The 49,627-nt window shown below is 55.9% G+C and carries 43 protein-coding genes and 1 pseudogene; 6 read left to right on the top strand and 38 right to left on the bottom strand.

The annotated features are described in order from the left end of the window. The first annotated feature begins 259 nt into the window (after positions 1 to 259). The 3 genes and pseudogenes from ACK5NW_RS02080 to ACK5NW_RS02070 all read left to right on the top strand — a co-directional run. Positions 260 to 631 (top strand): hypothetical protein, encoded by a 372-nt coding sequence (locus ACK5NW_RS02080; RefSeq protein WP_416924592.1) that lies wholly within the window; start codon positions 260 to 262, stop codon positions 629 to 631. Positions 632 to 707: 76 nt separating this feature from the next. Then, entirely contained in the window at positions 708 to 1,751 is a 1,044-nt protein-coding gene (locus ACK5NW_RS02075; protein WP_416924591.1) for a hypothetical protein, read from the top strand. 73 nt (positions 1,752 to 1,824) lie between these two features. Next, a pseudogene (locus ACK5NW_RS02070) lies at positions 1,825 to 2,171 on the top strand (transposase); the annotation flags it as partial. Between the two features lie 8 nt (positions 2,172 to 2,179). Here the strand turns inward: ACK5NW_RS02070 and ACK5NW_RS02065 are convergent. The 36 genes from ACK5NW_RS02065 to ACK5NW_RS01890 form a co-directional block, all read right to left on the bottom strand. Continuing rightward, positions 2,180 to 4,177 (bottom strand): type IV secretory system conjugative DNA transfer family protein, encoded by a 1,998-nt coding sequence (locus ACK5NW_RS02065; protein ID WP_416924590.1) that lies wholly within the window; start codon positions 4,175 to 4,177, stop codon positions 2,180 to 2,182. Positions 4,178 to 4,410: 233 nt separating this feature from the next. Continuing rightward, positions 4,411 to 4,935 carry a hypothetical protein gene (locus ACK5NW_RS02060; protein ID WP_416924589.1) on the bottom strand — a complete coding sequence of 175 codons (525 nt, stop codon included), beginning with the start codon at positions 4,933 to 4,935 and terminating at the stop codon, positions 4,411 to 4,413. A gap of 36 nt (positions 4,936 to 4,971) precedes the next feature. Beyond that, positions 4,972 to 6,012 (bottom strand): P-type DNA transfer ATPase VirB11, encoded by a 1,041-nt coding sequence (gene virB11, locus ACK5NW_RS02055; RefSeq protein WP_416924588.1) that lies wholly within the window; start codon positions 6,010 to 6,012, stop codon positions 4,972 to 4,974. A gap of 349 nt (positions 6,013 to 6,361) precedes the next feature. Next, the gene (locus ACK5NW_RS02050) at positions 6,362 to 7,462 is read right to left on the bottom strand and encodes a TrbI/VirB10 family protein (protein WP_416924587.1); all 1,101 of its coding nucleotides are present in this window, start codon (positions 7,460 to 7,462) and stop codon (positions 6,362 to 6,364) included. Continuing rightward, complete coding sequence (locus ACK5NW_RS02045; RefSeq protein WP_416924586.1) at positions 7,462 to 8,223, bottom strand: TrbG/VirB9 family P-type conjugative transfer protein; 762 nt, start codon at positions 8,221 to 8,223, stop codon at positions 7,462 to 7,464. Before ACK5NW_RS02045 ends, ACK5NW_RS02050 begins: the two co-directional genes overlap by 1 nt. 54 nt (positions 8,224 to 8,277) lie before the next feature. Beyond that, on the bottom strand, positions 8,278 to 9,135 hold the full coding sequence (locus ACK5NW_RS02040) for a virB8 family protein (protein ID WP_416924585.1): 858 nt from the start codon (positions 9,133 to 9,135) through the stop codon (positions 8,278 to 8,280). Between the two features lie 102 nt (positions 9,136 to 9,237). Further along, positions 9,238 to 9,669: a TcpQ domain-containing protein gene (locus tag ACK5NW_RS02035; RefSeq protein WP_416924584.1), complete on the bottom strand. Its 432-nt coding sequence runs from the start codon at positions 9,667 to 9,669 to the stop codon at positions 9,238 to 9,240. 528 nt (positions 9,670 to 10,197) lie between these two features. Next, a complete protein-coding gene (locus tag ACK5NW_RS02030) occupies positions 10,198 to 12,018 on the bottom strand; it encodes a type IV secretion system protein (protein ID WP_416924583.1) in 1,821 nt (606 codons plus the stop codon). Between the two features lie 82 nt (positions 12,019 to 12,100). Beyond that, the gene (locus ACK5NW_RS02025; RefSeq protein ID WP_416924582.1) at positions 12,101 to 12,820 is read right to left on the bottom strand and encodes a hypothetical protein; all 720 of its coding nucleotides are present in this window, start codon (positions 12,818 to 12,820) and stop codon (positions 12,101 to 12,103) included. Between the two features lie 505 nt (positions 12,821 to 13,325). Then, the gene (locus ACK5NW_RS02020; protein ID WP_416924581.1) at positions 13,326 to 13,757 is read right to left on the bottom strand and encodes a hypothetical protein; all 432 of its coding nucleotides are present in this window, start codon (positions 13,755 to 13,757) and stop codon (positions 13,326 to 13,328) included. Continuing rightward, positions 13,754 to 16,213 carry a VirB4 family type IV secretion/conjugal transfer ATPase gene (locus ACK5NW_RS02015; RefSeq protein ID WP_416924580.1) on the bottom strand — a complete coding sequence of 820 codons (2,460 nt, stop codon included), beginning with the start codon at positions 16,211 to 16,213 and terminating at the stop codon, positions 13,754 to 13,756. The genes ACK5NW_RS02020 and ACK5NW_RS02015 overlap by 4 nt, the downstream gene beginning before the upstream one ends. Before the next feature lie 33 nt (positions 16,214 to 16,246). Next, on the bottom strand, positions 16,247 to 16,561 hold the full coding sequence (locus ACK5NW_RS02010) for a type IV secretion system protein VirB3 (protein ID WP_416924579.1): 315 nt from the start codon (positions 16,559 to 16,561) through the stop codon (positions 16,247 to 16,249). Further along, positions 16,558 to 16,935, bottom strand: coding sequence for a TrbC/VirB2 family protein (locus ACK5NW_RS02005; RefSeq protein WP_416924578.1), 378 nt, complete (start codon positions 16,933 to 16,935; stop codon positions 16,558 to 16,560). The genes ACK5NW_RS02010 and ACK5NW_RS02005 overlap by 4 nt, the downstream gene beginning before the upstream one ends. 26 nt (positions 16,936 to 16,961) lie before the next feature. Then, positions 16,962 to 17,885 carry a lytic transglycosylase domain-containing protein gene (locus ACK5NW_RS02000; RefSeq protein WP_416924577.1) on the bottom strand — a complete coding sequence of 308 codons (924 nt, stop codon included), beginning with the start codon at positions 17,883 to 17,885 and terminating at the stop codon, positions 16,962 to 16,964. Positions 17,886 to 17,982: 97 nt separating this feature from the next. Next, entirely contained in the window at positions 17,983 to 18,888 is a 906-nt protein-coding gene (locus ACK5NW_RS01995) for an SDR family oxidoreductase (RefSeq protein WP_416924576.1), read from the bottom strand. A 26-nt stretch (positions 18,889 to 18,914) separates the two neighbouring features. Beyond that, positions 18,915 to 20,561 (bottom strand): isovaleryl-CoA dehydrogenase, encoded by a 1,647-nt coding sequence (locus ACK5NW_RS01990; protein ID WP_416924575.1) that lies wholly within the window; start codon positions 20,559 to 20,561, stop codon positions 18,915 to 18,917. A 7-nt stretch (positions 20,562 to 20,568) separates the two neighbouring features. Beyond that, positions 20,569 to 22,284 (bottom strand): GDYXXLXY domain-containing protein, encoded by a 1,716-nt coding sequence (locus ACK5NW_RS01985; RefSeq protein ID WP_416924574.1) that lies wholly within the window; start codon positions 22,282 to 22,284, stop codon positions 20,569 to 20,571. Next, positions 22,281 to 23,240 carry a DUF2157 domain-containing protein gene (locus tag ACK5NW_RS01980; protein WP_416924573.1) on the bottom strand — a complete coding sequence of 320 codons (960 nt, stop codon included), beginning with the start codon at positions 23,238 to 23,240 and terminating at the stop codon, positions 22,281 to 22,283. The genes ACK5NW_RS01985 and ACK5NW_RS01980 overlap by 4 nt, the downstream gene beginning before the upstream one ends. A gap of 146 nt (positions 23,241 to 23,386) precedes the next feature. Next, positions 23,387 to 24,403: an NADP-dependent oxidoreductase gene (locus tag ACK5NW_RS01975; protein ID WP_416924572.1), complete on the bottom strand. Its 1,017-nt coding sequence runs from the start codon at positions 24,401 to 24,403 to the stop codon at positions 23,387 to 23,389. Between the two features lie 82 nt (positions 24,404 to 24,485). After that, positions 24,486 to 24,923, bottom strand: coding sequence for a PaaI family thioesterase (locus tag ACK5NW_RS01970; protein WP_416924571.1), 438 nt, complete (start codon positions 24,921 to 24,923; stop codon positions 24,486 to 24,488). 132 nt (positions 24,924 to 25,055) lie between these two features. Then, on the bottom strand, positions 25,056 to 25,841 hold the full coding sequence (locus tag ACK5NW_RS01965; RefSeq protein ID WP_416924570.1) for an SDR family oxidoreductase: 786 nt from the start codon (positions 25,839 to 25,841) through the stop codon (positions 25,056 to 25,058). Between the two features lie 48 nt (positions 25,842 to 25,889). After that, a complete protein-coding gene (locus ACK5NW_RS01960; protein ID WP_416924569.1) occupies positions 25,890 to 27,722 on the bottom strand; it encodes an acyl-CoA dehydrogenase in 1,833 nt (610 codons plus the stop codon). Positions 27,723 to 27,851: 129 nt separating this feature from the next. Continuing rightward, entirely contained in the window at positions 27,852 to 29,027 is a 1,176-nt protein-coding gene (locus tag ACK5NW_RS01955; protein WP_416924568.1) for an acetyl-CoA C-acyltransferase, read from the bottom strand. A gap of 48 nt (positions 29,028 to 29,075) precedes the next feature. Further along, a complete protein-coding gene (locus ACK5NW_RS01950; protein WP_416924567.1) occupies positions 29,076 to 31,190 on the bottom strand; it encodes a 3-hydroxyacyl-CoA dehydrogenase NAD-binding domain-containing protein in 2,115 nt (704 codons plus the stop codon). A gap of 238 nt (positions 31,191 to 31,428) precedes the next feature. Next, a complete protein-coding gene (locus ACK5NW_RS01945; RefSeq protein ID WP_416924566.1) occupies positions 31,429 to 32,124 on the bottom strand; it encodes an ABC transporter ATP-binding protein in 696 nt (231 codons plus the stop codon). A 2-nt stretch (positions 32,125 to 32,126) separates the two neighbouring features. Then, positions 32,127 to 32,933: an ABC transporter ATP-binding protein gene (locus tag ACK5NW_RS01940; protein WP_416924565.1), complete on the bottom strand. Its 807-nt coding sequence runs from the start codon at positions 32,931 to 32,933 to the stop codon at positions 32,127 to 32,129. Continuing rightward, positions 32,930 to 34,183, bottom strand: a complete 1,254-nt coding sequence (locus ACK5NW_RS01935; RefSeq protein WP_416924564.1) for a branched-chain amino acid ABC transporter permease — start codon at positions 34,181 to 34,183, stop codon at positions 32,930 to 32,932. Before ACK5NW_RS01935 ends, ACK5NW_RS01940 begins: the two co-directional genes overlap by 4 nt. 64 nt (positions 34,184 to 34,247) lie before the next feature. Next, on the bottom strand, positions 34,248 to 35,267 hold the full coding sequence (locus ACK5NW_RS01930) for a branched-chain amino acid ABC transporter permease (RefSeq protein WP_416924563.1): 1,020 nt from the start codon (positions 35,265 to 35,267) through the stop codon (positions 34,248 to 34,250). 178 nt (positions 35,268 to 35,445) lie between these two features. Then, a complete protein-coding gene (locus ACK5NW_RS01925; protein ID WP_416924562.1) occupies positions 35,446 to 36,675 on the bottom strand; it encodes a branched-chain amino acid ABC transporter substrate-binding protein in 1,230 nt (409 codons plus the stop codon). Positions 36,676 to 36,791: 116 nt separating this feature from the next. After that, entirely contained in the window at positions 36,792 to 37,346 is a 555-nt protein-coding gene (locus ACK5NW_RS01920; RefSeq protein ID WP_416924561.1) for a shikimate kinase, read from the bottom strand. Positions 37,347 to 37,433: 87 nt separating this feature from the next. Beyond that, complete coding sequence (locus tag ACK5NW_RS01915; protein ID WP_416924560.1) at positions 37,434 to 39,116, bottom strand: putative Ig domain-containing protein; 1,683 nt, start codon at positions 39,114 to 39,116, stop codon at positions 37,434 to 37,436. A gap of 51 nt (positions 39,117 to 39,167) precedes the next feature. Further along, the gene (gene pilQ, locus ACK5NW_RS01910; protein ID WP_416924559.1) at positions 39,168 to 41,312 is read right to left on the bottom strand and encodes a type IV pilus secretin PilQ; all 2,145 of its coding nucleotides are present in this window, start codon (positions 41,310 to 41,312) and stop codon (positions 39,168 to 39,170) included. Next, positions 41,309 to 41,866 carry a pilus assembly protein PilP gene (locus ACK5NW_RS01905; protein WP_416924558.1) on the bottom strand — a complete coding sequence of 186 codons (558 nt, stop codon included), beginning with the start codon at positions 41,864 to 41,866 and terminating at the stop codon, positions 41,309 to 41,311. Before ACK5NW_RS01905 ends, pilQ begins: the two co-directional genes overlap by 4 nt. Further along, positions 41,863 to 42,564 (bottom strand): type 4a pilus biogenesis protein PilO, encoded by a 702-nt coding sequence (locus ACK5NW_RS01900; RefSeq protein WP_416924557.1) that lies wholly within the window; start codon positions 42,562 to 42,564, stop codon positions 41,863 to 41,865. Before ACK5NW_RS01900 ends, ACK5NW_RS01905 begins: the two co-directional genes overlap by 4 nt. Positions 42,565 to 42,581: 17 nt before the next feature. Then, a complete protein-coding gene (locus ACK5NW_RS01895; RefSeq protein ID WP_416924594.1) occupies positions 42,582 to 43,202 on the bottom strand; it encodes a PilN domain-containing protein in 621 nt (206 codons plus the stop codon). Further along, on the bottom strand, positions 43,199 to 44,236 hold the full coding sequence (locus ACK5NW_RS01890) for a pilus assembly protein PilM (RefSeq protein WP_416924593.1): 1,038 nt from the start codon (positions 44,234 to 44,236) through the stop codon (positions 43,199 to 43,201). The genes ACK5NW_RS01895 and ACK5NW_RS01890 overlap by 4 nt, the downstream gene beginning before the upstream one ends. A gap of 451 nt (positions 44,237 to 44,687) precedes the next feature. On the opposite strand from ACK5NW_RS01890, the gene ACK5NW_RS01885 reads away from it, so the two are divergent. Further along, the gene (locus ACK5NW_RS01885) at positions 44,688 to 47,018 is read left to right on the top strand and encodes a penicillin-binding protein 1A (RefSeq protein WP_416924556.1); all 2,331 of its coding nucleotides are present in this window, start codon (positions 44,688 to 44,690) and stop codon (positions 47,016 to 47,018) included. 52 nt (positions 47,019 to 47,070) lie between these two features. On the opposite strand, the gene cyaY is transcribed toward ACK5NW_RS01885, so the two are convergent. After that, on the bottom strand, positions 47,071 to 47,403 hold the full coding sequence (gene cyaY, locus ACK5NW_RS01880; RefSeq protein WP_416924555.1) for an iron donor protein CyaY: 333 nt from the start codon (positions 47,401 to 47,403) through the stop codon (positions 47,071 to 47,073). A gap of 14 nt (positions 47,404 to 47,417) precedes the next feature. Between cyaY and lptM the strand changes: the two genes are divergently transcribed. Next, the gene (gene lptM / locus ACK5NW_RS01875) at positions 47,418 to 47,699 is read left to right on the top strand and encodes an LPS translocon maturation chaperone LptM (RefSeq protein ID WP_416924554.1); all 282 of its coding nucleotides are present in this window, start codon (positions 47,418 to 47,420) and stop codon (positions 47,697 to 47,699) included. Further along, a complete protein-coding gene (lysA, locus tag ACK5NW_RS01870) occupies positions 47,696 to 48,994 on the top strand; it encodes a diaminopimelate decarboxylase (RefSeq protein WP_416924553.1) in 1,299 nt (432 codons plus the stop codon). Before lptM ends, lysA begins: the two co-directional genes overlap by 4 nt. A gap of 107 nt (positions 48,995 to 49,101) precedes the next feature. Here the strand turns inward: lysA and ACK5NW_RS01865 are convergent. Then, positions 49,102 to 49,627: sulfite oxidase heme-binding subunit YedZ (locus tag ACK5NW_RS01865; protein ID WP_416924552.1), on the bottom strand; the 526-nt coding region annotated here is incomplete at its 5' end.

Below are 49,627 nucleotides of genomic sequence, written 5' to 3'. Positions count from 1 at the left end.
CGCTTGCGCGTGCGTTTGGCTGCAAGCTCGAATCCAGTGGTGGCAAGGCTTGTCTGTTGCATCGCTCCACTGTCTCAGATCAGGCCGTCATGGGGCTGACTTTTGCAGACCTTCCCTAAATCAAAAACCGAATTGCTCATTGATTCGCAAACAGCACAGCACGGATGCCGCAATCTATAAAATAAAAGTAAAATCTCTGACTGGTTATACTGTGCTACCAAGACTTCTTGTTTTCATTACTCTTTGAGAGGAATTTGCGATGCCCTCGATGGTTCACTTTTCTATGCTTTCTTCTTCAGCATTGGTCGTCATATTGGTTTCCACAGCCTGTACTACACCCATTGGTTCGCAGATCAATCAGCCCGGCGAGTTCACTGGCAAAGTAATTGGCCCGCAAGAGTTTGGTCAACCCGCCGAGGGGGCGGGTCTGAGAGCGTATGCTCTGCAATTGGCCAAACCTCTGACGCTTGATGACAAAGCCGAATGTGGCAAACAAACCCTCCAGGTTCTACCCATTGAGAGCGATGTAATGGCAGTGCAAGCCGGTAAGACCGTGGTGCTGCATGCAACCCCTTATTGTCGTGTCAGCCGCTCAGGCAAGTACCACCTCAAGGATGTAACCGTGCGTTGATACGGTTGCCGACGCGTAATATGGCAGGAATGGCACATCTAACTGGCCACATGTATCAAGGCAAGGAGTAAACAGCATGAGTGATCCTCAAAAAATTACCAGTCTCATCAAGACAGAAGGCAAAACTCGCATTTACCAGATGGACGATGGCTCAATCGAAACGCGTCAGGGGGGGACAGTTTCTTGGCGAAACAACAACCCGGGTAACCTAAAGTTCGAGTATGCCGGTAGTGCTGACCAGACGGTTAACTCATCAAGAACAAAAGATCAAGCCTTGACTGCTGCTCAAGGTCGCTACCAGGGCGTTGTCGCCTTGGATCAATGGGGCAACGCCATATTCGAAACTGAATCGGCAGGACGCGCTGCAAAGGCACAACTGCTGCAAAATATGCATGGCGACAAGACCATCCCCGAGATGCTCCGCAGATACGCCGTCGACGACTATTCGGGCCAAGCTAACACGGACGCGTATGCTAGGTCTGTTTACAAAGTGGGCGATGCACAAGGTGTTGACCTACGGGGTAAGAAGATCCAAGACCTGAGCAGCCAAGAGTTTGACGCTCTGCTTGACGGCATGAAGAAAGTGGAAGGTTTCAAGGAAGGTACCGTGACGCGCACGCTGCCGCAGCAGCAATCAAACGTAGATACCCAGATGCTGCCACCCGAGCAGGAAGCGGCCCGCGAACTGGATACAGCCCGCGCAGATGTGTCAGCACCTGCGTTAACGCTGCCGCAGTCATTGAGCCCAGCTAGCCGCCAACTGGTGAGCGACAGCACACAGGCGGTTTCAGACGTGGTCAGTCGTCATGGTCTGCCCTGGGATCAGGGGATGGTCAACACGTCCTATGCGGTGGCCGCGCATGCGGGGGCTGCAGGGGTCAGCCGGATCAATTTGTTTCATACCGATGGCCAAATAATTCGCGCCGGGCAATACGACGGCATCAGTGTGCGCGAAGTCACGCTGGACGCTGCCACTGCGGCCAATACCCCGCAGGGGCAATCGGAGCAGCAGCTGCGGGCGTTGGATGCGCAAAAGGAGTCGACGCCAGACAAGACGCTGCCGCGGGTCTCAGATGACCATCATGAGCAGGAGCAGTCAAAGGCGCGCGCGCTGGGGTGAGCGTCTGAAATGACCTTGCCCCTGGAAAACGAATCCCTTGCTGAGTGTTTCAATACAGGCAAGGAGAGATGGAATGACGAAGACGGTGAGGTCGCGCTACACGCTGGAGTTCAAGCAAGAAGCGGTACGGCTGGTGCAATCTGTGCAGAACATGGCGGCGGTTTCGCGCAGCTTGGGGCTGGTTGAGCAGACGTTGTTCAACTTGGGTGAAGGCCAGCCGTGAAGGTCGGCTCACTGAGGCGGACAGCAAGCCGGTGAGCGCCGAGCAGATGGAAATCAGCCGGTTGCGTACGCAACTGGTGCGCGTGACGATGGAGCGCGACATCCTCAAAAAGGCCACGGCGTACTTCGCCAAAGAGTCGCTGTGAAGTACGCCTTTATCCACACAGACAGCACAGCCGTTGGCCGGTCTCGGTCATGTGGCCCTTTTACGCCATCGGCGAGTGCGTCCCGTCTGAGCGCTCAAGCTGTGACATTACACTCTCGAACTCCGCCGAAATGCTGGTAAGGCCGGTGTATTCGCGTGGAAGCTGGGGTTTGACCGCACTGTGGCGTGCTTCCTGATCTTGCACCATGACCGCAGCTTGCGAGGCGTCCAGGGTTGCGGCAACGCGCTCGGCGGCAGAAGCAGTTGTCGCTCTTGGATGCGCTGGATCGGCCCTCGCTTCAGATGGGTGCCCCTCCAACCGCTGGCCTGATGACCGCACTTTCTGCATTTTGACTTCTGCAGCATGGGCCTCAAGATCCAGTCGAAGCACTTCTACCTTGGGCAACAGGCGTTTCTTGAAAGCCGGTTCCTTGTAATAGCGTATCTTGTCTGCCATGACAGGATGGGCCATGCCTTCCACAAGCAGGATTTCCTTGTCATCGCCCATGGCTTTGAGTTCTTGCGGCAGCATCAGGGCACGCCGTTCTTCGCTCTGACTGCGGGTGTAGCTGCTTTCGCGCGAGCGGCTGCGACTCACACTGTCCTTGGTTATGCTGGTATAGCCCAGCATCTCACTGTATTCATTGGCATCGCGCTGCTCGCGCGGCGCAAAGACAATTTGCAAGGCATGGTTGGTAATGATGGTGCGGGCTTGCTCTTGGCCGTAGGTAGCCTCCAGTTGGGACAGGCTCTGGATGATGGGCAACAAGCGCAAGTTGTAGCCCGCCATGAAGCTGACTGCATTGGCGATGATGTCCACCCGGCCAATACTGGTGAATTCGTCCATTAGCAGCAGGCACTGGTGCTTGAGTTCTGGATTGGCCTGAGGCAGCTCGCGCGTGTTTTGGTTAATGAGCTGGCTGAAAAAGAGGTTCAGAATCAGGCGGCTTTCCGCCAGCTTGTTTGGCTGGATGGCCACATAGATACTCATTTTTTTGCGGCGCACATCACGCAAGTCGAAATCGTTGCCACTGGTGGCGGCGTCGACCACCGGGTTAAGCCAGGGGTTCAGAGGCTCCTTGAAAGTGCCCATGATGCTGGCGAAGGTCTCGTTAGCCTGCCCTGTCAAGGTGGCGAAGGCGGCTTTCGCACTGGGACTGAGGTAAGGCCAAGCCGCCAGGGATTCCAGATATTCGCGCAAGCTCTGACCCGCTTTGGCTCCTGATGCCAGACGGTACAGACGGCCAATGGTAGGTATTTGTGCCGCTGTGCCCGGAAACCCCTTGGACAGATGATCTGCCAACTCGAATGCGTAAAGCGCGAAGGCAACGAAAGCATTTTGTGCTTGGTTGGCCCAAAACGGATCTTTCACCATATTAGAGACTGGGTACAGCATGGCTGCAATGCTTTGTACGTCACTAATCCGGAAATTAGGGTCACTTGACACGTAGGACAGCGGATTCCACCGATGCGTGCGCAAATCTTCAGCGAAGGGGTTGAAAAGGTAGACCTCTTGACCGTGGCGAGCACGGAATCCACTGGTCAAGTCAAAGTTTTCTTGCTTAATGTCCAGTACGACCACCGATCCCTTGTAGCTCAGCAGATTGGGAATCACCACCCCCACGCCCTTGCCTGACCGCGTGGGCGCCGCCAGCAGAGCAAACTGCTGACCATTGAAGTAGATGTAACGACCATCCTTGCGGCCAACCACAATGGCCGTATCTTGGGCGTCGAGCATTTGACGCTGGCGCAAGTCGCCCAAACCAGCAAATCGAGCGGCACCGTACAAATTGGATGGACGGTGCCACCACAACGCCACAGCCACACCTACGACCAGCAGTACCGGGAATCCAAAACCAATCAGTCCGCTGGTACGAATAACGGTACCAACCAGAGGATGCGCGTGGTAGGCCAGGGCGTACTGGCCGTAACTGAATAGCCCGGCTTGGTCGAGTGGCAGATTGATCCGCCAGAACAACAACAGGCCGCTGAGGTAGGCACCGAGCGCCAAGGCCATCAATAAGGCCACGGATAGTAAGGTCAGTTTAAGGAAATTCATCGTGGACCTTCGGCCTGCGGCATAGTCATGAAGCCCGGCTCAAAAGCGGGCATTTTCCCCTTCGCGCCTAGCCCGCCGTCGAAGCGCGAAGTGACACCGTTATTGCCCATCACCGAGTAAGGCTCCGGTTAATCGTCTAGCGTTGAACATCATATAAGACCCAACATAAACGCATTGGGAATAGCCGACCAGCATTGATATCGCCGTCGAAAGCATTCATGAATGCCCTTAACTTACAGACATCGTATGTAGACCTGTGTGCTCAGAATTTCCTTGCCGCCTCGCATCTCTTTCACGGCGCGGTAAAGTCGTTGGTTGCTCAGCGAGAAACCGTAGGTCTTCAGTTCTTTAATAGCCTCGTAGGGGTAAGGATCAGATAGGCCGAACACTTGCCAAGTGTCTTCACCTAGGACAACTACCTGTGTAAGAAACAGTAGCGTCTCTTGTACGCCCTGCTGAGCCTCAGCGATCTGCGTATCAGCAATCACCAGCGTGCCGGGAATTAATTCGCCTGTCTGGCTGCTCTGTTGAGCCTCGACGATCTGCGTATCAGCAGCCACCAATGCATCGGGAGTCAAAGCATCTGTCTGGCTCAAGTTGTATTGTCTGCAGCGGCGCTGACCCAACTCGTTGTCTTCAAACCAGATACCGCGCATAGCTTGCGGCGACACGGCGGCGGGCTCAGCGGCTAACACCGGCAACAAAACTGAGCTTACCAGTAGTATCTGCGTGCCGATTTTTTGGAATTTACCAAGCATGTTTTCCTCTTTTGATCAAAATTTGGACGGCAGCACTCAGGTCGACGCCATTCTCAGTTTGCGTTGTGGATCGAAATCAATACCCGTGATGTAGCGGCGACCGGCGTGCGCCGTAATGTGCACCACCACATCGATGGTAAGCATCAGCAGCCGCTTGATTTCGTTGAAAGCCAGCCCCCCTCCTTCAGGAGATGCCTTGACCATCAAGGCCATCTGGTCCCAAGTCTGATCTGTGCTGCCTGCATGGCAGCTGGTAATGGAGCCGGGGTGACCGGAAGCACAGTTGCGGATGTAGTAAAACGATTCATCACCACGAATTTCTGCCAAGATGATGCGATCAGGCTTCATGCGCAGGCACGCCTCCATACACCCCTTAGCTGTTACTTTGGCAGATCCCTGGTCACCCCGTGAATAAATCAAGTGCACCGAATTGGGCTGGGTAATAAACAACTCACGTGCGTCCTCAATGGTAATTAGTCGCTCATCTTCTGGAATATGAGTTACCAGAGACTTCATGAATGTTGTCTTACCGCTACCCGTGGCACCTGAGACCACAATATTCTTTCGGTAATGCACCGCCTTGCTAAAAAAGGCATGATAATCGTGTGCCTGTTTGAGCGCCAGCAACTCGCGATCACGTTCACTGATGTCATCCGAATTGTCTAGAATTTCTGCAAAGAAACCATCCTGCTGATACTCCTCCAGCGTTTTCGTATATTGTGAAGGAAGACGGATAGTAATTGACACCGTTTCTGGCGGTACAGCCGGTGGCAACACGAACTGCGCTCGCTGCCCGGTCGGAAAAGTCAGCGAAACCACTGGATCCACCGCCGTAATGCGCTGACCAGTGCGACTCTCGTTGACCACGGTAGTACAAAACTGCCGTGCACGCTCAAAGGTTAATCCCGGCACAGGCAGTCTCTGCCAACCTCGCATCGTCTCCAGAAATACCTGTCCAGGACGATTGATGCAAATCTCGGTAACCGTCGGATCGTTTAAGAACGATGTGATTCCCAACACCTCATATTGGTACTTAAGAAACTCTGTTGAAATATTGGCGACGGATTCATCCAACATCACACCAAGCCCTTTCTAAAAACCATTAAAGCCGCACCGATCAGCATCATGCTCCGGCACAAGACATAGTTATGTAACGCCCTCATTTATTGCGTATTGCGGTCAGCCACCATGCGCTTGTCATCCGAATGAAAACGTATCTTGTACTGGGGGCCAGAAAATGCACTCTGGTTTGTTGCCTGTAGTACAGCAGCCAGCCGTCACAGGCTTACAAGTCGACCTTCGTCCAAACACGGGGCATCGTCACTGCCCAAGCGTAAAGCACACGCATGTGATCCTACGTCAACCAAACACAACGCCAACCGTGTCTTACTAAACACCGGATTCAAAACCAGCCGGATTCTCTGAATCATTGCATCACTGAAGAAAAATCCACATCGCGTGCCGCAAAAATACTGATAACTGTGCCATTGAGTACTGTTACTGTTGCTTTGCGGTTGGCTGACCGTGCCAGCATTTCAGCGGCAGCTTTTTTGGCAGTGTCTACAGTCGCTGAATCCCAAGGATCAACACGCTCTGCCACGTAGCCCCCCCCATAAATGGTTGTGCTGCGTCCCCGCAACTCTTCATCGTTAGCGAATTTTTGCGCACCGATATCAACCGCATCAGCCAGTAAGCTGACCAGCAGCGCAGCACCGATTCGCTCGCCCCAATGCCCGTTGTAATGCCCAGGCACACCGGTACCGCCCAAGGCATCTGTGCCCTGGCTGTCGATACGAACATCCAAGCCAGTAGTGGTTAATACCCGAGTCCAGACAATACCGATTCGGTCGTAATTCTCATCCACGTATTTGTATTCACCCGTTACCTTGGATCCTTTGCCTATAAGTAAACGGCGACCATTGACCGAATAGATTGGTTCGGTCACGATGCAAGATGTCATGCCTGGCAGCGTGGAAACCACCTTGGTTTCTAAAGTACAGCGAATGAAGGTGCCCCGCGTGAGTACAAAATCCGCATTGGCCAACGCTCGTACTGTGCCGCGTTTGACGGATGAGTACTCATCTTCAAAAAATGCGCTACGCGTTCGGGATGCATCCGCCATATCGATCAGGTTGTTCTGAGCAGCCATACGCCGCTCCAGAAGATCGTCCTCTACGCTGACAATTGGCTCTGTGGGCGCAATCAGTCCTGCTACGGGTTCAATCTGAGGTGCCAACTCAGGCGGTAGCGGTGGTGGTGGTATCACCGGCTGCACTTCAGTTGCCAGTACGGGTCTTTCTGGTACAGAGACATCCTCGAACGATACCTGCTTGCCTTTTTCTTCTTCATTATTTGAAAACGCGTTATTGACCACCCACATGGCCATGCCAATGACCGCTATCGCTACGACCGCCACATAGGCCAGCGCCATCTTGTTTAAGCCACGCGAAAGCCCGCCCGAGAGCTTGGGCATATTGTCCGGCATTTGCGGCTGAGCGCTACCGTCACCAGGAAAGTTCATACTCATTACTGATTTCTCCTGAGACCTACCACGTCCTCACCTAACCGAAGTACCAAATACGGGTATACGCCCTGAACAATGATGACGTTATCCTCGCTCTTAGTGTTGACCAAAAACTCTTCCCCCATACGCTCGTTCCGGCCGAACATTGCCGGAAAACTCGCCAGCGGCGGCATGTGCAAATAGGTGAACTGCTGATTGTCATACACCCGAACTGGCACGATGGTAGAAGAACTTGACCGCGCAGCGTAGTCGTAATTAAGGTGATAGTCTGATTGCGAGTTAAGCTGGGAACTCGTGGGCGACAGCACCGCATTAGCCCCCGCCATCGGGCTGCCCTTGGCCGGTATCCCATCAGAGGAATAAACGAACCGCACCTTGTAATAAACTCCTGCGTTCTTAGCCTCTTCCAGCGTTTTCCACCGGGTGGCGGAAACCCGCAAATCCAGCAAGTAAGAACGCTTGTTGGTACGGATATACATATTGGTGTCCACGTCAACATTCTTTGGCCGGATATAGAACACATTCTCGCGTCGAACCAACTCCCAGCCACTGCTGAAACCCGTACCGAAGTCTTTGACCTGCTCCTGGGGGTTGATCTCTATCTGAGTTGCAATACCCAAACCGGTGTTTACGCGAACCACCTGATCGACCTGGTAGGGCACCTCGCGCACTTCATTTTGGGCCATAGCTGTGCCTTGCACCGTAGCTCCCAGTACCAGCGCCACGGCGGCCACCCGTTGCCAGCCGCTGTTCTGTCTTGTCATTCTCTCGTTTCCCTTGTTTTAAATTCAAACTTGGAGGTCATGACGACGTAGCGCTTATTGACCGCCACCAGGCGTCGCCGGCGCACCCGGCAGCACCGTCGTCAAGTCAGAGAGGGCACTAGCGTCCCCTGAGGCCGACAATGGTATAGACATCGCTGAGTCGGCACCACGGTTGAGTTGACCTTCATCTTCGTCTATGAGAGGTATGCTCCTTGCCATTTCCTCGCGCTTAAACGTGGGCGCGTTGAACTCATCGTCTACTTTGTACGCCTGCACCTGAAACCCTAGCGGATTACGTAACCGCAGGTTATCGGTCATGCGCAGGTTGTTTTTGAACTGGTAGCTGAGCGTAGCCACATGGCTGCTAACATACTCGCTTTTGCCCGAGGTCTTGTTGAAGCGCCACTTTTCAAAACGAACGGTGGCCCCGGAAGGTCGGATACCCTTTTCTTCATCGAGTCCGTGAAACACAATGCTGTTGACCTTGACCCGAATAGCCACATTACGTCCCCAACGCTTGTCAGGCGCTTGCGAGCTACCATTGAACTGTCCAACGAACAAACGCTTGACTTCGTCGTTCGACATAGAAGCCACGAACTCCCAGTCGTGCTCGTTGATCGTGTCCCAGTCATATCCCTCGCGTGCTTGCACGAATCGCGCCACATAACTACGGTTAAGAGCCTCGCTCGCGAAGATACCTGTATAGGCCATGTCATCGCGCAGATGCGTCAGCGTGCTGGTACTGCGTCGCAGATCCACTGTCACCAAATAAGGCACCTTTTCCTTAAGCGGCAACATGTAGGCAATAGCAGCAACCAAACATACTGTAACAAATACCGAACAGAACACCACAATCCAAGCTCGCCGCTCGCTGCGCTTAACCATGGCAATGACACTGGACTCGAAGTCCATCGATTGACGTATAACTTTTTGCGAAGCCTCTGAAAGTTCGCGCTTAAACAAACCCATATTTTCCTACTTACCTGTCTGTGCTCAGCCACCAATACGTCAGCCTCAAGGTCGCTGCGTCACCAGCAAGTTCTTGTTGCTCAACACCCGCACGCGCAATTTTTGTTTCTCATAGGTGTGCCGCACCACGTTCAGCGCCTTTTGAATGTTATTGTCCTTCACTGACGACAATGCGCTGACCAACGTAAGGTCCGTCGGGTATTGCCATTCCAGCTTGCCTCCATGCTCTGTAGCCCAGCGCTCCAGCATGCCACGCAGCGTTACATCGGTTGGTAACATCTGATAAGTCCACAGGGCTTGTTCTTCTTTGAGCGGGATCTGCATCGGCTCTTCGGCAAGGACGTTAATCGGTTTCCAGTCTTCACCGAAATCCGGTGGTTTCGGCGGGGGACTCTCACATGCCTGCAAAACTACCAATGCCACCGAAATACCAAACCAGCGTCCAGACCGTGCCCTGCACCCCATCTTCTCTGCCATACATTCATCCATCCTTATTGATCGCCCCTTGAACTCAAACCAAGTCGAGCACTTCGCGCCACAACTCTTGCATAGACGCTACCAAACGTCTTGTTTCTAACAGTCGTTCACAAAAACTCACCGATACGTGCCCAGACAGACCCGTCCAAACGCAACAAATCATCTTCATCACACATAACAACTCGATTGCCTTCTACTGCATCGCTTGCATTGGGGTCAGCACCGTAGCGTTCGATCTAAATACTTCTAACGACATAAACTATTTTCCAAATACCGACGATTTCCAATCGAACGATCAGGACACAACCCCATGAATGCAACACGTAAAACATGATGTAAAGAGACTAAATTACCGTCTATGTTTCATAGTCATATATCCATCCAATTCGATTATTCGCTTTATTTCTATATTTATTGAATAGTTCACGCACGTTCATGCGCGCACCAGAGTCAGTTACGTTTTATTTGAATCTCCGGTATATCGACCTACCGGCACCTGCGTAGGTCTCGTCGGAGCCATTTGGCCAGCTAAGTTTTGCCCCCATGCTTGGACAGGTTATCCGTGTGATAGCCACTATCAACAGCTTGGTTGCCAGCGCGCCTTGGATCATAGAACTGGGTTGTCGGCATTGAAGAGGACATTGAAACCGCACTGTAATACCCAGTTCCTCCTGCAGTCTCTTTCTGTACCAGCGACTGTCCTTGGAGCAATGAATCCGCCCGAGAAACCACTTGACGTGCCTGACTCCAGTTTCGGATGGCTTCCATGTTAGAAGAGTCGTCGCCCCCTCCAACATTGTCCCCACGGGCCAAGGCCATCTGCTCCCTCACCAATGCAACTCCGCTCTGTCTCAGATCCAAAGTGGTCGCATTGTCCAATGCATCCATACTTGACGGTGAAATTGATCGCCACTCGCCTTGATTTGATTCGCGCCATATCTGAGCTTGTTGCGCATCAAGAGAGCTATCGTATGGCTCAGCATTATCCGCACGAGCTAAACCCACCTGGCCCCCGGCCAACGGCACCATTCCGCTTTGTCTGGAACCAGCATAGGTTACATCATTACCCACAGATCCTCGACTCACTTGACGAAAAATTTCATCTGCCGACGTGGATCCAACCTCCTTCGTGGCGTACACCGCCGAATCCTCCCCTGTATCCTTCAAACTCTGCCGGTACCCGGTTGTTGATAATGCGTTACTCGTCGATGTTCCCAATCCTTTATTAGCAGACGCTCTGATCGCGTTATCGACAGCAGACATGCCTGCCGCAGCATTCTGCCCTCCCCCTTTGTTGTCCGCCTGCAATTGTCCAGCCAACAAACCAGCACCAGCCATCGTATACATAGCACCGGTCGTGAAAGCAGCAGCACCGCCGAAGAATCCCATGATCACTGGTGGCACCGATATAATAATGGCCGTCATCAGTGTGCCCAACGCTGCCAGTCGCAAGGAACTCGCATTCATGTCAAAAGCCTCACCATCCATCCCCAACAGCAAACTGATGATCGCACTGCCGCCCTCCGTGCCGCTGAGGTAGTACGTCGCTACCACCGCTAAACCATAGAGTGCCGTCGTTTTAAGGGCAATCGTCGCCACCAACGTCAAAGTGGCCAGGGAGAACAGTGCCCCAAGCAAGAACTTGGCCCACGACCAAAACAACGGGGCCGTCTGCTGAAAAATTAGGAAAAAAATGAACACCGGAGCCAACATGATCGCCAACGTCACGGACAGCTCCGTCAGCAAAAGCAACGTGGCCGTCAACATGGCGGGGCCAGCCTGCCCTAGCAGTCCAACCGTCGACGTCACTAAATTAGGGTTTTGCCCCGACTCGGCTGCACGTATCCCTTGGTTAATAGAACTGATCATCGCTGTAATACCAAGATTTATATCGATCAACATCGTCACATCAACGCTGCTGTCGTTGGAAGAATCTTTGGTTACCGCATGCGAAATTGCCTCCTTAAATCCTTCAACCGAGTCAATAATAGCAGGCGAATTGCCCGCCAATAACGACACGAGCGACAATATTAATACGATTTTCCCCGTTTTATACAGCAAGGGCAACGCTGCCTGCTTACTCTGCCCTGATATCAAGTTATAACCTTGAATCATTACCCACATCGTGACAATCGTCATCGATACCAAGCTCAAGACCTTGGCAAGCCGTTCAGCCACATTTTCACGGTATGCTCCCACCACAATTTCGTCGATGACGTACTCGCGAACGCTACAGTAAAATAACGCGTCGTCCATTACGCCTCGCACCGAAGGACTTTTGATGAATTGTAGCAAAGTGTCCAGATGGCCGGGAAACACCAGCCCAATGGCATTACATGCGCTAGGCATAGCCCCTCCTCAGAGATACTAAATAAAATTTTAACGACGACAGCTATTTTTTAAGGACTATGCTTGCCTTAGTACAATCAGCTCAAAACGGAAGCATCGCAGGGGAAATAAAAGGCACAGCTTTCTTATATGTATTCTTAACCTGGGAATCCCGTGACCCACTGTCACTAGCCCGACGCGCTTCGTGCATCTGCATCGTATAAACCTGCTCCCGCTGTTTATAACCATCCATTAAAACCTGCAACTGCATGGTATCAGTTTGCAGCAAGGTCTGCTGTGCCTGAAGCTCAAACTGGTAACGCTGCAACTCACCAGCTTTGCCCCCTCCCGATTTTCCGAGTTGCCGCGATCTATCCACTAGAGACACAATTTGTTCTCGTCGAAACTTCAACGTCTTGAGCATGCCCTGACTCTGTTTCAGCGTTTGCAGGCGCAGGTTGCGCAACCCAACGCAAGCCTTGTAATGTTCCGAATTTATCTTATCGTCGCCACAATCCTGCACAGTACCAATATAGCTTTCTTTCTGCTCGTCCGTTAGGTCAGTCAACTCATCAAATTTAGTATCCAAACTTTTGAAAACAGTTTTACTTTCACCGTCACCCAGCGTTAGATCAGTGCCTTTGTCACCACCCTCTCCTAGGCTGCTTTTATAGTGCCGATCGAGTTTCACCTCTTGAATCCCAAGTGGATTCACCTGATTAATGTATTGAAGCTGCTTATCTACTTTTGAATCATAGACAGCCCATTGAGCATAAGCCGCCGGAAAAAAGCACAAGAAAAAAAATCCAACAAACACTTTCATAATTAGCTCCCAATATATTATATGATAATATGATGCTATAGCAGTATAGCTCATGACGAGCTGTCGAAATACTTTTCGAAGACGCTAAAATTGGTTGCGACTGGGATGTCTCACCTATCAACTGGCTACAAAATTGCTTAAGATACGTTTTATGAGGCCGCACTCGCTGGGTGTTGGCTCACTCAACAGCATTTTAGCAACCTACAAAGAAGCGCTTGATTTTACAATATAACTTAAACACAATTTATAGGACACCACATATTCACTACGAAATATTTAGAAAACTTTGAATATAAACTCTTTCCCAAGGAGTCTCGAAACATCTTATCACAATCTATGCAATCAACAATGAAATCATAAACCATACCCTGATCAATATAGTCAAAATGTTTACTTATCCAAAGAGACACCTTTAACTTTATAGCGCACACCTCGTCAGAAATGAAGCGATCTTTATTTCAAGTGATCAACCTCTCCCTCAATATCACTGTCTGTCGTTACATATTTAGAAGTCATCGCCATGTTCGCATTCAGCCATGCCGTCAGACGCACTGGGGTCACCTTTGGTGCTCAAGGGCTGACGACCACTTGAAGCATCCCAAGCACCCATGACCTGACCATGAACACAGACCTCTTCAAACTTGGGAATCCACTTTTTGATGAGATACGGGCAGGTTTGGGTCCAAGTGCCAGGACCTGTAGCCACCCAGCAATGTGCAGGCACACCGATAGAACAAAAGGAGAGTACATCTTCCTCATAAGGAACCCCCCGACTAAAATACGCCCCACCCGTCTGTCCATGTGCGTCAACGCCGTCACATTTGGATGCCCACCCCGCCGTTGGCAGAGCCACCAGAGCCATAATCGCCAGTGTTGCCCTTGTTTTGTTTCGGTTCATGCTTATTTCTTCCTGCTTAGTTAAGCCCACATCAATCATACTTCCGATGTTTCAGCATGACGCAAAAATTCCCGATGGCCGGTCATTTGAGTGTCACGCTGCTGCCTCAGACCTTTGCGACGAGCGTGAAATTCGGGCAACCAGGTATCGGGCACCTCGGGCGTAGGGTGACTGTCCAGCAACCCATTGAGGATTTCCACATTGTCGCTAGAGCCAGAGAGCACCGCCAATTCGTCGTCCATTCCATTAAGGTTGAGCTGACAAAGAACCGCGCTATGCCCTTGCTTGACCAAAAAGCAACGGCTGCGTTCATCCAGGCCGACCACAAGATCGAACTCAGCCCGAGTAAGTTTGAGTCCCTCTATATAGTCCTGAGGATCGGCGTTGGGGTTGGGCAACAGAATCATCGTTGCAGTCTGCTCAATGAGCGCAGCTGAGATGTCGCTATTAATGGCATCTTGCGGACTCTGTGTGGCAAAAATACCAAAACCATTCTGCTTGCGGATGGTCTTTTGTTTATTTTTGGCAAAGTCCTTAAGTTCCCCCTTACCTTCTAACACTTTCCAAAATTCGTCCATCACGTAGATGAAAGGTCGCCCATCAATAAGCCCCTCCATCCGGTGCAGCAAGTACTGGATGATGGGTTCGCGCGTCTTACTATCTTCAATAACTTCGGTGTAATCAAAACCAATAATATTGGCATTACCAAATTCGATACTATCAGACGGGTTATCGAATACCCAAGCGGAAGGACCATCTTGACACCAAATGGACAATGCCTCATAAAGACTATTTTCCCCCATATTGGGTAAACTCTTACGAAGGTTGGTCATGGTCCGCAAATGCAATGGTGTATCAAGAATAGCACGTACAGCTCGAATGAGATCCTCTTGCTCAGTAGCAGAATACTTCCCTTTTCCGCATAAAGTCTGCATAAGCTCAACCAGAAATTGCTCGTTCTCGGCTGTATTGTCGCATTGCAAAGGATTAAACCCTGTAGGCTTACCTTTTTCTAAAGAAAAGTAGCGCCCGCCGCAGGCCTGGATAAAAATTTGCGCCCCTTTATCCTTATCGAAAAAGAATACCGTAGGTTCAGGCTGTAGTTTCTGTACCTGCGCCAGCAAAAAGTTAATAAGTGCAGTTTTTCCGGTTCCCGATTTTCCAATCACCATAGTATTCGCCACTGCTTTTTCACCAAAAGAATGCTCGTTTGGCTTAGTGGCATGAAAGTTAAAATGATAAGCTTGATTGTTCAGGGTTTGTAGCACGCTAACGGATGGCCCCCACGGATTGGAGCCAGGCTTTCCCGTGGCGAAATTATGCAACGGACTCAGCCCCAAAAAGTTAAGCGAACTCAAGTTAGCTATTCGCGGTCGGAAGCGCCAGTTGCAGGGTAGTTGAGCATAAAATGCAGCAGCGACAGCCACGTCTTCCTTAACGGTTACAAAACTTGCACCCGATAGCTGCGCCCGTGCCTGAGCCACGTTAAGATAGAGATCCTCCTGGTTGGCTGCATAGATTGCCATATTGAAGTGATACTGTCCGAGCACGAAGTTGCCAGAGGCAAGCTGGTCCATCGCAAAGTCCAGCTCAACAATTTGGCTGACGGCCTTATCCTCCGACGAGAGCATAGCACCTTTAGTGCGCTGCAAAGCTTTCATTGAATCGTACCGACTCATAGGCGTGAATGAGTGAGTAACGACATATTCGCACTCAAGATACTTAAGGCCATTTAAGATACCAGGCCAACTGCTTTCCGCATATTCCTTAATATTGAGAATAGCACCATAGTAGTTATTCCCATCACTAGTGCGAATAGCGAAGTCACCACTACCAGGATTGAACATATGGCGACTGCTGGGAAGATAGCTATAAATTGGCGCAGACACTACAGGTACAGGCTCATCCACCCGGTTGAGCAAGTAGCCATAAAACTCAAGATTTTCAGAGAATACTTGCTTATGAATGCTTTCATATAAACCCAACCGATAAGGCGCATAGTCGGTCAGCAACACTTCCACATTACCAACAAGCTCGTAGATTTTTTCTAGACATGCCTTCTCTTCCTGGCGCAAAACGTTAATATCGCGAGCCATAGCAGCAAAACGCTTACCGCTGACTACGGGCCGATAAATCATTGTCAGATACAACTCGTTTTGCATCAGGCGCTTGGTCGAAAGGCGCTCCATGTACTTGTCGTGGAGACTCTGACTAAAATAGCATGGAAACTTTGCGTTAGCGTTGATCTTACGCCGACGACGAATATCATGCGCCCAGAAGGCAAGATTTTCGAAGTCGGGCGCACGCAAGCTTTGCAGCAGACTGTTAAAGGTACGGTGTCGATGTTCAAGCTCCCAATCTTCACGACCCACAAAGGGGAAACCACTAAGCAACCATGTAATCAGATAATCGCCTTCGCGCGTTTTCACAACATGCGCATCAACATGCGTGCTGAACGGCACAAAATTACTATAATTCGCATCAGCTGTAAACATACTTACCCCGACTCCAGCCCTTTACGATCACCCCTAGTAACCGCCCAGACGATGGGCGTCTTTGCGGTAACGAGAAGGGCCGAAAACCCAAGAAGAACCGTAAATCGACGAATTACGTGGAAGAAAACGAAACACGAGATTCAGTCCAATCAGCCTGAAGATCAGCTCGTCTTTCTTAGCTATCAGACGCATCATCACAATAACGAAGGGGATGGTCAAAAGGATGTAGAGCGAGACATACATCGCCAGTAACAACGGCACGCCAGCGCCAACAAGAAACGGCATATAAGGCACACCAAAAATCATTGGAGGTCTGGTGCACCCGCGAAAAAGGGCGTCTTTTTTCATGCGAAGAACTGCTGCACAAGCCGCAGGGTTACTTCTTTACACTCTTCAGAACCCCAGTCGCTAACAAACCATCCAGCAATGGTGCCAGCGCCGCCAATCAACAAACCACCAATCAGAATCGGAGCGACATCCGACATGCGCCGATGTGCAAAAGCAACCTGGTAACCAGCAAACACCACCGCAATGGTAACCACGGTTACCGAAACCACTTTCAAAATGACCTCAAAGTTTTTGAAAAAACCATCTACCTTTTTGCAGGCTTCTACAAAACCAGTTTCATCGGCCCAAGCCTCCGGCACGACCATTATCATCGCAATCGCTGCCGCCATAAACATCAACACCTGAAACTTGAGACGAGATTGACTACTTTGCATAAAATACCTTCCTTTTAGCATGAAAATTAAAAAACAAAAGATTCATCGAAAGACACTGAACCCGCCGATGAAGTCGGTTCACGAGCACCACTGGACGAGTTCACCTCGCCGCCCTTGGGTACAGCTGGAGATTCAGAGACATGAAGCAAGGCTCCATCGTCAGATTTTCCAGGCACCATGCGACGAGACACAACAGGCTGTGCGGGCAAGGCCGCATTGAGGTCGGGCAATGGCAACTGCGCTCCTGAAGGTGCAACAACAGATTTGGATCGAAGGGATGAACCCGGCACAACGCGAGTTCGATAGGGGTCACCATCGCCACCCACTACCTGCAGAGGAATATCCGCCAGGCCGTTTCCGACATCAGGCTCGGCAGACGATTGCCTTATCGCACCTCGCGAACTCCCTTCACCCGCGCGAAGAGGCACGCCATCATCCCGCGTCAACTTACGAGGTCGACTGCTGTTGTAAGGAATGACACGAATTTCGTCTGCCCGAGCCGCTTTATCCTGCGCCTTGCGCATAGAGGCAAAAATTTTTTGCACATAGCCATGCTCAAAACCGGTAACAAAATTACCCGAATAGTAACAACTGAACGCCTTACCCCAATCCTTGGCACGGTCATAGCATTCACGAAGAATACGAGATCCAGCCTGGAGATTAGGACAAACCTCGAAAGCCTGGGCGTAGGTCTTTAAGCCGTACTTGGCCAAGTTGTAGCGATTAACCTGCGCAATACCAACCGAAAAATTATAGCCTTCAGCCTTGAGAGCTTGTACAGCAGCAAGAGCATCTTCTAGGCTTCGGGGTTGGCGAGCCAAAGCCCCACCAACCACCCCTATGGCAAACGGATTACGCGATGATTCCACACGTACGATGTGTTGCATCACTTCTTTTGGCACAGCAAGATCAGGGCAGTCCAGCACCATGATTACATAAGGTTTGCACACTCGCAAATTTAATAGCGCGTGCAACCTCCCTTTCCTTAGAGTTGGTTTTATTTGTTACATAGTCTACCCTAAAATTTTCAATATCTCGCCCGCTGCTTCAAGCTTGGCGCAGCGCAGCGCGCAACTGGGCACCCACCTCCGGGCGTTCGGCAAACGGATCGGGCGGGTTGGCCAAATCCACAATGGCATCGGCACGCGATTTGAAGTTGCCCAGCGCCTTGGGGTGGCTGAAGATGTAGAACTGGTCTTGCTCGATGGCCTGAAATACTTTTTCAGCCACCTGGGCCGCCGTCACCTTGCCGCTGCCCACGGCCTTGTCGGTCATGGCTTGGCCAATCAACTGGCTGGGCGTGGCTTTTTCAGCGGCCAGCTCGGCAGGGCGATTGCGCTCGCTCTGGTTGATGCCAGTAGGCACGAAATAAGGGCACAGTACGCTGGCGCTGATTTGTTCGGTGACCAGCCGCAAGTCCTGGTACAGCGTCTCGGTCAACGCCACCACGGCGTGCTTGCTGACGTTGTAAACGCCCATGTTGGGCGGCGTCAGCAAGCCCGCCATGCTGGCGGTGTTGACGATGTGGCCTTCAAAGCTGGCATCCTGGCGCGCGGCCTCCAGCATCATGGGGGTGAACTGGCGCACGCCATGGATCACGCCCCACAAATTGACGCCCAGCACCCATTCCCAGTCGCGCACTGAGTTTTCCCACACCAGGCCGCCCGCGCCCACGCCTGCGTTGTTGAACACGAAATGCGGCGCACCAAAGGTGGTGTAGACCGCCTTGGCCAGTTGCTCCATGGCCTGCGCGTCAGACACGTCCACACGCTGGGCCAGCGTTTGCGCGCCCAGCGCCTTGATTTCTTCTTCAGCCGCAGCCAGCGCATCGGGCTGCACATCGACCAGCACCACGTTCATGCCGCGCCGGGCGGCGATGCGTGCACATTCCAGGCCGAAGCCTGATCCGGCTCCCGTCAGCACAGCGATTTTGGTTTTGAAGTTCTTGATCATGTGTCTGTCTCCTGCACAACGGATGGTCAAGCCAGCATGGCCCGGTCAATGATGGCACCAAAATCGGTGCCCGTCGCCAGTGTGCCAAACACGTCGCTCGGCGCACCCAGACGCGAGGCGCAAAAAGCCCCAGTCACGGCGGCAGGGGCGGTCTGCACCAGCAGCGCGGCTTGTACGGCCAAGGCCACATCGCGCGCCAGCGTGCGCGCACCGGCTTCGTCCGTGCCGCCATCCACGCGCGCGGGCAGCGTGTCGATCAACCGGTCCAGCGCCTGGTGCTGACCCCGCACCGGGGCCAGCTCATCCACCAGCGCCGCCGCCACATCGCCCTTGCGCAAGGCGCGCAGCAAGTCCAGCGCCATGATGTTGCCCGCGCCTTCCCAAATGCTGTTGACCGGCATTTCACGGTAAATGCGGGCCAGCACGCCTTCGCCGCCTTCTTCCACATAGCCGGTGCCACCCAGGCATTCCATGGCTTCTTGCGCCAGCGCCGCGCCGCGCTTGCAAATCCAGAACTTGGCAATGGGTGTGAGCACACGCGCCAGCAGGCGTTCGCGCTCATCAGCCTGACGATCGAAGGCGCGCGCCAGCCGTATCGCCAGCGCGGTGGCGGCTTCGCTTTCCAGCGCCAAATCGGCCAGCACGTTTTGCATCAACGGCTGCGCCATCAGCGGCTTGCCAAACGCCTGCCGATGCGTGGTGTGGTGCAGCGCCTGGCTGAGCGCCTGCCGCATCAAACCGCTGGTGCCCAGGGCGCAGTCCAGCCGCGTCATGGTGCCCATGGCCAGAATTTGCGGCACACCACGCCCTTCTTCGCCCACCAGCCAAGCCAGCGTATTGTCAAACTCCACTTCCGAGCTGGCGTTGGCCTTGTTGCCCAACTTGTCTTTCAGCCGCTGAATACGCAGCACGTTGCGCGAACCATCGGGCAGCACACGCGGCAAAAAGAAGCACGACAGACCGCCCGCCGCCTGCGCCAGCACCAAAAACGCATCACACATGGGTGCCGAGAAGAACCACTTGTGTCCGGTCAGGCGGTAGCGAGCGCCCCACTCGTCTTGCCCGTCGGGTGCTGCCTGCGTGGTGTTGGCGCGCACGTCCGAACCACCTTGCTTTTCGGTCATGCCCATGCCCATGGTCACGCCCGCCTTGTCGCGCCAGGGTTTAAGCGCTGGGTCATAAGCCCGGCTGGTCAGCCCAGGTGCCCAGTCGCGGTAAATGGCCGGGTTGTCGCGCAGCGCGGGCGTGACGGCATAGGTCATCGAGATGGGGCACAAAATCGATGGCTCCAGCTCGGTGAACAGCATGAACGCCGCAGCCCGTTTCATGTGCGCATGGCCGCTGGCCTGCTCGGCGTCGCTGTACGGCGTGCCATGCAACCCTGCGGCGGTGGCGGCACCCATCAGCGCGTGGTAGCTGGGGTGAAACTCGACCTCGTCAATGCGGTGCCCGGCGCGGTCGTGCGTGCGCAGCTCGGGCGTGTGCACGTTGGCCAGGCGCGCGTGGCGCTGCATCTCGGCGCTGCCCGCCAGCGCGCCCAACTGGCGCAGTGGTGCAGTGTCCAGCCCAGGTGCGTTGAATTGCAGTGCTGCTTGCAAAGCCGCGTTGCCCGCCAACAGGTTGATGTCGGCCAGCGGATCGGGTTGATTGAAAACCTGGTGTGTCGCAGTCATATGTGGGTCATTCCGATGAAGAGGTGCGTGGCACGGGTGCGGGCATAGGCATGGGCGTAGACATGGGCGCAATGGCTTGCAGATGCTCGTCGGCCAGTCCCACCAGCAAGGCGCGGCCATCAGGCAAGACGCGGAATTCGCCAAACTGCGCCTGGGTAAACGGCCTGCCCTGCCCCTCAGGAAAGTAGAACGCATCGGTCACCAAACCCCAGTCGCGCTTGAGACGTTTGATGGGCAACAGCATCTCGCCCGCAGCCAGCGATTCATTGGACGTCGCCAGCCGCTTCACGCTGGCCACGCCGCGCTCGTCCAGCACGGCCACCACCTTGGCGTAGCGCGACAGACCATGTCCATTACCTGCGCGCAACGCTATTTGCAACTCTCTAGGAAAGTCAAAGTTCAGCGCCATGTAATCGCCCTGCATCAGCGAGCGCGGATCGCGCGGCACCAGCGGCACGTAAATCTTCTGCCCGTGGGCGATGATGCGTTCCTTGTTTTGAACATCCACATGCACACTGGCCAGCGCAGCCACCGCACCAACCCCCACCAGAAAGGGTGCCATCCACCCCATGACGGCTGAACCGCGCTCAGCCACGCGCTGGGCCGCCGATGACGCTGCATCTTTGGTCTGCCCACGCATGGCCCACAAGGCCACACCCAGCCCGGCCCCGGTGGCCGCCAGCAACGCCGCCTTGTGCACCAGCGGCCAGGCCAGGGCGTAATAAAAACCCGACAACCCGGCCAGCAGCACCGCCAGCGCCAGCCCCAGCAGCCCACGCCGCCCGGTGCCCAACGCCACCGTGCCCACCAGCGCCACCACGCCCACCTGCGGAATGACAAAACACGCCAGCCACAGCACCGCATAAACCAGCGCCAGCAGCATCCCATCGCGCCGCGCCGCCCGCTGCAAACGCCAGTGTCTGAACAGCCACACCGCCGCGCCCAGCACCAGCGCCATTTGCAGCAGCACCGGCCACTGAAAACTGAACAGCGCTGCCAGCCCGGCCGTTGGATCGTCGGCCGAACCGCGCGCGCTGAACATGCTCCATCCGGAAAAGTAACGCCTCCCAGCCAATCCTGCCGCCACCAGCAAAGCACCCCCCACACCGCCCATGACCGCATGCAATGCCGACCACGGCGCACGCCAGACAGCGCGCGACTCATGCACCACCCATGCCGCCCAGACCACGGCCAGTAGTGCCATATTCAGCGGTACCGGGAAAAACCGCAGCATCGAACCGAAGTCAATGTCCCAGCCAGTGCGCCAGTTCATCAGCAGCGCCAGGCTCGCGGCCAGAAAACCCAGCACCGCCTGCACCCAACCCACGCGCGTCGCTATGGCCACACTGAGCAGCACGGCAACCATTACCAGTAATGAACGATTACCCCAATCCCAGCGCATGCCCAGCATCAGAAGCGCCAACCCCGCCATCAGCCCGCTGAAAGCCAGTTGCATGACGAACATGCCGGGCTGCACACGCATCAGCCACACCGCGCCGCCGATCAGCACCGCCGCCCCCACCAATGCACCGGGCGCGCGCAAGAAAAAATCTGCTGACATCGTGCCCAAAGATCCCAGCAAAAACGCCGCCACTAGCTGCGCACCCACAAAGCTCAGCGTGGTGATGATCCATGAAGGGCTGTCTGCCGTCAGACCCGCCGCATCTTCCAGCGGCAGCACACCTTCACGCTGCGCTGCTTCGATCAGCATTTTTTCGTTCATGGCTGCGTGACTCCTTGCATTTTCTCCTCGCGCTGCAAGCGGTACAGCCAACTGCCGCTACCGCCCACGCAGGCCGCGGCGATCAAGGTCAGCATCGGCAACTCCGCTGGCAACGCATGGGCCAAGCCCGCAATCACCAGAACGTTCAGCGCCAGCACCGACATCCCCAGCACCACCATGTCGCGCGGTCGCGTTGCCCATGCAAGCACAGTCGCGCCCATCACCAGCAGCAAACTCGCCCAATACAGACCAGACACCCCGTCAATGCTGAAAAACAAGCCTTTCAACCCATACGTACACCACGCGCCCAGCACCAGCAAGGCCGCCACGCTCCAACTGAAAGCCGCGCGCGGGGCCACGACCAGCCGCAGCCGGGGCAGACACAGCGGCCACACAAACAGTACGGCCCACAGGAAAGGCATGACCAGGCTGTCCTTGCTGAACAGGGCCGACACCGGATCAAACAGTCCCAGGCCCGTCCACAGCGCCAGCGCCGTGCCCGCAATCACCATCCACACCGCCCACAAGCCATCGCTGCGCGCGGCCAGCATCCACACCAGCGCCAAAGCGGCCCAGGCAGCGAACAATTGCCAGGGATCAGCGCCCGTCTGGTAGGTCTGTCCGACGAACGCCAGCAAACCGCCCAGCGCCAGCGTGGCCAGCAACAGCAAAGGTGTGCGGCCACGAGGCCAAAGCATCGCCACCAGCGCGGGCAGCAACACCGTCGCTTCCAGCAGATAAAGCTTGAACAGCCGCGTTTGTTCCTGCCAGTTGGCCGCCACCCAGAAGATCAGCCCCGCACCCAGCAGCAGGGCCGCCAGCATGGCCAGGCCACGGTGCAGCGCCTTGGCCAGCCCCAGTGGCGGCTGGTGCAGGCGCGAAAGCTGCCACAGCCTTTGTTGCGCCTCGGCACCCAGCGCCAAGCGTTCGGTTAACTCATGAATCCATGCGTGCATACGCCCTCCAACAAGCTGGGGCGCATTGTGCACGGCCATCCATCGTCAGCGGCTCAGCCAATGGATGGTGGCGCAAAACGATACCGAAAGCCGCTTGTTGCACGCCTCAGAGGCAATGTGCCTGACTGCGGGCCAGGCCCGCGCGGTCACACCAGCTTGACCAGCTGCTTGCCGAAGTTCTTGCCTTTGAGCAGGCCCAAAAATGCCTCGGGCGTGCTTTCAATGCCCTGCGCAATGCTCTCGCGTGGTTTGAGCTTGCCCTGCGCCACCAACGTACCCAGCTCTTGCAGCGCCTGGGGCCAGAACTCCATGTGCTCACTGACGATAAAGCCTTGCACCTTCAGCCGGTTGATCAGCATCAGCGCCGGATTTTGCATCGGCAGTGGCGTACCGTCGTAGCCCGCAATCATGCCGCACAGCGCAATACGGGCAAAGGCGTTGGTGCGCAGCAGCACGGCGTCCAGAATGTAGCCGCCGACGTTTTCAAAGTAACCGTCGATGCCCTTCGGGCAGGCTTGTTTCAACGCCTTGCTCATCGTCTTCAGATCAGGGTGCTGCCGGTAGTCGATGCAAACGTCAAAGCCTAGCTCGTCCACGGCGTATTTGCATTTTTCAGGCCCACCGGCAATGCCCACCACACGGCAGCCGCGCGCCTTGGCCAGCGCGACATAAGCGCTGCCCACCGCCCCGGTGGCGGCACTGACCACCACCGTGTCGCCCTCTTTGGGGGCGATGATCTGCGTCAATCCGTACCAGGCCGTCACGCCGGGCATACCCACCGCGCCCAGGTAATACGACAGCGGCACGTGGGTAGTGTCCACCTTGCGCAGCATGCCCACGGCGTTGCCATCGACCACGCTGTACTCCTGCCAGCCGCCCATGCCCACCACCTGGTCACCCACGGTGAACTTGGGGTGCTTTGACTCCACCACCTCGCCCACGGTGCCGCCAATCATCACCTCACCCAGCGGCTGCGGTTGAGCGTAGCTTTTGCTTTCATTCATGCGGCCACGCATGTAGGGATCAAGACTGAGGTAGTGGTGGCGCACCAGCACCTGCCCGTCTTGCAGCGCGGGGGTGTCGCTGCTGACGAGTTTGAAGTTGGCGGCTGTAGCCTCGCCCTCAGGGCGGTTGTCCAGCACGATCTGGCGGTTGGTGGGCATGGTGAATCTCCTTTAGCTATGAAACAAATAGCTGCCAGCGCTTTTTACATATGCGCCAGAGGCCAATTTGATTTGAAAAATCTTAATCCGTGGGCAACGGCCCTTTGGGGTGGCCAGCCGTTTCAGCCCGCTGCACGTATTTGAAAGTACCCGTGGCTTGCGCGCACAACTGGCCTTCGGCGTCAAACAGACTGCCTTCGACGAACGCCATGCTGCGTGTGCGGTGCAACAGGCGACCACGCCCCACCAAAGGTGCGCCCGGCTGCGCGGGGGCGGGGCGCATGAAGCTGGTTTTCATCTCGATGGTGACGATGCCCTTGTCCTTATCGACACTGCGCGCTGCCGTGGCCATGACCACGTCCAGAAATGTCATCACCGCCCCACCGTGCGCGACGCTGAATGAATTGCAATGCTCGGGGCGAGGTGTGTAGCGCAGCTCCGATTCGCCACCGTCGAATTTGTACAAGGCAAAGCCCAACAAGTCGACAAACGGAATCACCACCCCAAAATCAATGCTCATGGTTACCTACTCCCAATTCATGTCGCAACCATGCGAGCGACCGCCGTGGCCGGGGTCCCCCGGCCAGTGGCGGTGTCCCCTTCACGAAGTAAGAGGTGGAAAGGCGCGTCAGCGGCTCAGGGGGATTCACCATCAGATTACCGCACTGACGCCGCCATCGACCGCCAACCACTGGCCGGTGATGTGCTTGCCCGCATCGCTGGCGTACAGCAAGGTGATGCCTTTGAGGTCTTCGTCATCGCCCAGGCGGCGCAGCGGCGCGGCAGCGGCCATCTTGTCTTCGCCTATTTTTTCCAGCGTGCCACGCGTCATCTTGCTGGGGAAAAAGCCGGGGCAAATGGCGTTGACGGTGATGCCGTAACGCCCCCACTCGCCTGCCAGCGCACGCGTGAAGTTGATGACTGCGCCCTTGCTGGTGTTGTAGGCCACGGTTTGCATTTCGGGCGGGTTGCCGCCCAAGCCCGCAATGCTGGCGATGTTGATGATGCGGCCCTGCTTGCGGCCGATCATGCTTTTTTTAGCCAGACGCTGGCTGAGTAAAAAGTAGCCGCGCACGTTCAGGTTCATCACCTTGTCCCAGGCGTCAAGTGGGTGGTCTTCAGCCGGCGCACCCCAGGTGGCCCCGGCGTTGTTGACCAAAATGTCCACCTCGCCCAAACGCTCCAGCGCTTCATCGGCCAGGCGGTGGATGTCGGCCTCTTGGGCGGCGTCGGCGGCGATCCAGCGAGCGTCGATGCCTGCGGCCTGCAACTGGGCCGTGGCCTGCTCCAGATCATCAGCCTTGCGCGAGCTGATGAGCACGCGCGCGCCCGCCTCGCCCAGCGCATGGGCCATTTGCAAACCCAACCCGCGCGAGCCGCCGGTGACCAGGGCCGCCCTGCCTTTCAGGTCAAAAAGTTGCTGGACGGTACGAGGCATGGGGCGTCTCCTTTGAGGGGCGGTGTTCAAACTTTGAAGGTCGAGAACTCAAAATGCTGCTTCAGGCATGTGCGCGCAGGTCATGTCACGGCTTTCCACCACATTCAGCCAGGCGTCGATCTTGGGCAGTTCGTAATGATAAAAATAGGTGCTGGCGCTTGTCACACCTGCGCTGGCAGCTTCGTTTTTTGAAGCATTCACGGCTGCCAGCTCCAACTCCAGCCAGGTCCAGGCCAGCACCACATGGCCTGCGGCTTGCATATAGGGCACGGCGTTGGCCAGCGCCTCAACCGGGTTGCCGCTGGCCCAGGCGGCCTGGGTGGCGCGACCCACACGCGCCAGCGCCGCCGCCAGCGCCTGCGCCCGCTGGGCCAGCGTCGGCTGCTGCTGCGCACGGGCCACGGTGGCACTGATGCGGTCGGCCAACAAACGCAGGCCGCGACCATCTTCCATCAGCACTTTACGGCCCAGCAAGTCCATGGCCTGGATGCCGTGCGTGCCTTCATGAATCATGTTCAGGCGGTTGTCGCGCCAGTATTGCTCTACGGGGAAATCGCGCGTGTAGCCGTAGCCACCGTGAATTTGAATGGCCAGGCTGTTGGCCTCCAGACAGTTTTCGCTCGGCCAGCTTTTGGCAATCGGCGTCAGCACTTCCAGCAGCAGGCGTGCCTCGTCAGCCTGTGCAGCATCGCCCGTGTGCTGCTCATCAATCAGCCGCGCGCAGTACAGCAGCAACGCCAGCGCGCCTTCGCAGCAAGCCTTTTGCGCCAGCAGCATGCGGCGGATGTCGGCGTGCTCGATCAGGCGCACTGGCGGCGCAGCAGCATCTTTGCCACCCGTGCCGACGGGGCGACCTTGGGTGCGCGTTTTGGCGTAGTCCAGCGACGCTTCATACCCGGCCAGCCCCAGCATGGAGGCCGCCATGCCAACCGCAATGCGCGCCTCGTTCATCATGTGGAACATGCCCTTCAGGCCCTCGCCCGGCTGGCCCACCAGATAGCCCACCGCACCGGCTTGCCCGTCCACCAGAAACTGCCCTTCACCAAAGTTGAGCAAGGCGTTGGTGGTGCCGCGCCAGCCCAGTTTGTGGTTCAGGCCCGCCAGTGCCACGTCGTTGCGCACGCCGGTCAACTGGCCCTGGCCGTCCACCAGTTGCTTGGGCACGATGAACAGCGAAATGCCTTTGACACCCGGCACCAACTGGCCATCGGCCCCAGGAATTTTGGCCAGCACCAGATGAACGATGTTGTCGGTCAAGTCATGTTCACCGGACGAAATCCACATCTTGTTGCCGCGCAGCCGGTAGCGCGCGCCGAGCGGATCGTCCGCATCTTCCAGCACGGCGCGGGTGGCGACGTCGCTTAAAGACGATCCGGCCTGCGGCTCAGACAAACACATGGTGCCCGCCCAGCGGCCATTGAATTCGTTGGCGGCAAACACGCGCTTTTGCGTTTCGGTGCCATGCGCCATCAACAGATTGGCGTTGCCCACCGTGAGCAGGTTGGAGTTGATGCCGATCGACGCCTTGCCAAAAAAAGCATTGGCCGCCGCCTCGACCAGATACGGCAGTTGCATGCCGCCGTGCTCGTAATCCTGCGCAGCGGCCAGCATGCCCGAGTCGGCATAGGCCAGGCGTGCATCGTGCGTGGCTTGTGGCAACACCACGCGCAGGCTACCGTCGGGCGCAACGTCAGTGCGCGGCTCTTCGGTATCGATCAGGCGGTTGAAGGGCGCGAATTTGTCGCGCGCGATGCGCTCGCAGGTGTCAAACACGGCGTTGAAAGTGTCGCGCGAATGCTCGGCAAAGCGCGGGCGCTCGGTCAGCGCTTCGGCATCCAGCCATTCGTACAGCAGGAAGTCCAGGGTGTGGCGCAAGTTCATGTCTATCTCACCATAAAACTGGCGCTAACGCCTGTGAATCAAGCGTCAGCAGCTATCAAAACAATTGCATTAGCATCACTTATGGTCATGCCGGTAGTAAATTCCGAACGGGGTGTCCGCCTGCAAAAATCACAGCACCTCGAATACACCGGCCGCACCCATACCACCACCGATGCACATGGTCACACACACGCGCTTGGCACCGCGCCGCTTGCCTTCGATCAAGGCGTGACCCGTCAAGCGCTGGCCGCTGACGCCGTAGGGGTGGCCTAGGGCAATGGCACCGCCGTTGACGTTCAATTTGTCCGCTGGGATGCCCAGCTTGTCGCGGCAGTAGATCACTTGCACGGCAAAAGCTTCGTTCAGCTCCCACAGGTCGATGTCGCTGACCTTCAGGCCCAATTTGTTCAACACCTTGGGCACGGCAAACACGGGGCCGATGCCCATCTCGTCCGGCTCGCAACCGGCCACGGCAAAGCCCAGAAAGCGGCCGATGGGCTTCAGGTTGTGTTGGGCTGCATAGTCTTCGCTGACCACCACGCAAGCGCCAGCCCCATCGCTGAACTGGCTGGCATTGCCGGCTGAAATCAAGCCTCCCGGCAGTGCTGGACGAATACCGCTGATGCCTTCTTGGGTAGTGCCTTCGCGGATGCCTTCGTCATGACTGACGGTGACTTGTTGGGTGATCAGGCCCAGGGTTTTGTCGGCCACACCCATGGTGACGGTGATGGGGGCAATTTCGTCATCAAACTTGCCCGCTGCACGCGCCGCCTCGGCCTTTTGCTGGCTGGCCGCGCCGTATTCATCCATGGCCTCACGCCCGATGTGGTAACGCTGGGCCACCTGCTCGGCGGTTTGCAGCATGCTCCAGTAAATGGCGGGCACCTTGGCTTCAAGCGCTGGGTCTTTCAGCATGTGCAAGTTCATCTCTTGCTGCACGCAGGAGATGCTTTCCACGCCACCGGCTACCAGCACATCAGTTTCGCCCGCAATGATGCGCTGCGCGGCCAGCGCAATGGTTTGCAGGCCCGACGAGCAAAAACGGTTCACCGTCATGCCCGAGGTGGTAACCGGGCAATCGGCCATCAGCGCGATCTGGCGGGCGATGTTGGAGCCGGTGGCCCCTTCGGGGCTGGCGCAGCCCATGATGACGTCGTCCACAGCTGCAGGATCGATACCTGCGCGCTGGATGGCGTGCTTGACAGCGTGCCCGCCCAGCGTGGCACCGTGGGTCATGTTGAACGATCCCTTCCAGCTTTTGGCAAGCGGGGTGCGGGCGGTGGAAACAATGACAGCCTGGGTCATATTCAAACTCTCCTCAATGTTCGTGCGTGGTCTGTAATGGCCCGACGGTCAGCCGTTGAAGGTTTTGCCTTCGGCGACCAGCTTTTTGATCAAATCCGCTGGTTCCCAGAACCTGGCATCGTCGTGTGGGTTGCGGGCAAAGCGCTTCATGCTTTCGGCCACGTTGAACAGGCCCACCTGATCGGCATATTGCATGGGGCCGCCGCGCCAGATGGGAAAGCCGTAACCGGTGAGGTACACCATGTCGATGTCGCTGGCCTTGCTGGCGATGCCGTCTTCCAGAATGTGCGCCGCTTCGTTGACCAGCGCATACACCAAGCGCTCGACGATCTCCTGATCACTGATCTTGCGCGGCGTGATGCCCAATGACTTGCGGTGCTCGGCCAGCATGCCTTCCACCAGTTGGCTGGGAATGGCGTTGCGCTTGCCGGGCTGGTAATCGTGCCAGCCTGCGCCAGTTTTCTGGCCAAAGCGGCCCAGCTCGCACAGTTTGTCAGCATTGGCGCTGTATTTCAAATCAGGCTTTTCGACATAACGGCGCTTGCGGATCGCCCAGCCGATGTCGTTGCCTGCCAAATCGCCCATGCGAAATGGCCCCATGGCAAAGCCGAATTTTTCAACCGCCTTGTCCACCTGAGTTGGCGTAGCCCCTTCGTCCAGCAAAAAGCCCGCCTGGCGGCTGTACTGCTCGATCATGCGGTTGCCGATAAAGCCGTCGCACACGCCGGAAACCACGGCGGTCTTGCGAATTTTTTTGGCCACCGCCATCGCAGTTGCCAGCACGTCCTTGGCGGTTTTGTCACCGCGCACCACTTCCAGCAGCCTCATCACGTTGGCGGGGCTGAAAAAATGCATGCCGACCACATCCTGCGGGCGCTGGGTAAAGCTGGCGATCTGGTTCACGTCCAGCGTGGAGGTGTTGGACGCCAGCACCGCACCCGGCTTGGCCATCTGGTCGAGCTTTTTGAACACCTGCTCTTTGACGCTCATCTCTTCGAACACCGCCTCAATGATCAGGTCGGCGTTTTTCAGGTCGTCATAGTTCAACGTGGGTTTGAGCAAAGCCATGCGCTGCTCGTACTTGTCTTGTTTGAGCTTGCCTTTTTTGACTTGCGCTTCGTAGTTTTTGCGGATGGTGGCCAGGCCCCGATCCAGCGCCTCTTGCTTGGTTTCCAAAATGGTCACCGGCAAGCCTGCATTGAGAAAGTTCATGGTGATGCCGCCACCCATGGTGCCCGCCCCCACCACGCCCACTGACTTGATCTCGCGCGGCTTGATATCGCTGCCCACGTCAGGAATTTTGGAAGCAGCGCGTTCAGCGGCAAAAATATGGCGCAGCGCCTTGCATTCTGGCGTGAGCATCAGGCCCATGAAGATTTCGCGCTCTTTGGCCAACGCCGCGTCGAACTTCATGGTGGCGGCGTTTTGCACTGTGTCCACGCATTTGGCAGGTGCCGGAAAGTTCTTGGCCATGCCCTTGACCATATTGCGTGCGAACTGAAAGTAAGCATCACCCTGCGGGTGCTGGCAAGGCAGGTTGCGCACCAGTGGCAGCGGTGCACCACCCGCGTGTTGGCCCGCCATTTCTTTGGCCAGGGCGACGGCTTCGTCCATCAGCTTGTCGGGCGATGCCACCAGCTTGTCGAACAACTTTTGCCCTGGCAGGCTGGCCAACAATTCGCTGTTCACCGGCTCACCGCTGACGATCATGTTCAGCGCAGGCTCGACCCCAATCACGCGCGGCAAGCGCAGTGTGCCACCCGCACCGGGGATCAAGCCCAATTTGACCTCGGGCAGCGCCACTTTGCAGCCGGGAGTGACCACACGGTAATGACAACCCAACGCCAGTTCCAGCCCGCCGCCCATGACGATGGAATGAATAGCCGCCACCACCGGTTTTTGCGAATGCTCCAGCGCCAGAATGACCGACAGCAAATTCGGCTCGAACATGCCTTTGCCAGAGCTGAATTCCTTGATGTCGGCCCCGCCTGAAAACGCCTTGCCCGCGCCGGTCAGCACGACGGCCTTGATGGCCGGATCGGCGTTGGCTTTTTCCAGGGCATTGGTAATGCCCACCCGGGTGTCATAGCCCAACCCGTTGACGGGCGGGTTGTTCATGGTGACGATGGCCACATCGCCCTGGGTTGTGTAATCCACGCTCATTCGATCTCCTCAACAGAATTGACATGGCGCAATTGCAGCCACGTCCAGCCAGCCAACCTTGCACCGCATCAACAGCAACACGTGCACGTGTGATCCACAAGTTTAGTCATTTGCGCGCGGCAGCATGCTGCATTTGTCGCAGTGGCGACCAGCGCAGCATGCAGCGCAAAAAGTATCTTTGAAGGATTTCCACAAACTGTTCAAAGCTATATCTTTAATAGCTATCACCGTTTGCTGCCTAAACCTCAAGCCACTCCTTGCGCACATTGCTGTTGGCGCGCAACTCGTCAGGCGTGCCTTCAAACACGATGCTGCCGTGCCCCATGACCAGGGTGCGGTCAGAAATACTCATGGCAATGGTCAGCTTCTGCTCGATCAACAGCACAGAGATTCCCCGATCTTTGAGCTTGTGCAAGTATTCACCCACCAGCTCGACGATCTTCGGTGCCAGCCCTTCGGTGGGTTCGTCAATGATGATGAGTTTGGGATCACCCATCAGGGTGCGGCACAACGTCAGCATCTGTTGCTCGCCGCCAGACATCACACCCGCTTCGGTATGCTCGCGCTCTTTCAGGCGCGGGAACATGGTGTACATGTCGTCGAACGACCAGGTACTGCCTTTGCCGCTGCCCTTTTGCCCCAGCAACAAGTTTTGGTGCACGGTCAGGCGGGGGAAAATGTCGCGGCTTTCGGGCACGTAGCCAATGCCCTGGTGGGCAATCTGATACGGCTTGCGGCCCGCAATGGATTGCTCCATCCACCGGATGTCGCCCTCAGCCTGCACCATGCCCATAATGGCTTTGGCGGTGGTGGAACGGCCCGAGCCGTTACGGCCCAGCAAGGCCACGATTTCACCCGGTTGCACATCAAAACTCACGCCATGCAGCACATGGCTTTTGCCGTAATAGGCGTGCAAATCATTGATTTTCAGCATGGTCAACGGCCCTCCGCCTGCGCAGTGGCGACATCAGAGCCTAAATAAGCCTCTTGCACCCGCGCATCGGCGCGCACGGCATCGGGGGTGTCAAAGGCCAGCACTTCGCCATACACCACCACGGCGATTTTGTCGGCCAGGCCAAACACCACGCCCATGTCGTGTTCTACCGTCAACAGCGTTTTGCCCACCGTGACCTCGCGGATCAAGTCAATAAAGTGGCTGGTCTCGCTTTTGCTCATACCAGCCGTGGGTTCGTCCAGCAATATCACTTGCGCGCCGCCTGCGATGGTAATGCCGATTTCAAGCGCGCGCTGCTCGGCATAAGGCAGATTGGCCGCCAGCACATTGCGCTTGCCGTCAAGCTGCACCATGTGCAGCAATTGTTCGGCCCGTTCGTTGGCGTCGTGCAGGCTGTCCAGCCGACGGAACAAGGTGTAGCGGTAACCCAGGCTCCACAGCGCAGCCACGCGCAGGTTCTCGAACACGCTCAGCTTGGGAAAGATGTTGGTAATCTGAAAGCTGCGCGACAAGCCCATGCGATTGATCTCGAACGGCTTTTTGCCATCAATGCGCGCGCCGTGCAAATGCACCTCGCCGCTGGTGGGCACCAGGCGGCCACTGATCAAGTTGAACAGGGTGGATTTGCCCGCCCCGTTGGGGCCGATCACCGCCACACGTTCGCCCGGACGCACGGCTAGGTTGATACCGCGGATGATCTCGGTTTTTCCAAAGCTCTTGCGCAAATCCTTGACGTCCAGCGCCCATGCCGAATCTGTAGGTTGCGGACTGTTTTGCGATTGACTCATGCCGCGCCTCCCAGTCTGGCGTTGGCCGCCGCTTCTATCTTGGCATGCACGTCATGCCACACGGCAGTCAGCCTGCGCCGCGCCCATTCAAACCACCCCATGCCCATCAGAAACACCACGCCAGCCATCACCCAGCTCATCGCCTGCTTGGCATGCAGCATGATGCCCATGAACTTCACCTCATCGCCCATGACTGTAGCCAGTTGAAGGTGGTACACCATCTCGATCATGGCGGCCGCGCCCAAAAACGCCACCACACCGCCCGCCGCCGTCAGCAGCAAGGGCGGCCCAATGCGGCCCATATAGCCGGCCCTGGTCACCTGCACCAGCATCACAATCAAGCTGGCAATACCGCCCGGCACATACATCACCATGAACACGAAGGTCAGACCCAGATAGAGCAGCCACGCGCTGGTCCATTCAGACAACAGCGCCGACATCAGCACCATCAACACCCCGCCAATGATGGGGCCAAAAAATACCGTCGCACCGCCCAGAAAAGTAAACAGCAGATAAGCGCCCGAGCGCCCGGCACCCACCACCTCAGCGGTAATCAGCTCGAACAACAGCGCCGCCAGTCCACCCGCCACACCAGCAAAGAAACCAGACACGATGAACGCGAAGTAACGCACCCGCTCGGCGTTGTAGCCAATGAACTCCACCCGTTCGGCGTTGTCACGCACCGCATTCAGCACCCGTCCCAGCGGGGTTTGCGTGAACAGGTACATGCCCAGCACGCTCAAAAACGTGTAGATCGCAATCAGGTAATAAAGCTGCCGAGGCGGCCCGAATGTGATGCCCAAAAATGGTTCGCCCACCACACGGTCGCTGGAAATACCAGCCTCGCCGCCAAAAAAACCGGCAAACATCAGTGACATGGCGAACACCAGCTCGCCAATGCCCAGCGTGATCATGGCAAACGGCGTACCCGACTTGCGCACCGTGACGTAGCCCAGCAAGGCCGCGAAGAACATGCCACCCAGTGCACCCACCAATGGAATCAGGCTGACAGGAATAGGCAGTTGCCCGTCCCCCACCATGTTCAGCGCGTGGATGGCCATGTAAGCGCCCAAGCCTGAAAACACGGCATGACCAAAGCTCAGCATGCCGCCCTGCCCCAGCAAGATGTTGTACGACAGGCAGGCCACGATAGCGATGCACATCTGCCCCAGCAGATTGATCGACAGGTTGCTGCCAAACACCAGCGGAGCCACCACCAAAATCGCGGCAAACGCCATCCAGGTCCTCATGCCTGTCCAGTTTTTTGAGCCTGCGCGGATTGGGGCCTTTGTATTCGTTACATCAGACATCACATCAACCCTCCCGCGTGCCCAGCAGACCGCGCGGCCGGAAGATCAGCACCAGCACCAGCAGCAGATACGGCAGGATGGGGGCCACCTGTGCGATGGTCAAATTCATCAGCGTGCTGTTGTCAATGGCGTTGCCCAGCGAGATGCCCAAGCCCTCGTACAGCCCACGCAACGAATAGTCGAACGCGATGGCAAAGGTTTGCAGCACACCAATCAGCAACGACGCCACAAACGCCCCCGCCAGCGATCCCATGCCGCCCACCACCACCACAACAAAAATGATGGGGCCGACCGTCACCGCCATGGCCGGTTCGGTGACGAACGTCACGCCACCCACCACACCCGCCAGCGCCGCCAGGCCCGTACCAGCGGCAAACACCGTCATGAACACGCGCGGCACGTTGTGGCCCAGTGCCTCCACCATATCGGGGTGCGTCAGCGCAGCCTGGATCACGTAGCCAATGCGCGTGCGCGTCAGCAACAACCAGACACTGACCAGCATCAGCACCGCAATCACCATGATGGCCGCACGCGTGGCGGGGAACGGCGTGCAGGCCACATCAGCCTGGGCGCACAGATCACCCGCGCTGCCCCACACCATGTGCAGACCGTCGGCTGCGCTTTTCACCACTGTGAAAGCCGATCCTTTCAACGTCTCTGGCGGAGAAAACTCGACCGCCGTGCGTCCCCAGATCAGTTGCACCACTTCAAGAATGATGTACGACAGGCCAAACGTCACCAGCAACTCGGGCACATGCCCGAATTTGTGCACCTTGCGCAGGCTGAATTTTTCAAACAATGCCCCCAGCCCCGCCACCAGAATGGGGGCCACGACCAAGGCGGGCCAAAAACCGATCAAGCCCGTCAAGGTATAGGCAAAATAAGCCCCCAGCATGTAGAAACTGGCATGCGCGAAGTTGAGCACGCCCATCATGCTGAAAATCAGCGTCAGGCCGGAACTCAGCATGAACAGCAACAGCCCGTAACTCAGGCCGTTGAGCATGGAGATGATGAAGAACTCCATCCGAATGCCTCAATTGCGCAGCCGATTCAATCAGCCGCCTTGCGGTTTAGGTCTATCCATGATGCACCCTCGACAATGCAAGGGAACAAAACAAACCAGCGCCTGACCGCGGCGCTGGTCATGGTGCCAAAGAACGATTCACGATAACCGTATCCGGCACACAGAGCGTCCGTCTGTTTTATGGCCGCTTCATCTGGCACGTGGTGGGCGTGCTGGCGACATAGGCCGGGTATTCCTTCACAGGTGCCAGCGTCATGCCTGTACCTTCAGGGCTGTAGGGGTACTTGGCGCTGGCTTTTTCCCACACCGTCATAAACAGCGGCTGCTGCAACTGGTGGTCAGCCTTGCGCATTTCCACCTCGCCGTTGTAGCTCTTGAACTTCATGCCTTCCAGCGCAGCGGCCACCTTCACCGGATCGGTTGATTTGGCGGTGGCCATGGCCTGCGCCAAAGACTCCAGCGCCGTATAAGCGGTGGTGGCGTACAGATCGTCGTTGTAGCGTTTTTTAAACTCCGCCGTCCACTTGCCCATGTCACCGGCCATGTTGTAGTGGGCATAGGCCACCTGATACACCTTGCCTGCACCCGACTCACCCAGCGCGGTAGGGGTGCCGGTGGTGATCACGTAGTAGGTGAAAAATTTGCCCTCGTAGCCCGCCTCTCTGGCGGCCTTGATCATCAGCGCCAGATCAGATCCCCAGTTGCCGGTAATCACCGAATCCGCACCAGACGCCTTGATCTTGGCGATATAGGGCGCAAAGTCACGCACCTTGGCCAGCGGGTGCAGATCTTCGCCCGCAATCTGGATGTCGGGGCGCAAGCGTTTGAGTGACTCTTTCGCGTACTTGGCCACCTGGTGCCCGTGCGAATAATCCTGATTCAGCAAGTACACCTTCTTGACCTCAGGCATCTCCTTGATGAAGTTGGCAATGGCCTCCATCTTCATCGACGTATCGGCGTCATAACGAAAATGCCAGTAATTGCATTTGCTGTTGGTGAAATCAGGGTCCACTGCGGCATAGTTGATGTACAGCACCTCCTTGCCAGGATTGCGCTGGTTGTGCTTGCTGACGCCATCAATCAGCGCCGCCGCCACCGACGAGCCATTGCCCTGGGCAATGTAGTGAATATCCTGATTGATTGCCGTTTTGAGCGCCGTGGCGCTTTCGGCTGGACTCAGTTTGTTGTCCATCGGCACGATTTCAAACTTGACCCCGGCCGGGTTGTTCTGGCTCACCTTCTCGGCAAAGAACTGAAACGCCTTCAACCCATTAGCCCCCACAGGGGCCATCAACCCGCTCAATGGGTCAATCCAGGCGATCTTGACCGTTTGCCCTTGTTGCGCCCACGCGCCGCTCGCCATCGCTGCCAATACGCCGCTGACCAATAATTTCGCTTTGAATTTCACGTTCATCTCCTGCAAAAAATTCACGTGAAAGCGTAAAACCTAAGACTAATTTGCGCGCGGGGGTTTGCCCTAGGTCGTTGTCACGTGGGTGCCTGATTTGTGTTGAAACTGAAGACCTACAGCGATAAACTAGGCGGTGCGGACTGCCCATCATTCGTAGGCACTGGGGCCAGCTCCAGCTGCATCAACACCCGGCTAACCAGCGTGGACAGCGCCGCACTGTGCGTGTTGATCACAAAATGCGCGCATTCGCGGTACAGCGGATCGCGTTCGGCGTACATCTCTTTCAGCCGCTTGAGCGGATCAGCCACCTGCAACAACGGGCGTTTGGTATCGCGCCGCAAGCGTCTGTACAGCTGTTCAGGCGACGTGCGCAAATAAATCACCCGGCCACGATCATGCAACCGCTGCCGGTTGGCAGACCGCAGCACCGCGCCACCACCCGTGGCCAGCACCACCGGCGGACCATTGGTCAGCTCGTCCAGCACCGACTCCTCCACGTCACGAAAAGCCGCTTCGCCATGCTGATCGAAATAGCTGCGAATGGTGCCGCCCAGGCGCTGTTCAATCACGTGGTCTGAATCAGCCAGATCCATCTGCATGCGCCGCGCCAGCGTGCGCGCCACTGTGGATTTGCCGCTGCCCGGCATACCAACCAAAATGATGTGCATAAATAAAAAATCCCCGGCGAGCCGGGGATCCAAGTATTTAATCAACTTGCCAATCAAGTATACCGGCAAGTTGATGTTTTCTTCTGTTTATGGATCGACAACGCCGACCACAATGTTTCCAGTCACGATGGTGCCTGCGGCATCTTCGATTTGGATAGGCAGGGTATAAGCACCGGCAGGTGCCAGCGTTCCGCTGATCACACCATCGGTACCCATGGTCACCGTACCAGGCCAGGTGCCCAGCGGCGTCCAGGTGTAAGGCGATACACCGCCCACGGCCTGCAGTGCATAGCTGAACGACACACCAGTCGTTGCATCAATGTTGGTGGTGCTGATGGCCAGAGCCACACCCACCGTGATGGTGACGTTGGTCGTCGCCGTCGCACCGGTGCGATCGGTCACCTGCACAGCCACCCTATAGGTGCCTGCCAGTGTCGGCGTACCGCTGATCACGCCGGTGGGGCTCAACGTCAAACCAGCTGGCATGGTGCCCAGCGCCGCCCAGGTGTACGGAGCCACGCCACCCGATGCCGTCAATGCATAGGAGAACGGTACGCCAGTATTGGCACTGACCGTCGACGTGCTGACTGTAATGGGGCTACCAGTAACCGTGATCGTCACCGTGCCTTCCGTGTAGTAGCCATAGACATCCGTAACGCGCACCCGCACGACATGGGTGCTGCCTGCAGTGGTCAGCGGCGTGCCTTGAACGATACCGCTGCTGGTCAAGCTCATCCCTGAAGGGAGCGAGCCGGACAAAATGGTCCACGTATAGGGCGGTGTACCGCCTTCCGTGACTTCCAAGGCACCAGCAAAGTAGGTGCCGTTGGTCACGCTGAATTCCGTATTCTCGAAAGCTAGGGCAGTTGACAAACCATCAACCACCGGAATAGCTGTCCACTGAACAATCGGCGTTTGAATGCCATTGGTGACGTCGTTGTCGTAACGGTCAGCCGTCAACTCCAGCAAGATAGTGCCACGCGACGCTCCACTGGACAACGAGAACAATGCCACACCGCCACTGGTTGTGGCATTCACTTCCGTACCGCTTTGCGCACCCAACAACAAAGTAGCACCGACAGCAGCGCCCGTACTTTGGACAATGCGAATTCGCACGTTGGCCGCCGACGGATTCGGCACCGGCTGCACTGCATCGTCCATCACAATGGCGTTAATGCCCACGCTAGCCGGAAGATCGTACAGGTTATAGCGCGAACCCAGATAGTACGACTGCGAAACAGCGTAAACGCTGGCCGCCCGGCCCGTGCCCGTGCCACCGCCCACCGTAATATCCACGCTGGCACTGTAAACCCGGCTGTCGCGCGGATCGGTTACCGAACAAGTAATGGTCGATGTGCCCGCTTGATCCCATGCATGAAAATGGAACGAAGCGCCACCTGCATTAGCACCAAGCACAATGCTGCGATAGGCAAGCGGGTTACCATCATCATCTTCGTGGTCGTCATCACCATCCAGGTAATACAGCGAGCCTGTATCCAAACCACCCGCCATGTTGCAGGCAAAAATTTCTTCACCGCCTTGAATAGGATCGTCACCCTCTTTGGCGCTGACGTACAAGGTTGTTGAGTACGGTGCAGCAACCCCTTGCCCAACCCCGATATGTCCGACATTAACCGGCAAAGTAGTTTTGTCCGCACGCAGGGTGATACTGTATCGCTCTTCAGTATTACCCGAACTGCCGCCGCCGCCGCCGCACGCAGACAGTGCCACGGCCGCCGATATGCTTAGAAATCCAATTAACTTTCGCATGTCATCAACCTATTAAATAAATATAGAACAGAGCGCTATCAGTAATAATGTTCAGCGCACGGAACCACGATCAGAAATCATTTTTGGTGTAATGAACACCAGCATTTCTTGCTTGTCCGACGAGCGTGAACGCGACTTAAACAAGTTACCCATCACCGGAATATCCCCAAGCAACGGAACTTTTTCTTCAGATTCGCTTTCTGTCAACTCAAAAATACCACCAATCACCACGGTTCCACCGTTTTCAACCAGTACCTGCGTCTTGATGCGCTTGGTATTGATGGCCATGCCACCTGCTACTTCCACACCGGGCGTGTCTTTATTGACATCCAGGTCTAGGATAATATTGCCTTCCGGGGTGATCTGAGGCGTCACTTCCAGCTTAAGCACGGCCTTGCGAAACGCGACAGAAGTGGCACCGCTGGATGTGGCTTGCTCATAAGGAAATTCCGTGCCTTGCTCAATCAATGCCTTGGTCTGATCAGCCGTCACCACGCGAGGACTTGACACCACGCGGCCCTTGCCATCCGCCTCCAGTGCCGAAATTTCCAGATTCAAGAATCTGTTGGCAGCGGAACTGAACAAAGAAATCGCAAAACTGGACGGCGACACGCCATTGATCGCCGAGGCAGGCAAACTGAAGAATTGCGATGTCGCAGACGTCAACAAATCTGAACTGAAAGCACCCGTTGTTGCACCGACGGCATCGTACGTTCCACCCCATGCCAGACGATTGCCCCCCCCCAATGAATAACCCGCATCGCCACCATTGACTCCGCGCAGATCGGTCGCGCCCAGTTTGACACCCAAAGACTTGCCAAACGTATCATTGGCTTCAACAATCCGTGCTTCAATCAATACTTGGCGCACGGGCACGTCAAGCTTTGAAATCATCTCCCGCACCTGATCCAGGCGAGAAGGGATGTCTGAAACAAAAATTTGATTGGTTCTAGGCTCTGCAATCACTGAGCCGCGCTGACTTAAAAGAGAGGCTTGACTACTTCCACCCGAGCCACCACCAGATTTATTGGTCAGTTGCGCCGCAATTTCAAGCGCCTTGGTGTAATTCAGCTGAAACGATTCAGTTCTCAAAGGCTCAAGGTTACTGATTGCAGCAATGGCTTCAAGCTCAGCCTTATCTTTAGCGGCCATTTCTTCTTTCGGGGCAATTTGAAGAACGTTACCGTTACGCTTCATTCCTAAACTTTTAGCTTGAAGAATAATATCGAGCGCCTGATCCCAAGGCACATCTTTCAAACGCAAGGTCAAATTGCCTTGAACACTGTCAGATGTAACGATATTGAAGTTGGTGAAGTCAGCAATCACCTGCAAAAGAGAGCGAACGTCGATGTTCTGAAAATTAAGCGAAAGGCGTTCACCACGATAGCCAGCCCCTTGAGTCAACTTGTCTTTAGCCACTTTTTGCTGGCGCACTTCAACCACAAGCTGGTTGTCGCTTTGGTAAGCACTGTGCTCCCACAGTCCTTTAGGCTCAATCACCATGCGTACACGATCTCCAGACTGAGCCGTTGTAATCGTTTGCACTGGTGTTCCAAAATCTGAAACATCCAGCTTTCTACGTAAACCTTCTGGCAGGCTCGACTTTAAAAGCTCAACCACCAAGTTTTGACCTTGCTGTTTAATATCTACGCCTACTTGATTACTAGGCAAATCAACAACTACACGCCCAGTATTTTCCACACCGCGGCGAAAGTCTATATCTTTGATCGGTAAATCAGACGTGTTCTGGCTTTCTGAAAATACTTGTGTTGCAGCCGCAGGTGTTGTTCCAGATACAGATGCCAGCGAAACATACAATGAGCGTCCACGGGCTTCAGCCTTGTATGTCGTGGGCTGGTTCAAGTTCAGCACAACGCGTGTACGATCAGAAGCCTGAACCACATTGGCAGCACGTGCATTGCCTTGACCCAGCGTAACTTGACTTTGGCTTAACCCGCTTTGAACACCAGGAAAATCAAGTGCAATGCGAGCAGGCGATTGCACCACAAAGCCCTTGGGTACAGCAGTAATGGGCTCACTCAGGTCAATGCGAATAACCTCCGTGCCACCTTGAATAGATCCGGACACTGCCTCAATCACAGCAGCGGCTTGCGCTAAGCCAACAGCACCAAAAGCAATCAAACCCAGAAAAAGCGTACGCAGTGTAGACATATTCACATTAGATGGTTTATTCATTTTGAACTCTCCTGGAGTTGTAGCTCGGTATGGCGCTCTATCCACTCGCCAGCAGCATCTTGGACAATTTCACGCAACCCCACTTGATTTTCAGAGATGCCAGTCACTCGGCCATAATTTTGACCCAAATAATTACCATCTTGAACCTGATAAAGAAGTTTATCAACCTTGACCAGAGCCACTCGTTTTCCATCACGAATCAGACTTCCAACCATGGACATCGTATCCAGCGGGAAAGCTTCCAACGGTTCTTTGCGGCGCACAAGTTCGGGAGCAATCAGTGCGGCACTTGCACTCGGAATGGCACTGTCTCGCCGAAGTGCAACCGTCAATCGTTCAGAACTGTAGGGTTCAGTTGTACGTCCATCGTACATATATGCCTGCGGCATATAAGGTTTTGGCTCCTTTAATGGAGTAACTCTTGGAACTGCTTTTCGCCGTTCTTCCCCCATCCAGTCCCTAAGATCATCGTTCCTGCCTGCACAGCCAACAACTCCAGCCAAAAACACTGGCAGTAGCGACAGCAGCGCAAGATTTTTAAATTTATTACTCATCGCCTCTTTGCCCCCGGCTTGCTGGCAGCCGCACGTTGTGCCGCAATTTCTTCAGGATCAAGATAGCGAAAGGTTTTAGCTGTCGCCTCCAGAACCAATGTTCCAGCTGGCTTACTATCTTTGCCTGTTGCTGCAGGAGGTGCAACAGCAATGTTGTTAAGCGTCACAATCCTGGATAAATTAGCAATATCGGCAGCAAAAGAGCCAATATCGTGATACTGTCCGGAAACCTTTAATGCAATTGGTAATTCGGCATAATAGTCTTTTACCACCACTTGGCCTGGACGAAATAACTCAAACTGCAAGCTGCGTCCCAACCCCGCCTGGTTGATATCAGAAAGCAATGCATCCATCTCAGCCTTGCTTGGCAGTTGTTTTTCCAGCACATTCACATACTGAAGCACTTGCTCACGCTGTTTTTTCAATGCCTCTAGGCTGACAGCTTTTTGTACTTTGGTCTTAAATTCAGACTTCAGCTTAATTTCATTGGCGCGATTGGTTTCAAGCGTTTCATCTTGTGTCTTCAACCATACAAACCAAAGAAAAATGACAACAGCAGCCGCCACAACCACCAACAAAAAATAACGTGGAATTGCCGGCCACCCCGAGGGGTCGCGCGTATCCAAGCCACGGAATTGTGCGCTTAAATTACGCGACGCTTCCGCCAGATCCAAATTAGATGAAGATTTTTTTGCCATATCTTTTATTTATTTTCTCAGGCTCCCTTGCCCGCAGGAGCCGCCGATTGTTGGGCAGCAGCAGCCGAAGCAACATCGCTGGCACGTTGCAATTGAACGCGCACCTTGAAATCGTACACACGACGTTGCTCACGAGGGCTAAGCGCAACCGATCCCGCAACAATCTCGATCAACTCCGGTTTATTCACCCACTCGCCTCCACGCGACAGATTTCTAAGAAGCTCTGAAACCCGCTCATTAGACTGCGCGACACCCGTAATCAATACATTTTGATTTTCTTGCTTGATTCCTTTGAGGTACATGCCATCTGGGAGTTGACTCACCGCACTGTTCATCAGATGTACCGGTAAATTACGGTCAGCTTGCAAGTTCTCAACCGCCTCCTGGCGCGCTTTTAATGCTTCAATCTCGTCTTGAAGACTTGCAATCTCCTTGATTTCATCATCAAGTTTTTTAATTTCTGAAGTCAAGAGTGAATTTCTGTCTTGCTGGTTCGATATTTCACCTTGATACCATAAGTAAACGAGACCAGAAATCAATAAGCCAATAGCAGCAGCTGCGCCGAGTGCCACATTGAACATTTGACGCGCCATCTTGCGCGCCATCTCCCTGTGCGGGAGTAAATTAATTAATATCATCGCAAAAATCTCCGCATTGCCAAGCCACATGCGGTCAAATACGACGGCGCTTCACGCAGCATTTTTTTCTCACGCACATGGCGCCCAATCGACATTCCGTCAAAAGGGTTAACGACTTGGCATGGATAGGACGTGTGCTGGGTAACCGCTTCTGTCAACCCAGGCAGACCAGCGGTGCCGCCAGCCAGCCAGATGTAATCCACCCGGTTGTGTGGCGTGCTGGTAAAAAAGAATTTCAGCGCCCGCTCAAGCTCTTGCGACAAAGACTCTACATACGGAGTCAGCACAGTCGATCCGAAATCATCCGGTAATTCTCCCGTGCGTTTTTTGGTTTCCGCTTCCTCTGCGGTAAAGCCATATTGGCGAACCAGCATTTGCGTGAGCTGTGCACCACCAAACACCTGATCTCGCTCATAAATTAATTCGTCGCCCTGCAACACTTGAAGCACCGAGGTCATTCCGCCAATCTCGAACAAGGCGACCAATGCATCAGATCCACCTCCCGGCAGCCGGGCCATCAGCCTGGATGCCGCTGTTCGCGCCGCATATGACTCCACATCCATCACCACCGGACGAAGACCGACCGCCTCAGCCAATCCCTGACGGTCCTCTACTTTCTCCTTGCGCGATGCCGCAATCACCACCTCCACATCACCAGCAGACGCAGGACTGGGACCTACCACACAAAAATCCAGACTTACCTCATCCAGAGAAAAAGGAATGTACTGGTGCGCCTCAGACTCCACCTGCACTTCCAGCTCTCGCTCGCTCAACCCCTCGGGTAAAATAATTTTCTTACTGATGACCACAGATGTTGGCAATGCCATGGCAACATCTTTGGTTTTGGTTCCGACTCGATTGATCAGCCGACGGGTGGCATCAACCACTTCGTCAAATTTTTCAATGTTGCCATCGCTGATCCACCCCCGCTCCAATGGCTCAACGCCACATCGTTCAAGGACGAAACCGTTGGAGCGATCCTGCTCCAACTCCACCAGCTTGACGCTTGATGTGCTGATATCCAAGCCCATCATTGACGCCGATTTACGGCCGAACAACGCTCCAGTGTTCAAGGCAATACCCTATTTCTTTTGTAATAAAAGTAGCAAATCAGTTAAGAATTCACTTCAATACTAGCAGTAAGCTCATTGTCGGGCAAAGAAATTTGCCACATTCATGCGCTGCAACCGTTGTCAAAAACTAACGCAATTTCACGCATACTTACGAACTGCCAAATCTTTGCTGCTTGCACGCAAGGTCCAGCGGGCCATACGATTTTTCACAGATTCCCTACACCTCTACAGTGAACGCTCACCCTTCTTTGCAGTCACACGCAAGCACTCAAAAGCCGACTGTCTCACGAAGGTTACCTTTCATCCCCAATGTTGCGATATGCCCACTGAAAATTCACCAACTCGCGTGAACAAGCGCACAAGTGCCTCCGGCCCTCGCTGGTTTCTTTGGCTGTTCAAGGACTTAGCGTGGATGGCGGGTTTCTTGATTGCGCTGGTTTTATGTGCGTTTCTGGCCGGGTTGATGGCCTTGGCCATTGCCTACCCCAACCTGCCCGACGTTTCTGAGCTATCCCACTACCGTCCCAAGCTGCCGTTGCGCATCTACACCGCAGAAGGCACCTTAATGGCAGAGTTTGGCGAAGAGCGCCGCAACATGACGCCCATCAACGAGATCCCCAGCGCCATGAAAGATGCCGTGCTGGCGATCGAAGATGCCCGCTTTTATGAGCACGGCGGCGTGGACTACATTGGCGTGGCGCGCGCTGCCTTGGCGAATCTGGGACGCGAGAAAAGCCAGGGCGCATCCACCATCACCATGCAAGTCGCGCGCACGGTGTACCTCTCGTCAGAAAAGACGTACACACGAAAAATTTACGAAATTTTGCTTACCCTGAAACTGGAGCACCTTCTAAGCAAAGACCAGATCCTCGAGATCTATATGAACCAGATCTTTTTGGGTAATCGGGCCTACGGTTTTGCCGCCGCCTCAGAAACCTACTTTGGCAAGCCCCTCAAAGATGTCACCGTGGCTGAAGCGGCCATGCTGGCTGGCATCCCCAAGTTTCCCTCATCGGCCAATCCGGTTGCCAATTTTGCCCGTGCACGTGAGCGACAGCTTTACATCATTGACCGGATGGAAGAAAAAGGTTTCATCAGCAGCGCGCAGGCCAAGGAAGCCAAAGAGCAGCCTATCCATATTCGTCCGGCCAGCAACGCCCCCAAAGTGCACGCTGAATACGTCGCCGAAATGGTGCGCCAAATGGTGTTTGCCCAGTATGGCGACCAGACCTACACCCGCGGCCTGAACGTTTACACCTCCCTCAATGGCACCGACCAGTTGGCTGCCTACAAAGCCTTGCGCCAGGGCATTCTGAACTACGAGCGGCGTCAGCCTTATCGCGGCCCGGAAAAGTTCATTGAGCTTCCCAAGAATGCACAAGAGCGCAACGAAGTCATTGACGACGCGCTGGCCGACCGGCCCGACATTGGCGACATGCTGGCCGTGGTGGTGCTGGAGGCCAGCGCCCGCAAGGTAGTGGCCATGCGTCAGGGCGGCGACACCATTGAAATCACCGGCAGCAACCTGCGTGCCACTCAATCAGGTTTGCAGTCCAGGGCAGCGCCTGCCATCAAAATTCGCCCAGGTGCTGTGATCCGAGTGGTCAAAACCGATCGCGACGACTGGGCCACCGCCCAACTGCCCGAGGTCGAAGGCGCTCTTGTCGCACTCGATCCCCGCAATGGTGCGGTTAAAGCGTTGGTGGGCGGATTTGATTTTGACAAAAACAAGTTCAATCACGTCACGCAGGCATGGCGCCAGCCAGGCTCCAGCTTCAAGCCATTCATTTATTCCGCTGCGCTGGAAAAGGGTTTTTCCCCTTCCACCATGATCAACGACACGCCGATGTTCTTTGATGCCAGCGTCACCGGAGGCCAGCCCTGGGAGCCTAAAAACTACGAAGGCGGTTTTGAAGGCCCCATGACCATGAAGCGGGGCCTGGCCCGCTCGCGCAACATGATCTCCATCCGCATCCTGCAAGCCATTTCACCCCAATTTGGGCAAGAGTGGGTCACGCGCTTTGGTTTCGAAGCCGCCAAGCACCCGCCTTACCTGACCATGGCTTTGGGTGCGGGATCCGTCACGCCGATGCAACTGGCCGCAGGTTACGCCGTGTTCGCCAATGGCGGCTATCGTGTCAACCCGTTTTTGATCACCCGCATCACCGACCAAAGCGGCAAAATACTGGTTGAAAGCCAGCCCACAGGCTTGACCGAAGCCAGTCGCGCCATCGACGCGCGCAACGCCTTCATCACCCACACCATGCTGCAAGAAGTGGCCCGCAGCGGCACCGCTGCGCGCGCCCAAGCTACGCTCAAGCGTCCCGATATCGGTGGCAAAACCGGCACCACCAACGATTCCATCGACGCCTGGTTTGCGGGCTACCAACCCACGCTGGTGGCCATCGCCTGGATGGGCTACGACACCCCGCGCAACCTGGGCAGCCGCGAAACCGGCGGCGGCCTCAGCCTGCCCATCTGGATCAACTTCATGCAAAGCGCGCTCAAGGGCGTGCCTGTGGCCACCAGTCCCACGCCAGAAGGCGTGACGCGCATGGGCGGCGACTGGTATTACGACGAATACGCCCGCGGCGGCGGCATCAGCAACCTTGACGGTGCCGGCCTGGAACCTGAAGAGCCTGATACAGACGAAATGTGGTCGCAAGATGGGGCATCGGCTGCACCGCACGCGGGCACAGGCTCGGCCGAGCGCAGCCGGATCCTGGATATGTTCAGAAATTGATGGGCTGATTTTGATTGGCGCAGCACGCCACCCAACCACGCTAAAACCATACTCAAGCCGCGCTGAAATGCAACCCCATGCCCGCCTGCTCGGTCGCGCTTTGCGTCAGCCGTTCAAAAAACTCTTCACCCGACTTGGTGTCGCGCCACGCGCCGTCCACCCATTGGTAGTGGTAGCCGCCTGAGCGCGCGGCCAGCCACACCTCATGCAAAGGTTTTTGCAGGTTGATGATGATCTGGCTTTGGTTGGCAAACACCAGCGTGATCATGCCGCCCACGCGCTGGTTGTCGATGTCGGCGTCGGTTTCGTCGTTCAACACATCGCACCGCGCCTCTACGCTGCGCAGCAGCGCCTCGGCACGGTCCAGATATTCCAGGTCAGTCATTACAATTTCAATCCATGCTCATGTCGTTGCAGGCTTTGTGCCAATTTTCAAGCCGTTTTGGCCGCTTCATTCTAGCCACCGGCCTTGCATCCGGTGGCCTGCTGGGCCTTTCAGCCTGCGGACAAAAAGGGCCTTTGTTCATCCCTGACACCTCGGCTGCCGCACAGCGTGCCACCTTGCCGCAAACAATGTATGGCGGCGCTCCGGCAATCAGCCCACCGGCATCCGCCGCTTCAGCATCCACGCCCATCGCCGTGCCTGCCCCCGCCCTGCCCAACCAGCCTGACATTGAATGACCGTGCCCGCTTTTTCCGCCGCGCCGCTGCCCGGCACACCTTTCATCGCCTACCGCCATGGCCAGTTGATGGTTGAAGACGTGGCGCTGGCCGATCTGGCCCGCCAGCACGGCACGCCCTTGTTTGTCTATTCCCAGGCCGCCATCCTCAGCGCGCTGTCGGCCTACCAGCGCGGTCTGGCAGGTCGGCAGGCACTGATCTGCTACGCCATGAAAGCCAATTCTTCCCTGGCGCTGCTCAAACTGCTGGCCGATGCAGGCTGCGGCTTTGACATCGTTTCTGGCGGCGAGCTGGATCGCGCCCTGGCGGTCGGCACCTCACCTAAGAAAATCGTATTTTCCGGCGTCGGGAAGACGCGCCATGAAATGCAGCGTGCGCTGCAGGTGGGCATCGGCTGCTTCAATGTCGAAAGCATGGCCGAGCTGGATGTGCTCAACCAGGTGGCGGTGGACTGCGGCCAGACCGCCCCCATCAGCATTCGCGTCAACCCCAACGTCGACGCCAAAACACACCCCTACATCTCCACCGGCCTGACGGGCAACAAATTCGGCATTGCGCACCACCATGCCTTGCACGCCTATCGCCATGCAGCCAGCCTGCCGGGGCTGCGCGTGGTGGGCATCGACTGCCACATCGGCTCACAAATCACCGAGTCGGCACCGTATCTGGAGGCCATGGACCGCGTGCTCGATCTGGTCAGCGCCATCGAGGCCGAAGGCATCGCGCTGGCGCACATCGACTTTGGTGGTGGCTTGGGCATTGACTACGACGGCGACACACCACCGACGGCCGATGCGTTATGGACGCAGCTTCTGGCGCGCCTGGACACACGTGGCTTCGGCCAGCGCCAACTGCTGATCGAGCCGGGCCGCTCGCTGGTGGGCAACGCCGGGGTATGCGTGACCGAAGTGCTGTATTTAAAGCCGGGTGAACAAAAAAACTTCTGTATCGTCGACGCCGCCATGAACGACTTGCCACGCCCCGCGCTGTACCAGGCATTTCACCGCATCGAACCCGTGCAGCAGCCTGCTTCTGCACTGGAACCCATGGTGTACGACGTGGTCGGCCCGGTGTGCGAAAGCGGTGACTGGCTGGCGCGCGACCGCACACTGGCGGCCGCCCAAGGCGACTGGCTGGCCGTGCTGTCGGCTGGGGCTTACTGCATGTCGATGGCGAGCAACTACAACACCCGCGCACGCGCAGCCGAGCTGCTGGTCACGGGCGATCAGGCCCGCCTCATTCGTCGCCGCGAAACCATCGACGATGTGCTGCGCACCGAATCGGCACTCGGCTAAACCTGCTTGCACCAACGCATCAGTGACCGGTTCACGCGCCATTGCGCTGGATCAGAGTGATTGATGGTCAAACTACCCTCCAACGCTTATCCACAAAGCGGCAGAAGCTATTCTTTCGGGAGCAACCAGCGGTACGCACGCCAACCCAGCAAACTGGCAATCATCACCGCGTACCAGCCCACCTCGGCATAGTCGTGCTTGCCGCTGCGCATCCAGAAAAAATGCAGCAGCGCCAGCCCGGCAATCACATACACCAGCCGGTGCAGCGCCTGCCATTGCGGCCCGCCCAGGGCGCGCACCATGCGGTTGCTGGAAGTCAGCGCCAGCGGCAACAGCAATAGCCAAGTGCCAAAACCCACCAGGATGAACGGGCGCTTGAGGATGTCGCGCCCGATATCGGCCACATCCAGCCCCATGTCCAGCCAGCCGTAGGCCAACAGGTGCGCACTGGCGTAAAAAAACACGAATAAACCCAACATGCGTCGAAAGCGCAGCAGTTGTGGCGTGCGGGTGATGGTGCGCAGCGGTGTCACGGCCAGCGTCAGGCACAAAAAACGCAACGCCCAATCGCCCAGCGAGCGAATCAACGCCTCAGCCGGGTTGGCACCCAACTGATCGGTGGTCGCGCCAGCA

This window comes from Ottowia sp. (genome assembly GCF_047975795.1).
Taxonomy (GTDB): domain Bacteria; phylum Pseudomonadota; class Gammaproteobacteria; order Burkholderiales; family Burkholderiaceae_C; genus Ottowia.
Note: the sequence above shows the minus strand (reverse complement) of the source record. Positions and strands in the feature narration are given on the sequence as shown.

Excerpts from the sequence above, each read along its gene's own strand:
- ACK5NW_RS02080 (WP_416924592.1), top strand. The coding sequence starts at position 260 with ATGCCCTCGATGGTTCACTTTTCTATGCTTTCTTCTTCAGCATTGGTC.
- ACK5NW_RS02075 (WP_416924591.1), top strand. The coding sequence starts at position 708 with ATGAGTGATCCTCAAAAAATTACCAGTCTCATCAAGACAGAAGGCAAA.
- ACK5NW_RS02065 (WP_416924590.1), bottom strand. The coding sequence starts at position 4,177 with ATGAATTTCCTTAAACTGACCTTACTATCCGTGGCCTTATTGATGGCC.
- ACK5NW_RS02060 (WP_416924589.1), bottom strand. The coding sequence starts at position 4,935 with ATGCTTGGTAAATTCCAAAAAATCGGCACGCAGATACTACTGGTAAGC.
- virB11 (WP_416924588.1), bottom strand. The coding sequence starts at position 6,012 with ATGTTGGATGAATCCGTCGCCAATATTTCAACAGAGTTTCTTAAGTAC.
- ACK5NW_RS02050 (WP_416924587.1), bottom strand. The coding sequence starts at position 7,462 with ATGAGTATGAACTTTCCTGGTGACGGTAGCGCTCAGCCGCAAATGCCG.
- ACK5NW_RS02045 (WP_416924586.1), bottom strand. The coding sequence starts at position 8,223 with ATGACAAGACAGAACAGCGGCTGGCAACGGGTGGCCGCCGTGGCGCTG.
- ACK5NW_RS02040 (WP_416924585.1), bottom strand. The coding sequence starts at position 9,135 with ATGGACTTCGAGTCCAGTGTCATTGCCATGGTTAAGCGCAGCGAGCGG.
- ACK5NW_RS02035 (WP_416924584.1), bottom strand. The coding sequence starts at position 9,669 with ATGGCAGAGAAGATGGGGTGCAGGGCACGGTCTGGACGCTGGTTTGGT.
- ACK5NW_RS02030 (WP_416924583.1), bottom strand. The coding sequence starts at position 12,018 with ATGCCTAGCGCATGTAATGCCATTGGGCTGGTGTTTCCCGGCCATCTG.
- ACK5NW_RS02025 (WP_416924582.1), bottom strand. The coding sequence starts at position 12,820 with ATGAAAGTGTTTGTTGGATTTTTTTTCTTGTGCTTTTTTCCGGCGGCT.
- ACK5NW_RS02020 (WP_416924581.1), bottom strand. The coding sequence starts at position 13,757 with ATGATTGATGTGGGCTTAACTAAGCAGGAAGAAATAAGCATGAACCGA.
- ACK5NW_RS02015 (WP_416924580.1), bottom strand. The coding sequence starts at position 16,213 with ATGTTTACAGCTGATGCGAATTATAGTAATTTTGTGCCGTTCAGCACG.
- ACK5NW_RS02010 (WP_416924579.1), bottom strand. The coding sequence starts at position 16,561 with ATGAAAAAAGACGCCCTTTTTCGCGGGTGCACCAGACCTCCAATGATT.
- ACK5NW_RS02005 (WP_416924578.1), bottom strand. The coding sequence starts at position 16,935 with ATGCAAAGTAGTCAATCTCGTCTCAAGTTTCAGGTGTTGATGTTTATG.
- ACK5NW_RS01995 (WP_416924576.1), bottom strand. The coding sequence starts at position 18,888 with ATGATCAAGAACTTCAAAACCAAAATCGCTGTGCTGACGGGAGCCGGA.
- ACK5NW_RS01990 (WP_416924575.1), bottom strand. The coding sequence starts at position 20,561 with ATGACTGCGACACACCAGGTTTTCAATCAACCCGATCCGCTGGCCGAC.
- ACK5NW_RS01985 (WP_416924574.1), bottom strand. The coding sequence starts at position 22,284 with ATGAACGAAAAAATGCTGATCGAAGCAGCGCAGCGTGAAGGTGTGCTG.
- ACK5NW_RS01980 (WP_416924573.1), bottom strand. The coding sequence starts at position 23,240 with ATGCACGCATGGATTCATGAGTTAACCGAACGCTTGGCGCTGGGTGCC.
- ACK5NW_RS01975 (WP_416924572.1), bottom strand. The coding sequence starts at position 24,403 with ATGCCCACCAACCGCCAGATCGTGCTGGACAACCGCCCTGAGGGCGAG.
- ACK5NW_RS01970 (WP_416924571.1), bottom strand. The coding sequence starts at position 24,923 with ATGAGCATTGATTTTGGGGTGGTGATTCCGTTTGTCGACTTGTTGGGC.
- ACK5NW_RS01965 (WP_416924570.1), bottom strand. The coding sequence starts at position 25,841 with ATGCCTCGTACCGTCCAGCAACTTTTTGACCTGAAAGGCAGGGCGGCC.
- ACK5NW_RS01960 (WP_416924569.1), bottom strand. The coding sequence starts at position 27,722 with ATGAACTTGCGCCACACCCTGGACTTCCTGCTGTACGAATGGCTGGAT.
- ACK5NW_RS01955 (WP_416924568.1), bottom strand. The coding sequence starts at position 29,027 with ATGACCCAGGCTGTCATTGTTTCCACCGCCCGCACCCCGCTTGCCAAA.
- ACK5NW_RS01950 (WP_416924567.1), bottom strand. The coding sequence starts at position 31,190 with ATGAGCGTGGATTACACAACCCAGGGCGATGTGGCCATCGTCACCATG.
- ACK5NW_RS01945 (WP_416924566.1), bottom strand. The coding sequence starts at position 32,124 with ATGCTGAAAATCAATGATTTGCACGCCTATTACGGCAAAAGCCATGTG.
- ACK5NW_RS01940 (WP_416924565.1), bottom strand. The coding sequence starts at position 32,933 with ATGAGTCAATCGCAAAACAGTCCGCAACCTACAGATTCGGCATGGGCG.
- ACK5NW_RS01935 (WP_416924564.1), bottom strand. The coding sequence starts at position 34,183 with ATGAGGACCTGGATGGCGTTTGCCGCGATTTTGGTGGTGGCTCCGCTG.
- ACK5NW_RS01930 (WP_416924563.1), bottom strand. The coding sequence starts at position 35,267 with ATGGAGTTCTTCATCATCTCCATGCTCAACGGCCTGAGTTACGGGCTG.
- ACK5NW_RS01920 (WP_416924561.1), bottom strand. The coding sequence starts at position 37,346 with ATGCACATCATTTTGGTTGGTATGCCGGGCAGCGGCAAATCCACAGTG.
- ACK5NW_RS01915 (WP_416924560.1), bottom strand. The coding sequence starts at position 39,116 with ATGCGAAAGTTAATTGGATTTCTAAGCATATCGGCGGCCGTGGCACTG.
- pilQ (WP_416924559.1), bottom strand. The coding sequence starts at position 41,312 with ATGAATAAACCATCTAATGTGAATATGTCTACACTGCGTACGCTTTTT.
- ACK5NW_RS01905 (WP_416924558.1), bottom strand. The coding sequence starts at position 41,866 with ATGAGTAATAAATTTAAAAATCTTGCGCTGCTGTCGCTACTGCCAGTG.
- ACK5NW_RS01900 (WP_416924557.1), bottom strand. The coding sequence starts at position 42,564 with ATGGCAAAAAAATCTTCATCTAATTTGGATCTGGCGGAAGCGTCGCGT.
- ACK5NW_RS01895 (WP_416924594.1), bottom strand. The coding sequence starts at position 43,202 with ATGATATTAATTAATTTACTCCCGCACAGGGAGATGGCGCGCAAGATG.
- ACK5NW_RS01890 (WP_416924593.1), bottom strand. The coding sequence starts at position 44,236 with ATGATGGGCTTGGATATCAGCACATCAAGCGTCAAGCTGGTGGAGTTG.
- ACK5NW_RS01885 (WP_416924556.1), top strand. The coding sequence starts at position 44,688 with ATGGCGGGTTTCTTGATTGCGCTGGTTTTATGTGCGTTTCTGGCCGGG.
- cyaY (WP_416924555.1), bottom strand. The coding sequence starts at position 47,403 with ATGACTGACCTGGAATATCTGGACCGTGCCGAGGCGCTGCTGCGCAGC.
- lptM (WP_416924554.1), top strand. The coding sequence starts at position 47,418 with ATGCTCATGTCGTTGCAGGCTTTGTGCCAATTTTCAAGCCGTTTTGGC.
- lysA (WP_416924553.1), top strand. The coding sequence starts at position 47,696 with ATGACCGTGCCCGCTTTTTCCGCCGCGCCGCTGCCCGGCACACCTTTC.